The 55975-nt window shown below is 72.3% G+C and carries 52 protein-coding genes and 1 riboswitch (2 of these 53 running past the window's edge); of the genes, 28 read left to right on the top strand and 24 right to left on the bottom strand.

Features of this window, described 5'->3' with window-relative positions; all coding sequences use genetic code 11:
* From ACFY30_RS20350 to ACFY30_RS20360, 3 genes are all read right to left on the bottom strand, one after another.
* Positions 1–304, bottom strand: partial view of an enoyl-CoA hydratase/isomerase family protein gene (locus ACFY30_RS20350; protein ID WP_390846563.1) — the start only. 500 nt of this gene lie to the left of the window's left edge; 304 of the gene's 804 nt are visible here — the first part of the coding sequence; it begins with the start codon at positions 302–304; its stop codon lies beyond the left edge, outside the window.
* A 128-nt stretch (positions 305–432) separates the two neighbouring features.
* Positions 433–654 (bottom strand): helix-turn-helix domain-containing protein, encoded by a 222-nt coding sequence (locus ACFY30_RS20355; RefSeq protein ID WP_004002281.1) that lies wholly within the window; start codon positions 652–654, stop codon positions 433–435.
* Positions 655–1018: 364 nt separating this feature from the next.
* Complete coding sequence (locus ACFY30_RS20360; protein ID WP_390846564.1) at positions 1019–2617, bottom strand: ABC-F family ATP-binding cassette domain-containing protein; 1599 nt, start codon at positions 2615–2617, stop codon at positions 1019–1021.
* 220 nt (positions 2618–2837) lie between these two features.
* Between ACFY30_RS20360 and ACFY30_RS20365 the strand changes: the two genes are divergently transcribed.
* Positions 2838–3260 carry a VOC family protein gene (locus ACFY30_RS20365; protein ID WP_390846565.1) on the top strand — a complete coding sequence of 141 codons (423 nt, stop codon included), beginning with the start codon at positions 2838–2840 and terminating at the stop codon, positions 3258–3260.
* 18 nt (positions 3261–3278) lie between these two features.
* On the opposite strand, the gene ACFY30_RS20370 is transcribed toward ACFY30_RS20365, so the two are convergent.
* From ACFY30_RS20370 to ACFY30_RS20380, 3 genes are all read right to left on the bottom strand, one after another.
* A complete protein-coding gene (locus ACFY30_RS20370) occupies positions 3279–4715 on the bottom strand; it encodes a hypothetical protein (protein ID WP_390846566.1) in 1437 nt (478 codons plus the stop codon).
* Positions 4716–4885: 170 nt separating this feature from the next.
* Positions 4886–6022: an alpha/beta hydrolase gene (locus ACFY30_RS20375; RefSeq protein ID WP_390846567.1), complete on the bottom strand. Its 1137-nt coding sequence runs from the start codon at positions 6020–6022 to the stop codon at positions 4886–4888.
* Positions 6023–6136: 114 nt separating this feature from the next.
* The gene (locus tag ACFY30_RS20380) at positions 6137–6868 is read right to left on the bottom strand and encodes a class II aldolase/adducin family protein (protein ID WP_390846568.1); all 732 of its coding nucleotides are present in this window, start codon (positions 6866–6868) and stop codon (positions 6137–6139) included.
* Positions 6869–7124: 256 nt separating this feature from the next.
* On the opposite strand from ACFY30_RS20380, the gene ACFY30_RS20385 reads away from it, so the two are divergent.
* The 9 genes from ACFY30_RS20385 to cobI all read left to right on the top strand — a co-directional run bounded on the left by ACFY30_RS20385 (position 7125) and on the right by cobI (position 19855).
* The gene (locus ACFY30_RS20385) at positions 7125–8360 is read left to right on the top strand and encodes an anion permease (RefSeq protein WP_390846569.1); all 1236 of its coding nucleotides are present in this window, start codon (positions 7125–7127) and stop codon (positions 8358–8360) included.
* A 34-nt stretch (positions 8361–8394) separates the two neighbouring features.
* Positions 8395–8616 (top strand): hypothetical protein, encoded by a 222-nt coding sequence (locus ACFY30_RS20390; RefSeq protein WP_390656107.1) that lies wholly within the window; start codon positions 8395–8397, stop codon positions 8614–8616.
* A gap of 129 nt (positions 8617–8745) precedes the next feature.
* Positions 8746–8889, top strand: a riboswitch (cobalamin riboswitch).
* Positions 8890–8986: 97 nt separating this feature from the next.
* Positions 8987–9931 (top strand): cobalamin biosynthesis protein, encoded by a 945-nt coding sequence (locus ACFY30_RS20395; RefSeq protein ID WP_390846570.1) that lies wholly within the window; start codon positions 8987–8989, stop codon positions 9929–9931.
* Positions 9928–11436, top strand: a complete 1509-nt coding sequence (locus ACFY30_RS20400) for a cobyric acid synthase (protein WP_390846571.1) — start codon at positions 9928–9930, stop codon at positions 11434–11436. Before ACFY30_RS20395 ends, ACFY30_RS20400 begins: the two co-directional genes overlap by 4 nt.
* Positions 11433–15089: a cobaltochelatase subunit CobN gene (cobN, locus tag ACFY30_RS20405; protein ID WP_390846572.1), complete on the top strand. Its 3657-nt coding sequence runs from the start codon at positions 11433–11435 to the stop codon at positions 15087–15089. The genes ACFY30_RS20400 and cobN overlap by 4 nt, the downstream gene beginning before the upstream one ends.
* On the top strand, positions 15086–17131 hold the full coding sequence (locus tag ACFY30_RS20410; RefSeq protein ID WP_390846574.1) for a putative cobaltochelatase: 2046 nt from the start codon (positions 15086–15088) through the stop codon (positions 17129–17131). Before cobN ends, ACFY30_RS20410 begins: the two co-directional genes overlap by 4 nt.
* The gene (cobO, locus tag ACFY30_RS20415; RefSeq protein ID WP_390846575.1) at positions 17131–17730 is read left to right on the top strand and encodes a cob(I)yrinic acid a,c-diamide adenosyltransferase; all 600 of its coding nucleotides are present in this window, start codon (positions 17131–17133) and stop codon (positions 17728–17730) included. Before ACFY30_RS20410 ends, cobO begins: the two co-directional genes overlap by 1 nt.
* The gene (locus tag ACFY30_RS20420; RefSeq protein WP_390846576.1) at positions 17730–19106 is read left to right on the top strand and encodes a cobyrinate a,c-diamide synthase; all 1377 of its coding nucleotides are present in this window, start codon (positions 17730–17732) and stop codon (positions 19104–19106) included. Before cobO ends, ACFY30_RS20420 begins: the two co-directional genes overlap by 1 nt.
* Entirely contained in the window at positions 19091–19855 is a 765-nt protein-coding gene (cobI, locus tag ACFY30_RS20425) for a precorrin-2 C(20)-methyltransferase (RefSeq protein WP_390846577.1), read from the top strand. The genes ACFY30_RS20420 and cobI overlap by 16 nt, the downstream gene beginning before the upstream one ends.
* Positions 19856–19866: 11 nt before the next feature.
* Here the strand turns inward: cobI and ACFY30_RS20430 are convergent, their stop codons facing one another.
* Entirely contained in the window at positions 19867–20595 is a 729-nt protein-coding gene (locus ACFY30_RS20430; protein WP_390846578.1) for a ZIP family metal transporter, read from the bottom strand.
* A gap of 111 nt (positions 20596–20706) precedes the next feature.
* Between ACFY30_RS20430 and cobM the strand changes: the two genes are divergently transcribed.
* Genes cobM through cobC form a run of 5 tightly spaced genes read left to right on the top strand, consistent with a single transcriptional unit; the run spans position 20707 to position 26481 of the window.
* Positions 20707–21525, top strand: a complete 819-nt coding sequence (cobM, locus tag ACFY30_RS20435; protein WP_390846579.1) for a precorrin-4 C(11)-methyltransferase — start codon at positions 20707–20709, stop codon at positions 21523–21525.
* Positions 21522–22778, top strand: coding sequence for a precorrin-6y C5,15-methyltransferase (decarboxylating) subunit CbiE (gene cbiE / locus ACFY30_RS20440; RefSeq protein WP_390846580.1), 1257 nt, complete (start codon positions 21522–21524; stop codon positions 22776–22778). Before cobM ends, cbiE begins: the two co-directional genes overlap by 4 nt.
* On the top strand, positions 22775–24457 hold the full coding sequence (cobJ, locus tag ACFY30_RS20445; protein WP_390846581.1) for a precorrin-3B C(17)-methyltransferase: 1683 nt from the start codon (positions 22775–22777) through the stop codon (positions 24455–24457). The genes cbiE and cobJ overlap by 4 nt, the downstream gene beginning before the upstream one ends.
* A gap of 46 nt (positions 24458–24503) precedes the next feature.
* Positions 24504–25430, top strand: a complete 927-nt coding sequence (locus tag ACFY30_RS20450) for a sirohydrochlorin chelatase (RefSeq protein WP_390846582.1) — start codon at positions 24504–24506, stop codon at positions 25428–25430.
* A complete protein-coding gene (gene cobC / locus ACFY30_RS20455; protein ID WP_390846843.1) occupies positions 25420–26481 on the top strand; it encodes an Rv2231c family pyridoxal phosphate-dependent protein CobC in 1062 nt (353 codons plus the stop codon). The genes ACFY30_RS20450 and cobC overlap by 11 nt, the downstream gene beginning before the upstream one ends.
* Before the next feature lie 211 nt (positions 26482–26692).
* On the opposite strand, the gene ACFY30_RS20460 is transcribed toward cobC, so the two are convergent.
* The 5 genes from ACFY30_RS20460 to ACFY30_RS20480 form a co-directional block, all read right to left on the bottom strand.
* Positions 26693–27598: an SCO1860 family LAETG-anchored protein gene (locus ACFY30_RS20460; protein WP_390846583.1), complete on the bottom strand. Its 906-nt coding sequence runs from the start codon at positions 27596–27598 to the stop codon at positions 26693–26695.
* A gap of 164 nt (positions 27599–27762) precedes the next feature.
* Positions 27763–28854 carry an amidohydrolase family protein gene (locus tag ACFY30_RS20465; protein ID WP_390846584.1) on the bottom strand — a complete coding sequence of 364 codons (1092 nt, stop codon included), beginning with the start codon at positions 28852–28854 and terminating at the stop codon, positions 27763–27765.
* Positions 28855–28875: 21 nt separating this feature from the next.
* Positions 28876–29667 carry an amino acid ABC transporter ATP-binding protein gene (locus ACFY30_RS20470; RefSeq protein ID WP_390846585.1) on the bottom strand — a complete coding sequence of 264 codons (792 nt, stop codon included), beginning with the start codon at positions 29665–29667 and terminating at the stop codon, positions 28876–28878.
* Positions 29664–30497 carry an amino acid ABC transporter permease gene (locus tag ACFY30_RS20475; RefSeq protein WP_390846586.1) on the bottom strand — a complete coding sequence of 278 codons (834 nt, stop codon included), beginning with the start codon at positions 30495–30497 and terminating at the stop codon, positions 29664–29666. Before ACFY30_RS20475 ends, ACFY30_RS20470 begins: the two co-directional genes overlap by 4 nt.
* Entirely contained in the window at positions 30494–31345 is an 852-nt protein-coding gene (locus ACFY30_RS20480) for a transporter substrate-binding domain-containing protein (RefSeq protein WP_390846587.1), read from the bottom strand. The genes ACFY30_RS20475 and ACFY30_RS20480 overlap by 4 nt, the downstream gene beginning before the upstream one ends.
* Positions 31346–31542: 197 nt before the next feature.
* Here ACFY30_RS20480 and ACFY30_RS20485 point away from each other — a divergent pair, with 197 nt between their 5' ends.
* The 6 genes from ACFY30_RS20485 (at position 31543) to thpD (ending at position 36674) form a co-directional block, all read left to right on the top strand.
* Positions 31543–32643: a pyridoxal-phosphate-dependent aminotransferase family protein gene (locus ACFY30_RS20485; protein ID WP_390846588.1), complete on the top strand. Its 1101-nt coding sequence runs from the start codon at positions 31543–31545 to the stop codon at positions 32641–32643.
* Between the two features lie 109 nt (positions 32644–32752).
* Positions 32753–33280 (top strand): DinB family protein, encoded by a 528-nt coding sequence (locus ACFY30_RS20490; protein WP_390846589.1) that lies wholly within the window; start codon positions 32753–32755, stop codon positions 33278–33280.
* A 247-nt stretch (positions 33281–33527) separates the two neighbouring features.
* Complete coding sequence (ectA, locus tag ACFY30_RS20495) at positions 33528–34040, top strand: diaminobutyrate acetyltransferase (protein WP_390846591.1); 513 nt, start codon at positions 33528–33530, stop codon at positions 34038–34040.
* Between the two features lie 34 nt (positions 34041–34074).
* Entirely contained in the window at positions 34075–35346 is a 1272-nt protein-coding gene (gene ectB / locus ACFY30_RS20500; RefSeq protein ID WP_390846592.1) for a diaminobutyrate--2-oxoglutarate transaminase, read from the top strand.
* A 13-nt stretch (positions 35347–35359) separates the two neighbouring features.
* Entirely contained in the window at positions 35360–35779 is a 420-nt protein-coding gene (locus ACFY30_RS20505) for an ectoine synthase (protein ID WP_390656085.1), read from the top strand.
* Positions 35780–35786: 7 nt separating this feature from the next.
* Complete coding sequence (thpD, locus tag ACFY30_RS20510) at positions 35787–36674, top strand: ectoine hydroxylase (protein ID WP_390846593.1); 888 nt, start codon at positions 35787–35789, stop codon at positions 36672–36674.
* 25 nt (positions 36675–36699) lie between these two features.
* On the opposite strand, the gene ACFY30_RS20515 is transcribed toward thpD, so the two are convergent.
* The 6 genes from ACFY30_RS20515 to ACFY30_RS20540 form a co-directional block, all read right to left on the bottom strand.
* On the bottom strand, positions 36700–37752 hold the full coding sequence (locus ACFY30_RS20515) for an aminotransferase class V-fold PLP-dependent enzyme (RefSeq protein ID WP_390846594.1): 1053 nt from the start codon (positions 37750–37752) through the stop codon (positions 36700–36702).
* 95 nt (positions 37753–37847) lie between these two features.
* Positions 37848–38564, bottom strand: a complete 717-nt coding sequence (locus tag ACFY30_RS20520) for a DsbA family oxidoreductase (protein ID WP_390846595.1) — start codon at positions 38562–38564, stop codon at positions 37848–37850.
* A 75-nt stretch (positions 38565–38639) separates the two neighbouring features.
* Positions 38640–39143 carry a GNAT family N-acetyltransferase gene (locus tag ACFY30_RS20525; RefSeq protein ID WP_390846596.1) on the bottom strand — a complete coding sequence of 168 codons (504 nt, stop codon included), beginning with the start codon at positions 39141–39143 and terminating at the stop codon, positions 38640–38642.
* A gap of 69 nt (positions 39144–39212) precedes the next feature.
* Complete coding sequence (locus ACFY30_RS20530) at positions 39213–39581, bottom strand: hypothetical protein (RefSeq protein WP_390846597.1); 369 nt, start codon at positions 39579–39581, stop codon at positions 39213–39215.
* 152 nt (positions 39582–39733) lie between these two features.
* Positions 39734–40342, bottom strand: coding sequence for a DUF1349 domain-containing protein (locus ACFY30_RS20535; RefSeq protein WP_390846598.1), 609 nt, complete (start codon positions 40340–40342; stop codon positions 39734–39736).
* Positions 40343–40386: 44 nt separating this feature from the next.
* Entirely contained in the window at positions 40387–41916 is a 1530-nt protein-coding gene (locus ACFY30_RS20540; RefSeq protein WP_390846599.1) for an aldehyde dehydrogenase (NADP(+)), read from the bottom strand.
* Positions 41917–42065: 149 nt separating this feature from the next.
* Between ACFY30_RS20540 and ACFY30_RS20545 the strand changes: the two genes are divergently transcribed.
* The 3 genes from ACFY30_RS20545 to ACFY30_RS20555 all read left to right on the top strand — a co-directional run bounded on the left by ACFY30_RS20545 (position 42066) and on the right by ACFY30_RS20555 (position 44860).
* Positions 42066–42839, top strand: a complete 774-nt coding sequence (locus ACFY30_RS20545) for an IclR family transcriptional regulator (protein WP_390656078.1) — start codon at positions 42066–42068, stop codon at positions 42837–42839.
* Positions 42840–42864: 25 nt separating this feature from the next.
* Positions 42865–43332, top strand: a complete 468-nt coding sequence (locus tag ACFY30_RS20550) for a GNAT family N-acetyltransferase (RefSeq protein ID WP_390846600.1) — start codon at positions 42865–42867, stop codon at positions 43330–43332.
* Positions 43333–43411: 79 nt separating this feature from the next.
* Positions 43412–44860, top strand: coding sequence for a peptidoglycan D,D-transpeptidase FtsI family protein (locus tag ACFY30_RS20555; protein ID WP_390846601.1), 1449 nt, complete (start codon positions 43412–43414; stop codon positions 44858–44860).
* A 63-nt stretch (positions 44861–44923) separates the two neighbouring features.
* On the opposite strand, the gene ACFY30_RS20560 is transcribed toward ACFY30_RS20555, so the two are convergent.
* Complete coding sequence (locus tag ACFY30_RS20560; RefSeq protein ID WP_390846602.1) at positions 44924–46375, bottom strand: NCS2 family permease; 1452 nt, start codon at positions 46373–46375, stop codon at positions 44924–44926.
* A 296-nt stretch (positions 46376–46671) separates the two neighbouring features.
* On the opposite strand from ACFY30_RS20560, the gene ACFY30_RS20565 reads away from it, so the two are divergent.
* The 4 genes from ACFY30_RS20565 to ACFY30_RS20580 all read left to right on the top strand — a co-directional run bounded on the left by ACFY30_RS20565 (position 46672) and on the right by ACFY30_RS20580 (position 50761).
* Positions 46672–47235 carry a SigE family RNA polymerase sigma factor gene (locus ACFY30_RS20565; RefSeq protein ID WP_390846603.1) on the top strand — a complete coding sequence of 188 codons (564 nt, stop codon included), beginning with the start codon at positions 46672–46674 and terminating at the stop codon, positions 47233–47235.
* Positions 47232–48116 carry a hypothetical protein gene (locus ACFY30_RS20570; RefSeq protein WP_390846604.1) on the top strand — a complete coding sequence of 295 codons (885 nt, stop codon included), beginning with the start codon at positions 47232–47234 and terminating at the stop codon, positions 48114–48116. Before ACFY30_RS20565 ends, ACFY30_RS20570 begins: the two co-directional genes overlap by 4 nt.
* A gap of 96 nt (positions 48117–48212) precedes the next feature.
* Positions 48213–49043, top strand: a complete 831-nt coding sequence (locus ACFY30_RS20575) for a pectate lyase (RefSeq protein WP_390846605.1) — start codon at positions 48213–48215, stop codon at positions 49041–49043.
* A gap of 32 nt (positions 49044–49075) precedes the next feature.
* Entirely contained in the window at positions 49076–50761 is a 1686-nt protein-coding gene (locus tag ACFY30_RS20580; RefSeq protein WP_390846606.1) for a rhamnogalacturonan lyase B N-terminal domain-containing protein, read from the top strand.
* A gap of 62 nt (positions 50762–50823) precedes the next feature.
* Here ACFY30_RS20580 and ACFY30_RS20585 read toward each other — a convergent pair whose 3' ends face one another.
* From ACFY30_RS20585 to ACFY30_RS20605, 5 genes are all read right to left on the bottom strand, one after another.
* Positions 50824–51978: a right-handed parallel beta-helix repeat-containing protein gene (locus tag ACFY30_RS20585; RefSeq protein WP_390846607.1), complete on the bottom strand. Its 1155-nt coding sequence runs from the start codon at positions 51976–51978 to the stop codon at positions 50824–50826.
* 186 nt (positions 51979–52164) lie between these two features.
* Complete coding sequence (locus ACFY30_RS20590; protein WP_390846608.1) at positions 52165–52962, bottom strand: HAD family acid phosphatase; 798 nt, start codon at positions 52960–52962, stop codon at positions 52165–52167.
* A 108-nt stretch (positions 52963–53070) separates the two neighbouring features.
* On the bottom strand, positions 53071–54183 hold the full coding sequence (locus tag ACFY30_RS20595; protein ID WP_390846609.1) for a chondroitinase-B domain-containing protein: 1113 nt from the start codon (positions 54181–54183) through the stop codon (positions 53071–53073).
* Positions 54184–54221: 38 nt separating this feature from the next.
* Positions 54222–55382, bottom strand: coding sequence for a dienelactone hydrolase family protein (locus tag ACFY30_RS20600; protein WP_390846610.1), 1161 nt, complete (start codon positions 55380–55382; stop codon positions 54222–54224).
* Positions 55366–55975: the 3' portion of a pectinesterase family protein gene (locus ACFY30_RS20605; protein ID WP_390846844.1), read on the bottom strand. 422 nt of this gene lie beyond the right edge of the window; only the last 610 of its 1032 coding nucleotides appear in the window; its start codon lies beyond the right edge, outside the window — the gene reads right to left on this strand; its stop codon occupies positions 55366–55368. Before ACFY30_RS20605 ends, ACFY30_RS20600 begins: the two co-directional genes overlap by 17 nt.

Raw genomic sequence — 55975 nt, forward strand, 5'->3', positions numbered from 1 at the left:
CGAGTTCGGCGTCGCCGCTGCGCGCGAGGTCGATGAAGGACGGCTCGCCCTCGATCCCCTCGGGCGTGAACATCTGCCGGTCGAGGCCGGCGGAGAAGGACTTGCCCTCGCCGCGCAGCACGACCACGCGGACGGAGCCCGGCAGCAGCCGCCCGGCCTCGGCGAGCGTCCGCCACATGGCGGGGCTCTGCGCGTTGCGCTTGGCCGGGTTGGTCAGCGTCACCGTGGCGAGCGCGTCGTCGACGGTGAGCCGTACGCCGTCCTTGTCGAGCAGGGGAACGAGTTCCTGGTCCGGCGTGGCCATGGGGCGCCTCCGATGCGTGCGGTCGACAGAGCGATCAATGGAGCGATGCTAAGTGACTGCACAGTAACCACCCGGCCGATCGGCCGACCGACCGGGTGGTCACCATCGAAGCCGACGGGCCGCCCGGATCAGGACGAGGCGGCCTTCTTGCCCCGCGTCGCTCCGCCACGCCCACGCAGCGTGACGCCCGACTCGCTGAGCATCCGGTGGACGAAGCCATACGAGCGGCCGGTTTCCTCGGCCAGTGCCCGGATGCTCGCACCGGAGTCGTACTTCTTCTTCAGGTCTGCCGCGAGCTTGTCGCGCGCGGCGCCGGTCACCCGGCTGCCCTTCTTCAGAGTCTCGGCCACCCGTGCCTCCTCATGGGAAGTGCGCTCTGGTCTCCTCATGATCACCCCTCCGGGGCGTGATGGCCACCCATTCGGCAAGGTCCGTGCGAGAGGGTTTTGACGACAGGAGCGCGTCCCCACAAGTGGAACCTGTGATTCCACCCGGTGATGTTCGTGGGGCCGAACGGGTTGTTGAGCGAAGTGCCAGGTCAGGGACGCGCGACGGCCGACCCCTTGTCGACAAAGGGGTCGGCCGCGAAATGGATGTAGGACACACCTCGATACGAGGAGATCTCACACAGATGATGGATCACCGATAGGCCGAATGATCCATACGCCGGGGATCACGCATTCGATCAAGCCGGGGTGACCCGGGTGCCGGAGATCAGGCCAGGGCGACGAGATCCGCGTAGTCGGCGCCCCACAGGTCCTCCACGCCGTCGGGCAGCAGGATGATCCGCTCGGGCTGGAGCGCCGCCACGGCACCCTCGTCGTGGGTGACCAGGACGACCGCGCCCTTGTAGGTGCGCAGCGCGCCGAGGATCTCCTCACGGCTGGCCGGGTCGAGGTTGTTGGTGGGCTCGTCGAGGAGCAGGACGTTCGCGGACGACACCACCAGGGTGGCCAGGGCGAGGCGGGTCTTCTCGCCGCCGGACAGGACACCGGCGGGCTTGTCGACGTCGTCGCCGGAGAACAGGAACGAGCCGAGCACCTTGCGGACCTCGACCAGGTCCATGTCGGGGGCGGCGGAGCGCATGTTCTCCAGGACCGTGCGGTCCGGGTCGAGGGTCTCGTGCTCCTGGGCGTAGTAGCCGAGCTTGAGGCCGTGACCGGGCCGGACCTCGCCGGTGTCGGGCTGCTCCACACCGCCCAGCAGCCGCAGCAGGGTGGTCTTGCCGGCGCCGTTGAGGCCGAGGATGACGACCCGGGAGCCCTTGTCGATGGCGAGGTCGACGTCGGTGAAGATCTCCAGCGAGCCGTACGACTTGGACAGGCCCTCGGCCATCAGCGGGGTCTTGCCGCAGGGCGCGGGCTCCGGGAAGCGGAGCTTGGCGACCTTGTCGGAGACCCGGACCGCCTCGAGTCCGGCGAGCAGCCGGTCGGCGCGCCTGGCCATGTTCTGCGCGGCGACGGTCTTGGTGGCCTTGGCGCGCATCTTGTCGGCCTGCGAGTGCAGGGCGGCGGCCTTCTTCTCGGCGTTCTGCCGCTCGCGCTTGCGGCGCTTCTCGTCGGCCTCGCGCTGCTGCTGGTAGAGCTTCCAGCCCATGTTGTAGACATCGATCTGGGAACGGTTGGCGTCCAGGTAGAACACCTTGTTGACGACCGTCTCGACCAGGTCGACGTCGTGGCTGATGACGATGAAACCGCCGCGGTAGGTCTTGAGGTAGTCGCGCAGCCAGACGATCGAGTCGGCGTCGAGGTGGTTCGTCGGCTCGTCGAGCAGGAGCGTGTCCGCGTCGGAGAACAGGATGCGGGCGAGTTCCACGCGGCGGCGCTGACCGCCGGAGAGCGTGTGCAGGGGCTGGCCGAGCACCCGGTCGGGCAGGTTGAGCGCGGCGGCGATGGTGGCGGCCTCGGCCTCGGCGGCGTACCCGCCCTTGGTGAGGAACTCCGTCTCCTGGCGCTCGTACTGCCTGAGGGCCTTCTCCCGGGTGGCGCCCTGGCCGCCCGCGATCCGCTGTTCGTTGTCCCGCATCTTGCGGATCAGCACGTCGAGGCCGCGCGCCGAGAGGATGCGGTCGCGGGCGAGGACGTCGAGGTCGCCGGTGCGGGGGTCCTGCGGGAGGTAGCCGACCTCGCCGGAGCGGGTGACCTGTCCGGCGGCGGGGATGCCCTCGCCGGCCAGGACCTTGGTCAGGGTCGTCTTGCCCGCGCCGTTGCGGCCGACCAGGCCGATGCGGTCGCCCTTGGCGACACGGAAGGTGGCGCTCTCGATGAGGACGCGGGCGCCGGCGCGCAGCTCGATGCCGGAGGCGGAGATCACGGTCAGACTCCTGTGCGGGGTCGGAGGCGGGTTGGGCGGCTGAGGACGTTCCCGCCGTCTAATGCGCGAGGAGAATGGCCATGGGGCCAGTCTAACGGCCCAGTGCAAGCACTTTTTCTGGGTTCGGGTGTTCGATCTCTCCCGGGCGCGGTGTCAGCGGCCGCTGCCAGACTGGGCCGTGGGTGACATGTCCGGCGGTGGTCACAGGGGAGTGATCGGTATGGCAGGCACGAACGGCGCACGTCCGAGCATCTGTCCGACGCTGCTGTACGCCGACGCGAAGGCGGCGATACGCCAGCTCACGGAGGCCTTCGGGTTCACGGAGCTGTCGGTGTACGAGAGCGACGAGGAGAGGGCCGGCACCGTGATGCACGCCGAGCTGGTGTACGGCAACGGCGCGGTGATGCTCGGCTCGAAGGGCCGCGGCGGCGTCTTCGACGCGGCGATGGAGGGCGCGGGCCCGGCGGGGGTGTACGTCGTCGTGGACGACGTCGACGCACACCACCGGCGTGCCGTGGAGCACGGCGCCGAGATCCTGATGCCCCCGACGGACCAGGACTACGGCTCCCGCGACTACATGGCCCGGGACCTGGAGGGCAACGTCTGGAGCTTCGGCACGTACGCCCCGGACATACAGGCCTGACCCCGGCCCCCGCGGGGCTCAGCCTCCCGTGTGCACCTGGAAGGCGGCCCGGCGCACGGCCTTGGCCAGCGCCGGGTCGGGGTGCGCGGCGGCGAGCGCCACCAGCACCTGCACGGTGCGGGGGTGTCCGACGGCGCGCACCTCGGCCAGCAGCGCGGGCACGGTCGGCTGCAGCGCGGACTCCAGGTGGCGCACCAGCATCGGGGCCTCGCCGTGGTCGGCGACGGCCGCGGCCGTGTCGACCCAGAGCCAGGTGGCCTCCTCGCGGGTGAGCACCTCGTGCGCGTCCTCGGGGTCGACGCCGTCGTGCTCGGCGAGCCAGAGCAGGGCGTACGGCCTGAGGGCGGGCTCGTCGACGACGGCCCGTACGTCGGGTTCGGCGGGCGCGCCGACGACGCGCAGCGCCTCGAAGGCCAGGCCGCGCAGCAGGGCGTCCTCGCCGCGGGCGGCGGCCAGCAGCTCGGTGACGGCGCTGCCGACGGGGCGGGCGGCGAGCCAGGCGCGGTACTCGGCGCGGGCCGCGTTGGGGCGCAGCTGGGCGCAGCCGCGGAGCATGTCCTCGGCGGCCTGCTCGATGTTCCCTGCCGGGCTCTGCGCGGCGACGCAGATCTGCTCCAGCTTGACCCACACCGCCCAGCTGCCGAGGGGGGTGAGGGTGGCCTGGCCGTCGCCGCAGGTGAGGGCGCCCACGGAGGCGAGGGCGCGCAGGGCCCAGTCGAGGAGGGGGGCCAGTTCGGCGTCCTGGGCCGGCTCCGCCGGGTCGGCGTCGGCGGAGGGCTCGGGAGCGGTGGGGGCCGGAGGGCCGGCCGCGTCGGCGGCGTAGGGGACCTCGCAGCGCTCGGTGCGCAGTTCGGTGACGCGCTGGCGCAGCAGGTCGAGAAGCTGGTCCACGGGGACGGGCCCGGCGGACAGCTGCAGGAAGGAGAGCACCTGGGGCATGGCCGAGACGACCTCGGCGACGGTGGCGGGCTCCTCGTCGGCGGGTTCCGGGGTGGCGAGCGACCAGGCGTCGAAGAGGGCGACCCAGCCGCGCAGCACGGCGCTGTCGTCGCGGTCCCAGGCGCGCAGCCGCCAGCCGGGGCGTGCGCTGTCGCCGTGCACCTCGACCAGACCGGCCAGGCGGGCGGTGTCCCAGTCGTGGCGGACCTGATCCAGGGTCAGGCCCAGATCGCGGGCGGCGCGTTCGGCGGTCGCCTCGGAGAGGGTGGCCTTGCCGTCGGCGGTGGCGGCGTCGCGGCCGGGGCCGAGGGCGCTGTCGGCCCAGCGGGCGACACGGGCCGCGGCGGCCAGACCTGAGCGTGCCATTCTGGCCAGCTCCGCCGGGGCCGGGGTGCCTTCCGGGGGGCGGGGCGCGGGGCGGCGCGGGCGCCGCTGGTTCACAGCTGTGGGGGCGGCGGCCAGGGGTCGCGGGCGGACGAGTCGAAGCCTGGAGTCGCGCGGGATACGGGACGTCACGGGTGCAGTCTTCCGGTTGACGGTCCGAAAACCCAAACGGAATGTCACGGCGGGCTACGGGACTGGCCAACGCACGGGGTGCGGAGAGCGGTGAGGAGACGGGTTCAGGCCAGTGGTACGGGCTTAAACGGAACCTTCGGCACCGGTGGATCGAGGGGACGTGGAGCGGTTCAGCTCAGCGGGGTGAGGAAGCGCCGGAGGGCCTCTTCGTAGGCTGCGGGGCCGGCGTTCCACATGGCGCCGTGCGGGGCCTGCGCGACGGTGTGGAGGGCGACCAGATCGGGGCGGCGGGCGGCGAGGCGGCGGGAGACGTCCCAGGGGGCCACGGTGTCGTCGGGGCCGTGGAAGATCAGCGTGGGGACGGTCAGCCGGGCCGGGTCGGCGATCTCGTCGCCGTGGCCGTCCGCGGCGCCGTGCAGTCCGGTGCGGCCCTGGGCGGCGCGGACGGCGAGCGGCAGCAGCACGCCGGGGATGTGCCGGGCGGAGGCGAGGGCGCGCAGAGTGGACTGCCAGTTCAGCACCGGGGAGTCCAGGACGAGTCCGGCGACGAGGTCGCGCGGTCCGCTGCGGGCCGCGGCGCGCAGCGCCATGGTGGCGCCGGTGGACCAGCCGTACAGGACGAGGCGTTCGGCGCCGTGGCGGACGGCGTGGCGCATCGCCGCGTCCAGGTCGCGCCACTCGGTCTGGCCCAGGTGGTTCAGGCCGTCCGGGGGGCGGGGTGCGCCGAGGTCGCCGCGGTAGGCGAGGGCGAGCACGGGGAAGCGGCGGTGGTGCAGGAAGGCGAGCAGGTTCAGGGTGTGTTCGCGGGTGGTGCCCAGGCCGTGCACGGCGATGACCCAGGTGCGGCGGGCACCGGGGACGAACCAGGCGGGCAGGGTGCCGAGTTCGCCGGGGATCTCGACGTCGGTGTGGTCGAGGCCGAGGGTGTCGCGGGGGTTGCCGACGTACAGGTTGGGGGTGAGCCAGACCGCGTCGCCGGGCTCGAGGGCGCCGTGCGTGACGCGTTCGAGGCGGCGTACGACGGTGTCCGCGGAGTGCGGGGCGTCGGGCAGGACGGGGCCGACGACCGCGTGGGTGCCGTTGCCCGCGAGGCCGTAGGTGCCGGGGCGCAGGGCGGCGAGGTGACGGGTGAGGGTCACCTGGCCGGCGGCCGTGCCGTGCACGGTGAGCCGGGGTTCGGTGGGCAGGGGCCGGCCGGGCGGCGCCTTCAGCGCGGCGTCGCTGGCGAACCGGCCGGCGGCGACGCTGGCGGCGCCGGCGGCCAGGGCTGCGGTGACGGCGGCGGCCGTCGCGGTGACAGTGCGCACCCGTCCAGTGTCCTGGCCATCCTTCCTCGCGGCCAGTGGTGACGGGGTGGAGGTCGGGGGGCGCGGGGGCCGGCACCGCCTCGGTGCCGCGCCGGGCCCGGGGTGCGGGCGGGGTCAGGGGCGCTGACCGTAGGTGCGCAGACGCTCGCCCGCCTCCGCCAGCTGGGCGTCCGTCAGCAGGGTCGGAGCGCGGCCGGGCACGGAGGAGGCCGTCAGCCACAGGCGGCACATCCACTCCAGCTGGGCCGTGCGGTCCAACGCCTGGTCGAGGGTGGTGCCGTAGGTGAGGGTGCCGTGGTTCTGCAGGAGGCAGCCGGTGCGGCCGTCCAGGGCACGGAGGGTGTTCTCGGCCAGTTCCTCGGTGCCGTAGGTGGCGTAGGGGGCGACGCGGACGGGGCCGCCGAGGGCGCCGGTCATGTAGTGGACGGACGGCAGCTCGGTGACGAGGGTGGAGACGGCGGTGGCGTGGACGGCGTGGGTGTGGACGACGGCGCGGGCGTCGGTGCGGCGGTGGACGGCGAGGTGCATGGGGAGCTCGCTCGTCGGGGTGAGGGTGCCGAGCACCTGCCGGCCGGTGAGGTCGACGCCCGTGATGTCGCCGGGGGTGAGGCGGTCGTAGGGCACCCCCGAGGGGGTGACCAGCACGATGTCGCCGACGCGCGCGGAGACGTTGCCGGAGGTGCCGACGACCAGGCCGTCGGTGACGGTGCGGCGGGCCGTCGCCACGAGTGCCTCCCAGGCCCGCGCCTCCTCCGGGAGCGCGCGTCTTCCCGGCGCCCCGCCCGCGTTCTGTATGCGGTCCGGGGTGTCCCGGGCCTGCCGTCCGTCACGCCGCTGCTCGCCCATACCCCCGATCCTGCCAGGGGGACGCCGGGTCGGCCGGAGGGCCGCCGATCAGGTGACCAGGATCTCTTTCCGCGGCTCCGCGGACCGCCCGGCGGGGTTCGCCGGCGGCGCGGGGCAGGCCCCGCTTGGGGTGACGTGCCGGACAGAGTGGCGGCGCTCACATTTGGACACCCCGATGCCTGCCCCAGTTCACCTTCCGTTCACCCAGATTGCCTACCTTCAACAAGCCAATGACCTCGAACGATTGCCTGGGTAAATGGAAAACTTCTCGCTGATCCTCGCGATTGTGGTGGTAACCGCACTCGCGTTCGATTTCACGAACGGTTTTCACGACACCGCCAACGCGATGGCCACGACCATCTCCACCGGTGCACTCAAGCCCAAGGTCGCGGTGGCCATGTCCGCCGTGCTCAACCTTGTGGGCGCATTCCTCTCGGTGGAGGTCGCCAACACGATCTCCAAGGGTCTCGTCGACGAGACCGGCATCCGTCCCGAGGTCATCTTCGCCGCCCTGGTCGGCGCGATCCTCTGGAACCTGCTGACCTGGCTGGTGGGCCTCCCCTCCAGCTCCTCCCACGCCCTCATGGGCGGTCTGATCGGCGCCACCATCGCCTCCGCGGGCATGGGCGCGGTCCACGGTGACGTCCTGGTCACCAAGGTCCTGATCCCGGCGGTCGCCGCCCCGCTGGTCGCGGGCATCGCGGCGATGCTGGCGACGCGCCTGTCCTACACCCTCGGCAAGAAGGCCGACGGCAAGGCGGCGGACAAGGGCTACCGCGCGGGCCAGATCGCCTCGGCCGGCCTGGTCTCCCTCGCGCACGGCACGAACGACGCGCAGAAGACGATGGGCATCATCACCCTCGCCCTGGTCGCCGGCGGTGCCGTCGCCCCCGACTCCGACCCGCCCACCTGGGTCATCCTCTCCGCCGGCCTGGCCATCGCGCTCGGCACCTACCTCGGCGGCTGGCGCATCATCCGCACCATGGGCAAGGGCCTGACCGACCTTCAGCCGCAGCAGGGCTTCGCCGCCCAGACCAGCGCGGCGACGGTCATCCTGGCCTCCTCCCACCTCGGCTTCTCCCTCTCCACCACGCACTCCGTCTCCGGTTCGGTGATGGGCGCGGGGCTGGGCCGCAAGGGCGGCGTGGTCCGCTGGTCCACGGCGACCCGGATGTTCGTGGCCTGGGGCCTGACGCTCCCGGCGGCCGCCCTGGTGGGCGCGCTGGCCGAGTCGGTCACGAACCTGGGCGACTGGGGCACGGCGGTCGTCGCGGTCTTCCTCGTCACCTCCAGCGCGGCGATCTGGAAGATCTCCCGCCGCGAGGTCGTGGACGCGTCGAACGTCAACGAGACCGAGGAGCCGGCGGGCGTCGTCACCACGGCGATCGCCGCCGTCGCCCCGCCTCCGGCCGGCACGGTCACCGAGGGCCTGACGGCCACCATCCCCTCCCCGGCCGCCACGGCCACCGAGCCCACGGCCCCCGCGGTCTGAACCCGCCCACCCGGTACGAAGGAAGAGAAGCAGCATGAAGATCGACTGGGCGGCCCTCGGCTCCGTCTTCGGCGTCAGCCTCGTGATCACCGTGGCCCTGGTGGCCCTCTTCACCCTCGGCATCATGGGCCTGTCCCGTCAGGAACGCGCCGCGGAACAGGGCGGCTCCGCCACCCTCGCGGTCACCGGCGCCTACGCGTGCTTCGCGGCCTGCGCGGCGGCGGTGGCGTACGGGATCTCCCTGATCGTGGCCTGACCCACCAGCTCGGACACCTCGGGGTGCGGGACGGATCGCCGTCCCGCACCCCTTTTCCGTGACCTCCGGAACCACCCCTGTGTGGGGCTCAGCACACTCCAGCCTCGCAGGTCAACGGCAAGTTGACGGCCCTTCCGGGGCCATGGTGGACTGCCGGAGCCATGTACGGCGGCAGAAGAGGAAGCCGGTGCGAATCCGGCGCGGTCCCGCCACTGTCACCGGGGTGCACCACCCCGGGAGCCAGGAACTCTCGCCGCCGGTCTCGTCGAACCAGGGCGTGGACACCCTGAGTGAGGACATATCGCCATGCTCGCTCGGCCGTTGAGGTACAGCACCAGCTCGCTGCCCGACCCCGCGGCCGGCTGAGCCGATGCGTGCCGATCGCGTTCACGCGTACGGCGCCGCCCTCGGCCTCCTCGGTGACCTGCTCCTCGGTGATCCGCGCCGGGGACATCCGGTCGCCGCGTTCGGGCGGGCCGCCGGAGCCGTGGAGCGGGTGCTGTGGCGGGACCACCGCGGGTGGGGCGCCCTGCACACCGTCGTCTGCGCCGGTGGGGCCGTGGTCCTCGGGGCCGTCGCCGACCGGGCCGTACGGCGTTCCCCGGCCGCTTGCGTCGCTCTCGCCTCCGCCGCCACCTGGGCCGTGGTGGGCGGGACCTCGCTCGCCCGCGAGGCCCGCGCCGTCGGGCGCGCCCTGGAGGCGGGGGACGTCGAGGGCGCGCGGGCCCGGCTGCCCCATCTGTGCGGGCGGGATCCGCAGGCCCTCGACGCCGACGGGATCGCACGGGCCGTCGTCGAGTCCGTCGCCGAGAACACCTCCGACGCCGTGGTGGGCGCCCTGGTGTGGGGCGCCGTGGGCGGGGTGCCGGGGCTGCTCGGGTTCCGGGCCGTCAACACCCTCGACGCGATGGTCGGGCACAGGTCGGCCCGGTACCGGCGGTTCGGGTGGGCCTCCGCGCGGCTCGACGACCTCGCCGGGTGGCCGGGGGCGCGGCTGACCGCCGTCCTCGCCGCCGTCGCCGGCGACCGGCCGCGCGCCGCCGTACGGGCCTGGCGGGACGACGCCCGCCTGCATCCCAGTCCCAACGCCGGTCCCGTGGAGGCCTCCTTCGCCGGTGCGCTCGGGGTGCGGCTGGGCGGGACCCTGTCCTACGGCGGGCGGGTGGAGCACCGGCCCGTGCTCAACGGGACGGCGGGACGTGCCGTCGTCGTCCACGACATCGAACGCGCCGTACGGCTCTCCCGCCGTGTCGGCCTGCTCGCGCTCGGCGTCACCGTCGCCGCGCGCCACATCGCGAAGGGGCGGAGCTCATGAGCGGGGGTCTCCTGGTCGCCGGTACCACCTCCGACGCCGGCAAGAGCGTCGTCACGGCGGGCATCTGCCGGTGGCTGGTGCGGCAGGGGGTGAAGGTCGCCCCCTTCAAGGCGCAGAACATGTCCCTGAATTCGTTCGTGACGAAGGAAGGGGCCGAGATCGGTCGGGCGCAGGCCATGCAGGCGCAGGCCTGCCGCGTCGAGCCGACCGCGCTCATGAATCCCGTGCTGCTCAAGCCCGGTGGCGAGCAGAGCAGTCAGGTGGTGCTGCTCGGGAAGCCGGTGGGCGAGCTGAGCGCACGGGGGTATCACGGCGGGCGGCAGCAACGGCTTCTCGGGACGGTTCTCGACTGTCTGGCCGAGTTGCGGGGCACGTATGACGCGGTGATCTGTGAGGGGGCCGGTTCTCCCGCCGAGATCAATCTGCGGCGGACCGACATCGTGAACATGGGGATCGCCCGGAACGCCGGGCTCCCCGTGCTCGTCGTCGGCGACATCGACCGCGGTGGGGTCTTCGCGTCGTTCTTCGGGACCGTCGCGCTCCTCTCCCCCGAGGACCAGGCGCTCGTCGCCGGATTCCTCGTCAACAAGTTCCGGGGGGACGTCGGTCTGCTGGAGCCGGGGCTCGACATGCTGCACGGGCTCACCGGGCGGCGGACCTACGGCGTGCTGCCGTTCCGGCACGGGCTCGGGATCGACGAGGAGGACGGGCTGCGGGTCTCCCTGCGCGGGACCGTGCGGGAGTCGAACGTCGCCCCGCCCGTCGGGGAGGACGTGCTGCGGGTCGCCGTCTGCGCGATCCCCCTCATGTCGAACTTCACCGACGTCGACGCGCTCGCCGCCGAACCCGGTGTCGTCGTGCGGTTCGTGGACCGGCCGGAGGAGTTGGCCGACGCGGACCTCGTCGTGATCCCGGGGACCCGGGGGACGGTCCGGGCGCTGGAGTGGCTGCGGGAGCGCGGACTCGCGGACGCCCTGGTCCGCAGGGCCGCGCAAGGGCGCCCGGTCCTCGGCATCTGCGGCGGCTTCCAGGTCCTCGGCGAGCACATCGAGGACGAGGTCGAGAGCCGGCGCGGGCACGTCGACGGGCTCGGGATCCTGCCCGTGCGCGTGCGGTTCGCCCGCGAGAAGACCCTCACCCGGCCGGAGGGCGAAGCCCTCGGCGAGCGGGTGGAGGGGTACGAGATCCATCACGGGGTCGCCCAGGTGAACGGCGGGGAAGCCTTCCTGGACGGCTGCCGGGTCGGCCAGACCTGGGGCACGCACTGGCACGGCTCGCTGGAGTCGGACGGTTTCCGGCGGGCCTTCCTGCGCGAGGTGGCCGCCGCCGCGGGCCGCCGCTTCGTGCCCGCGCCAGACACCTCGTTCGCCGGGCTGCGCGAGGAGCAGCTCGACCGGCTCGGCGACCTGATCGAACAGCACGCGGACACGGACGCGCTGTGGCGGCTCATCGAGTCCGGCGCGCCGCAAGGACTGCCCTTCATTCCACCGGGAGCACCCGCATGAGCACTGTGTTGTTGTTGTCGACCGCCGACACCGATCTGCTGGCGGCCCGCGCCGCCTCCGGTGCCTCCTACCGGATCGGCAACCCGACCCGGGTGGACGTGGCGCGGGAGCTGCCCGGCCTCGTCGCCGGCGCGGACATCGCCGTCGTACGCCTCCTCGGCGGCAAGCGTGCCTGGGAGGACGGGCTCGCCGCGCTGAAGGCGTCCGGCATCCCGACCGTGCTGCTGGGCGGCGAGACCGTGCCGGACGCGGAGTTGATGGCCGAGTCGTCCGTCCCGGCCGGCGTCGTGGCCGAGGCGTTGCGCTACCTCGTCGAGGGCGGGCCCGCCAACCTCACGGAGCTGGCCCGGTTCCTGTCCGACACCGTGCTGCTGACCGGTGAGGGCTTCGTCGAACCGCAGAAGATGCCGGAGTACGGGGTTCACGGCGAGCGTGTCGTCGTGGACGGCCGTCCCACCGTCGGCGTGCTCTTCTACCGGGCCCATGAACTCAGCGGCAACACCGCCTTCGTGGACACCCTGTGCGACGCGATCGAGGCCCGGGGCGCCAACGCCCTCCCCGTGTACTGCGGTTCGCTGCGAGGTGCCGACGCCGGTCTCTTCACGATCCTCGGCAGGGCGGACGCCCTCGTCGCCACCGTCCTCGCCGCCGGCGGCACCCACGCCTCGCAGGCCTCCGCGGGCGGCGACGAGGAGTCCTGGGACGTCGGGGCGCTCGCCGAGCTGGACGTCCCGGTGCTGCAGGGGCTCTGCCTCACCTCCTCGCACGCGGCCTGGCACGAGTCCGACGCGGCCCTCTCCCCCATGGACGCGGCGATGCAGGTCGCGATCCCCGAGTTCGACGGACGTCTCATCACCGTCCCGTTCTCCTTCAAGGAGCAGGGCCCCGACGACGTGCCGGTGTACGTCGCCGACCCCGGCCGGGCGGCACGGGTCGCCGGGATCGCCGAACGGCACGCGCGGCTCAGGCACACGGCGAACGCCGACAAGAAGATCGCGCTCGTCTTCACCGCCTACCCGACCAAGCACTCGCGGGTCGGCAACGCGGTCGGGCTGGACACGCCCGCCTCGGCGGTCCGGGTGCTGGACGCTCTCAGGGAAGCCGGCTACTCGCTCACCGAGTACCCCGACAACGGCGACGAGCTGATCCACCGGCTCATCGAGGCCGGCGGTCACGACGTGGAGTGGCTGACGGAGGAGCAGCTGGCCGCCGCGCCCGCGCGGGTGCCGCTCGCCGACTACCGGGCGTGGTTCGACACGCTCGACCCGGAGCTGCGGGACGGGATGCTCCAGGCGTGGGGCGAGCCGCCGGGCGGCCTCTACGTCGACGGCGACGAGATCGTGCTGGCCTCCCTGCGGTTCGGGAACGTCGTCGTGATGATCCAGCCGCCGCGCGGCTTCGGGGAGAACCCGATCGCGATCTACCACGACCCCGACATGCCGCCGTCCCACCACTACATGGCCGCCTACCGCTGGCTCGAGAACAGCTTCGGCGCCGACGCGATCGTGCACATGGGCAAGCACGGCACGATGGAGTGGCTGCCGGGCAAGGGGCTCGGGCTGAGCGGGGGGTGCGCGCCGGACGCCGTCCTCGGCGACCTGCCGCTGATCTACCCGTTCATCGTCAACGACCCCGGTGAGGGCACCCAGGCCAAGCGGCGCGGGCACGCCACGGTCGTCGACCACCTGGTGCCGCCGATGGCGCGCGCCGACACCTACGGCGACCTGGCCAAGCTGGAGCAGCTGCTCGACGAGTACGCGCTCGTCTCCGACCTGGACCCGACGAAGGCCCCGGCCGTCCGCGCGCAGATCTGGACGCTGGTGAAGGCGGCCGAGCTCCACCACGACCTGCACGTGGACGAGCAGCCCGGCGACGACGACTTCGACGAGTTCGTCATGCACATCGACGGCTATCTGTGCGAGATCAAGGACGTGCAGATCCGGGACGGGCTGCACATCCTGGGCGGCGGTCCGGTCGGCGAGCCGCGCGTCAACCTGGTGCTGGCCGTGCTGCGCGCCTCGCAGGTGTGGGGCGGCAAGGCGAACGCCCTGCCGGGTCTGCGGGCCTCGCTCGCCGCGCACTTCGGGCTGGTGGAGAAGGAGCTGCTGGCCGAGCCGGGCGCGCCGGTGAAGCTGCCGGTGGAGCTGACGGACCTGGTCGAGGGGCCGTCCCGGACGGCGGCCGACGCGATCGACCTGCTGGAGCAGCTGTGCCGGCGGGTCGCGGAGGGCATGGAGTCGCGGGCGTGGGACGTGACGGCGGTCCCCGCCCTCGTCCGTGCGGTGCTGGGCACCGAACTCCCGGACGCGGTCGCGGTGCTGGAGTTCGCCTGCACCGAGGTCGTGCCCCGGCTGGAGCGGACCACCGACGAGATCGGGCACATCCTGCGCGCCCTCGACGGCGGTTACGTCCCGGCGGGTCCGTCCGGTTCGCCGACGCGCGGTCTGGTCAACGTGCTGCCGACGGGCCGGAACTTCTACTCGGTCGACCCCAAGGCCATCCCGTCGAGGCTGAGCTGGGAGGTCGGCCAGTCGCTCGCGGACTCGCTGGTGCAGCGCTACCTCCAGGACACCGGCGCGTACCCGACGTCCGTCGGCCTGACGGTCTGGGGCACGTCCGCCATGCGCACCCAGGGCGACGACATCGCCGAGATCCTGGCGCTGCTGGGCTGCCGTCCGGTGTGGGACGACGCGTCGAGGCGCGTGACCGGCTTCGACATCGTGCCGCTGGAGGAGCTGGGCCGGCCGCGCATCGACGTCACGGTCCGTATCTCCGGGTTCTTCCGGGACGCCTTCCCGCACGTCGTCGGGCTGATCGACGACGCAGTGCGGGCGGTGGCCGAGCTGGACGAGCCCGGTGACCGGAACTTCGTGCGGGCGCACGCCGACGCGGACACCGCCGAGCACGGCGACCGGCGCCGGGCCACGGCCCGCATCTTCGGCTCCAAGCCGGGCGCGTACGGTGCGGGTCTGCTGCCCCTGATCGACGCCCGCAACTGGCGCTCCGACGCGGACCTCGCCGAGGTGTACGCGGTGTGGGGCGGCTACGCCTACGGGCGCGGGCTCGACGGACGGGCGGCGCGGGGCGACATGGAGACCGCGTTCAAGCGCATCGCCGTGGCCGCCAAGAACGTCGACACCCGTGAGCACGACCTCGTCGACGCCGACGACTACTTCCAGTACCACGGCGGCATGGTCGCGATGGTGCGGCACCTGACGGGCGCCAGCCCCGAGGCGTACGTGGGCGACTCCGCCGTGCCGGACCAGGTGAAGACCCGCACGCTCGGCGAGGAGACGCACCGGGTGTTCCGCGCCCGGGTGGTCAACCCGCGCTGGATGGCGGCCATGCGGCGGCACGGCTACAAGGGCGCCTTCGAGATGGCGGCGACCGTCGACTACCTCTTCGGGTACGACGCCACGGCGGGCGTGGTCGACGACTGGATGTACGAGAAGCTCAGCGCCGAGTACGTCTTCGACGCGGAGAACCGGGACTTCATGAAGAAGTCCAACCCGTGGGCGCTGCGCGGGATCACCGAACGGCTCCTGGAGGCCGCCGACCGCGGGCTGTGGGCGGAGCCGGACGCCGACACGATCGAGCGGCTGCGGACCACGTACCTGGAGCTCGAGGGCGATCTGGAGGGCGACGAGAAGTGAGTACCCCGTTCCCGTTCACGGCCGTCGTCGGCCAGGACGACCTGCGGCTCGCGCTGCTGCTGAACGCCGTGTCACCGGCGGTCGGCGGGGTGCTGGTGCGGGGCGAGAAGGGCACCGCCAAGTCGACGGCCGTGCGCGCCCTTTCGGCGCTGATGCCCACGCTGGACGTGGTGTCCGGCTGCCGGTTCTCCTGCGACCCGGACTCCCCCGACCCGGCCTGCCCGGACGGGCCGCACGAGCCGGGGGCGTTCGAGACGCGGCCCGCGCGGATGGTCGAGCTGCCGGTGGGCGCCTCGGAGGACCGGCTGGTGGGCGCGCTCGACATCGAGCGGGCGCTGTCCGAGGGCGTGAAGGCCTTCGAGCCGGGCCTCCTCGCCGACGCGCACCGGGGAATCCTGTACGTCGACGAGGTCAACCTCCTCCACGACCACCTGGTCGACCTGCTCCTCGACGCGGCGGCGATGGGCGCCTCGTACGTCGAGCGCGAGGGCGTCTCCGTGCGGCACGCCGCGCGTTTCCTGCTCGTCGGGACCATGAATCCCGAGGAGGGCGAGCTGCGGCCGCAGTTGCTCGACCGGTTCGGGCTGACCGTGGAGGTGGCCGCCTCCCGGGAGCCCGACCAGCGGGTGGAGGTCGTACGGCGCCGGCTCGCCTACGACGACGACCCCGCCGGCTTCGCCGCGCGCTGGGCGGACGAGGAGGCCGCCGTCCGGGCGCGGATCGTGGCGGCGCGTGAGCTGCTGCCGTCGGTGCGGCTGGGCGACGGGGCGCTGCGGCAGATCGCGGCGACCTGTGCGGCCTTCGAGGTGGACGGCATGCGCGCCGACATCGTGATGGCGCGTACGGCGACCGCGCTGGCCGCCTGGGCCGGGCGCACGGACGTGCTCGCCGAGGACGTCCGGCAGGCGGCGCTGCTCGCGCTGCCGCACCGCCGGCGCCGCAATCCCTTCGACGCGCCGGGCCTCGACGAGGACAAGCTGGACGAGACGCTGGAGGAGTTCTCGGGCGAGGACGACCCCGGTCCCGACGACGACGGGCCCGGTGGCGGCGGTGGCGGTGGCGGACAGCCGTCGCCGGACGCGGGTCCGCGGGACGGCGGTAACACGGGTGCGCGGACCGAGGCCGGTGAGGGCGGACAGCCGCAGGCCTCCGGCTCGGGCGAGCAGTCGGCCGTACGGGCCGCCGAGCCGTTCCGTACGAAGGTGCTGAGCGTGCCCGGGATCGGTGAGGGTGCGGCCGGGCGGCGTTCGCGGGCGCGGACCGAGCACGGGCGGACCACGGGGGCCCGGCGGCCCCGCGGGGCCCTCACGAAGCTGCACCTGGCGGCGACCGTGCAGGCCGCCGCGCCGCATCAGCGGGCCCGGGGGCGGTCGGGGCCGGGGCTGGTGGTACGGCGGGACGATCTGCGGCAGGCGACCCGGGAGGGGCGTGAGGGGAACCTCGTGCTGTTCGTGGTCGACGCCTCCGGTTCGATGGCGGCCCGGCAGCGGATGAGCGCCGTGAAGGGGGCCGTGCTGTCGCTGCTCCTGGACGCGTACCAGCGGCGGGACAAGGTGGGGCTGGTGACGTTCCGGGGGGCGGCCGCCGAGGTGGCGTTGCCGCCGACGTCCTCGGTGGATGCCGCGGCGGCCCGGCTGGAGTCGCTCCCGACCGGCGGGCGGACCCCGCTCGCGGCCGGGCTGCTCAGGGCGCACGACGTGCTGCGGGTGGAGCGGCTGCGGGATCCGGCGCGGCGGCCGCTCGTCGTGGTGGTGACGGACGGGCGGGCCACAGACGGAGGGGCGGCGCGAAGCGCCTCCGGCCGGGGTGCTGGTCGGGCGACGGGTGGGACCGAGCCGGTGGCGCTCGCGGGGCGGGCCGCGCGGCTGTTCGCCGTCGAGGGCGTCGCGTCGGTCGTCGTGGACTGCGAGTCGGGGCCGGTGCGGCTGGGACTCGCCGGGCAGCTCGCGGGTGAGCTCGGCGGAACGGCGGTGACGCTCGACGAGCTGCGGGCGGACTCGATCGCCGGGCTGGTGAAGGACGTACAGAGGAGGGCCGCGTAATGCCGCAGGGACAGCCAAGTGTCGTGCCGGACGACGGACTGACGACCCGTCAGCGCCGCAACCGGCCGCTCGTGGTCGTGCACACGGGCGTCGGAAAGGGCAAGTCGACCGCCGCCTTCGGGCTCGCGCTGCGGGCCTGGAACCAGGGGTGGCCCATCGGGGTGTTCCAGTTCGTCAAGTCGGCGAAGTGGAAGGTCGGCGAGGAGAACGCGCTGCGGGTGCTCGGCGCCTCCGGCGAGGGCGGGAGCGTCGACTGGCACAAGATGGGCGAGGGCTGGTCCTGGGTGCAGCGGGATGCGCAGATGGACAACGAGGAGAAGGCCCGGGAGGGCTGGGAGCAGGTCAAGCGCGACCTGGCGGCCGAGACGTACCGGCTGTACGTGCTCGACGAGTTCGCGTACCCGATGCACTGGGGGTGGGTGGACACGGACGAGGTGATCGACGTGCTGCGCGACCGTCCCGGGACGCAGCACGTGGTCATCACCGGGCGGAACGCGCCCGGGAAGCTCGTCGACTTCGCCGACCTCGTGACCGACATGTCCAAGGTCAAGCATCCGATGGACGCCGGGCAGAAGGGGCAGAGGGGCATCGAGTGGTGATGTCCCACGTCCCCCGGCTGGTCATCGCCGCGCCGTCCTCCGGCAGCGGCAAGACCACCGTCGCCACCGGGCTGATGGCCGCGTTCGCCGCGCGGGGGCTCGCCGTGTCCCCGCACAAGGTCGGGCCGGACTACATCGACCCCGGGTATCACGCGCTCGCGACCGGGCGACCGGGGCGCAACCTCGACGCCTACCTGTGCGGGCCGGAGCTCGTCGCCCCGCTGTTCCTGCACGGGGCGCGGGGGTGCGACCTCGCGGTCGTCGAGGGTGTGATGGGGATGTACGACGGGGCCGCCGGGGAGGGTGAGCTGGCGTCCACCGCTCATGTCGCGAAACTGCTGCGGGCGCCGGTGGTGCTCGTCGTGGACGCCTCGTCCCAGTCGCGGTCGGTGGCGGCGCTGGTGCACGGGTTCGCGTCCTGGGATCCCGAGGTGCGGGTCGGGGGCGTGATCCTGAACAAGGTCGCCTCGGACCGGCACGAGGAGTTGCTGCGGGACGCACTGGACCACTCCGGGGTGCCGGTGCTCGGTGCCTTGCGGCGGGCCGAGCAGGTGAACACGCCTTCTCGGCATCTCGGGCTGGTTCCCGTCGCCGAACGGCGGGGGGCCGCGGTCGAGGCTGTCGCGGCGATGGCTGCGCAGGTCGCCGACGGGTGTGATCTCGCGGCGTTGGAGGCGCTCGCCCGTGCTGCGGGTGCCGTCCCGGGGGGCGCTGCCCCCTGGACCCCCGTCCTGCCCGCCCAGGGCCGCCCGTCCCGGTCGGACCAGAAGCGGGCGCCGCTCGTCGCCGTCGCCGGCGGGGAGGCGTTCACCTTCTCCTACGCCGAGCACACCGAACTCCTGACCGCCGCCGGCGCCGAAGTGGTCACCTTCGACCCGCTCCGGGACGAGTCCCTCCCCGAGGGCACCGCCGGGCTCGTCGTGGGGGGCGGCTTCCCCGAGGTGTACGCCGGCGAGCTGTCCGCCAACGAGCCTCTGCGCAAGGCCGTCGCCGCGCTCGCGGAGTCCGGTGCGCCGGTCGCCGCCGAGTGCGCCGGGCTGCTGTACCTGTGCCGGGAGCTGGACGGCCGGCCGATGTGCGGGGTGCTCGACGCCACCGCCCGGATGTCCGAACGGCTCACCCTCGGCTACCGGGACGCCGTCGCCGTGAGCGACAGTGTGCTGGCCCCGGCCGGAACACGGATGCGGGGGCACGAGTTCCACCGCACGGTCGTCGAGCCCGGCGCGGGGGCGGCCCCCGCGTGGGGCGTACGCGCCCCCGGCCGGCGGGTCGAAGGCTTCGTGCACCAAGGTGTGCACGCGAGTTATCTGCACACGCACTGGGCGGCCGAGCCCGGTGTGGCCCGTCGGTTCGTGGAGAGGTGCCGGACGTCATGAGCGACAGCAGGCTGGTCGGAGTCGGGGTGGGTCCCGGGGATCCGGAGCTGGTGACCGTCAAGGGGGTCAACGCGCTGCGGGCCGCCGATGTCGTCGTCGTCCCCGTCATGGCCGCGTCCGACGGAAAGGACGGCGGTGAGCCCGGGCGGGCCGAGGCGACGGTGCTGCACTACGTGCCGCGGGAGAAGGTCGTCCGGGTCGTGTTCGCGCTCAACGAGCGGACGGACCGGGCGCGGCGGGAGGCCGCCTGGGACACCGCCGGGGAGCGGGTCGCCGGGCTGCTGAAGCGGCACGGGACCGTCGCCTTCGCCACCATCGGCGACCCGAACGTGTACTCCACCTTCACGTATCTCGCGCAGACCGTCGTGGAGCTGGTGCCGGGGACGGTCGTCGACACCGTTCCCGGGATCACCGCCATGCAGGATCTGGCGGCGCGTTCCGGGGCCGTGCTGACCGAGGGCACCGAGCCGCTGACGCTGGTGCCCCACACCGCCGGTTCCGCCGTGCTCAAGGAGGCGCTGGCCGGGCCGGGGACGGTCGTGGCGTACAAGTTCGGGCGGCAGGCCGCCGAGGTCGCCGAGGCGCTGCGGGAGACCGGGCGGCTCGGGGACGCCGTGTGGGGGTCGGCGCTCGGGCTGGCGGAGGAGTTCATCCGGCCGGCCGCCGAGCTGGACGGGGAGCCGCTGCCGTACCTCTCGACGCTCATCGCTCCCCCGCGGCGCGACGGCGGGCGGGGCGGCAAGCTGTGAGACCCCCGTCGTCAGGCCGCGATGCCCACCACCAGCCAGATGAAGGCCGCGCCCGCGATCGTGCACAGCACGGTCGAGCGCGCGGGGTGTTCGTGGTGGGCCTCGGGGAGGATCTCGGCGGCCGCCAGATAGAGCAGGGCGCCGCCGAAGAGGCCGAGATAGGCGCCGAGCAGTGGCTCCGGGATGGTGACGACGGTCGCCGCCGCCGCGCCGGCCACGGGTGCCGCCGCGTCCGCGAACAGCATGAACTGGGCTCTGCGGCGGGCGTTCCCGTACAGGCTCGTGATGGTGTACGTGTTGAAGCCGTCCGCGAAGTCGTGGGCGATCACCGCCAGGGCCACCGCGACGCCCATGCCGTGGCCCACCTGGAAGGCCGCGCCGATCGCCACGCCGTCCATGGCGCTGTGGCCGACCATCGCCGCGGCGGCCGTCAGGCCCACCTCGGGGGCCCGGCCGTCCCGCTCCTCGGCACCGTGCGCGGCCTGCCGCACCGCGAGCAGGCGTTCCACCAGATGGGCCAGCAGGAAGCCCGCGACGAACAGCAGGAGCGCCGCCGGGACGCCGAAGACCTCCGTGCCGGCCGCCTCCAGCGCCTCGGGCAGCAGGTCCAGGCCGACGACCCCCAGCATCAGGCCACCGGCCAGGCCGAGGACCAGATGGCGGCGGTCGGTCACCCGTTGTGCCGTCCACCCGCCGGCCAGCGTCATGAGGAACGCGCCGAGCGCGACGAAGACAGCCATGGGCCCTTCGTATCCGATCAGCCCCCGGCCGCGCACATCCGGCCACTGCCCTGACCCCGTTACGACCCGTTGCGACCCGCTATGGACCCCGCTATGAGAGGACCCGAACCCATGGCCGATGCCCCCACCGGCAAGGTGACCTTCGTCGGTGCCGGCCCCGGCGCCGCCGACCTGCTGACGTTCCGTGCCGCGCGCGCCATCGCCGAGGCCGACATCGTGATCTGGGCCGCGAGCCTGGTGCAGGCGGAGGTCCTCGAACACGCCCGGGAGGGCGCGGAGATCCTCGACTCGGCGACGATGTCCCTGGAGGACGTGGTGGCCGTGTACGAGCGCGCCCGCCGGGAGGGGCTGAAGGTCGCCCGTATCCACTCCGGCGATCCCGCGCTGTGGGGCGGCACCCAGGAGCAGCTGGACCGGTGCGACGAGATCGGCATCGGGACCGAGGTCGTCCCGGGGGTGTCGTCCTTCTCCGCCGTCGCCGCGCTCGCCCGGCGCGAGCTGACCATCCCCGAGGTCGCGCAGTCCGTGGTGCTCACCCGGCTCGGCGGCGGCAAGACGCCGATGCCGCCCGGTGAGGAGGTGCGGGAGTTCGCCCGGCACGGCACGACCATGGCGGTCTTCCTGTCCGCCGCCCGCAGCGGGCAGCTGGTGCGGGAACTGCTGGAGGGCGGCTACCCGACGACCACCCCCGTCGTCGTCGCCCATCAGGCCACCTGGCCGGAGGAGCTGATCGTGAAGTGCACGATCGGCACCCTGGAGGAGACGGTCAAGGAGCACAAGCTCTGGAAGCACACCCTCTTCCTGGTGGGCGCGGCCCTCGACGCCCACGGCACCCGCTCGCACCTGTACCACCCCGGTCACTTCCACGGCTACCGCAAGGCCGACCCGGAGGCCCGCCGGGCGCTGCGCGAGCGGGGTGCCCGTACGTGAGCCGGCCGATCACCGTCCTCGGTACGGGGACGGGGGCGCCACCCGGCCCCGGTGAGCTGACCGGCGCCGAGCTCGTCGTCGGCGGTCGGCGCCATCTGGACGCCGTACCGCTGCCCGCGACCGCCGAGCGGCTCGTCCTCGGGCCGCTCGCACCGGCCCTCGACGTCGTCGGGGAGTACGTCGCCAAGGACCGGCGCGTGGTCGTGCTGGCCTCGGGCGACCCGGGGTTCTTCGGGATCGTGCGGGCACTGGCCGAGCGGTTCGGACCGGAGCGGCTGGAGGTGCGTCCCGGTGTCCCCTCCGTCGCCGCCGCCTTCGCCCGGCTCGGGCTGACCTGGGACGACGCCGTCGTGGTCAGCGCGCACGGGCGGGACCCCCGGACGGCCGTCAACGTCTGCCGGGCGCATCCGAAGGTCGCCGTGCTCACCGGGCCGGGCGCCGGACCGGCCGAGCTGGGCGCCGCCCTGGCCCGTACCGTGCCCGGCCGCGTCCTCGTCGTCGCCTCCGCGCTGGGCGATCCGGTGGCCGAGCGGGTGGAGCGGGTCTCCCCCGCCGAGGCCGCGGGCCGCGACTGGGGTACGGCGGTGAGTGTCGTCCTGTGTCTGGACGAGGCGCGGGCGCTCGGTCCCGTACGGACCCTCGCGGGCGGCGGGCGTCCCGCGGGATGGGCGCTGGACGAGGGCGAGTTCGCCCACCGCGACTCGATGATCACCAAGTTCGAGGTGCGGGCGCTGGCCCTGGCCCGGCTCGGTCCGCGCCCGGGCGATCTGGTGTGGGACGTGGGCTCGGGGTCGGGGTCCGTGGCCGTGGAGTGCGCGCGGCTCGGCGCCGCCGTCAGCGCGGTCGAGAAGGCCCCGGACGGGGTCGAGCGGATCCGCGCCAACGCCGGCGCGCACGGCGTGGACGTGCATGTCGTGCACGGCACGGCCCCCGGGGCGCTGGACCGGCTCGACGATCCCGACGCCGTGTTCGTCGGCGGGGGCGGGCGGGAGCTGCCCGGCATCGTGGACGTGTGCGCGCGGAGGGCCCGGCGGACCGTGGTGGTGGCGATGGCCGCCCTCGACCGGGTCCCGGCGGTGCGGGCCGCGCTCGCGGACGCCGGGTTCGGCGTCGACGGCGTGCTGCTGCAGTCCTCACGGCTCGCACCGCTGCCGGGGGAGGTCACCCGGCTCGCGGCGACCAACCCCGTCTTCCTGCTGTGGGGGACCAGAGCCCCCGTCCATCGAGTACCTGAAGAAGGAGTTGCCCAGTGATCGGCCTCATTTCCGCCACCGTGGCGGGGGCGGCGGCGCGGGACCGGCTGGCCGTGGCGTGGCCGGACCGTACGCGCGTGTACGACGGGCCCGTGGGGGAGGCCGTACGGCGGGCGTTCGCGGAGTGCGAGCAGCTCGTGTGCTTCCTGGCGACGGGCGCCGTCGTGCGGCTCGTCGCGCCCCTGCTCGGCGACAAGGCGTCGGACCCGGGCGTGGTGTGCGTCGACGAGGGCGGTCGGTTCGCCGTGTCGCTGGTCGGCGGGCACGCCGGCGGCGCCAACGCGCTCGCCGCCGAGGTGGCCGGGCTGCTGGGGGCCGCGCCCGTGGTGACCACGGCGACGGACGCCGTCGGCATCGCCGGTCTGGACACCCTCGGCCTGCCCGTGGAGGGCGACGTCGCCGGGGTGAGCCGGGCCCTGCTGGACGGGGAGCCGGTCGTACTGGACGCGGAGGTGGCGTGGCCGCTGCCGCCGGTGCCGTTCGCCGGTCGGGGCGCGTACACCGTGCGGCTCACGGACCGCGCCGTGGAGCCCGCCCCGCGGGAGGTGCTGCTGCGGCCGCCGTCGCTCGTCGTCGGCGTCGGCGCGTCCAGGGGCGCCCCGGCCGAGGAGGTGCTGGAGGTCGTCGAGGGCGCCCTGCGGGACGCGGGGCTGTCTCCCCGCAGCGTCGCGGAGTTCGCCACCGTCGACGCCAAGGCGGAGGAACCCGGCATCCTGGAGGCCGCGAAGCGGCTCGGGGTGCCGGTGGTGACGTACTCCGCCGCGGCGTTGGCCGCCGTGGAGGTGCCGAACCCCTCGGACGCGCCGCTCGCCGCCGTCGGCACGCCCTCCGTCGCCGAGGCCGCCGCGCTGGTCGGCGGGGGTGAACTCCTCGTGCCGAAGCGGAAGTCGGCCGGGGTCCCCGCGACGGCGACCTGTGCCGTCGTACGGCGTCCGGTGCGCGGGCGGCTCGCGGTGGTCGGGCTGGGGCCCGGGGCCCGGGACCTGCTCACGCCGCGCGCGGAGGACGAACTGCGGCGGGCCTCGGTGCTCGTGGGACTCGACCAGTACGTCGACCAGATCCGCGACCTGCTGCGGCCCGGCACCCGGATCCTGGAGTCGGGGCTCGGCGCCGAGGAGGAGCGGGCGCGGACGGCTGTCGCGGAGGCCCGCAAGGGGCACGCGGTCGCGCTGATCGGCAGCGGGGACGCCGGTGTGTACGCCATGGCCTCCCCCGCGCTCGCCGAGGCGTCCGACGACATCGACGTGGTGGGGGTGCCGGGCGTGACCGCCGCGCTCGCGGCCGCCGCCCTCCTCGGTGCGCCGCTCGGCCACGACCACGTGTCGATCAGCCTGTCCGACCTGCACACGCCGTGGGAGGTCATCGAGCGGCGGGTGCGGGCGGCGGCCGAGGCGGACCTCGTGGTCACCTTCTACAACCCCCGCTCCCGGGGCCGCGACTGGCAGCTGCCCAAGGCGCTCGCGATCCTCGCGGAGCACCGGGAGCCCTCGACGCCCGTGGGTGTCGTGCGCAACGCCTCGCGCCCCGACGGCACCGCGCGGATCTCGACCCTGGCCGGACTCGATCCGGCGACGGTCGACATGATGACGGTCGTGACCGTGGGCAACACGGCGACCCGGAACATCGCGGGGCGCATGGTGACCCCGCGCGGCTACCGCTGGCAGGAGGAGCCCGCGTGAACCGCCCCCTGCCGGACCACCCTGTTCTTTTCGCTGAGGAGAAACCGTGACCACCCCGCCGCCCGCCCTGCTCATCGCCGGCCACGGCACCCGGGACGACGCCGGAGCCGAGGCGTTCCGCGCCTTCGTACGGGAGCTGGGCCGCCGCCACCCCGAACTGCCCGTCGCGGGAGGTTTCATCGAGTTGTCCCCGCCCCCGCTGGGCGAGGCCGTGACCGAGCTGGTGGAGCGGGGGGTGCGCAGGTTCGCCGCCGTTCCGCTGATGCTGGTGTCCGCCGGGCACGCCAAGGGAGACATCCCGGCGGCGCTGGCCCGTGAGAAGGAACGGCACGCGGGGATCTCGTACACCTACGGCCGTCCGCTGGGCCCGCACCCGGTGCTGCTGTCCGTCCTGGAGCGGCGCCTCGACGAGGCGCTGGGCTCCTCCGGGCGCTCGCCCGGGGACCGCTCCGACGTCACCGTGCTGCTGGTCGGGCGCGGCTCCACGGACCCGGACGCCAACGCCGAGGTGTACAAGGCGGCGCGGCTGCTGTGGGAGGGCCGCGGGTACGCGAGCGTGGAGACGGCGTTCGTGTCGCTGGCGGCGCCGGACGTGCCGAGCGGCCTGGACCGCTGTGTGCGGCTGGGGGCGCGCCGGATCGTCGTTCTGCCCTACTTCCTGTTCACCGGCATCCTCCCGGAGCGGGTGCGGCAGCAGACCGAGGGGTGGGCGGCCGCGCACCCGGAGGCGGAGGTGCGGTCGGCGGACGTCATCGGGCCCGAGCCGGAGCTGCTCGACCTGGTGATGGAGCGGTACCGGGAGGCGGTCGAGGGCGATCTGCGGATGAACTGCGACTCGTGCGTGTACCGGATCGCGCTGCCCGGGTTCGAGGACAAGGTGGGGCAGCCGCAGCAGCCGCACTTCCACCCGGACGAGGACGGTCACCACCACCACGGGCACCACCATCACGGCGGACATGCCCATGCGCACTGACGGGCACGACCTGCGCCACCACGGGGACGCGGAGGTGCGGGACGACGGCTCGGCGCTCGTCGATCTCGCGGTGAACGTCCGCGCGGACACGCCGCCGCGCTGGCTGCGCGAGCACATCACCGCGTCCCTGACCGGCCTCGCGGCCTACCCGGACGGGCGGGCCGCGCGGGCGGCGGTGGCGGCGCGGCACGGGCTGCCGCTGGAACGGGTGCTGCTGACGGCGGGCGCCGCGGAGGCGTTCGTGCTGCTCGCGCGGGCGCTGAAGGTCCAGCGGCCCGTGGTGGTGCATCCCCAGTTCACGGAACCGGAGGCGGCGCTGCGGGACGCCGGGCACAGTGTGGACCGGGTGGTGCTGCGGGCCGGGGACGGCTTCCGGCTGGATCCGGCGGCGGTTCCCGAGGACGCCGACCTGGTGGTGATCGGCAACCCGACCAATCCCACCTCGGTGCTGCATCCGGCGGAGACGATCGCGCGGCTGGCCCGGGCCGGGCGGACGCTGGTGGTCGACGAGGCGTTCATGGACGCGGTGCCCGGCGAACGCGAGAGCCTCGCCGGGCGCGCGGACGTACCCGGTCTCGTCGTGCTGCGCAGTCTCACGAAGACCTGGGGTCTGGCCGGGCTGCGGATCGGGTACGTCCTCGCCGCCCCGGAGACGATCGCCGAGCTGGAGCGGGCTCAGCCGCTGTGGCCGGTGTCGACGCCGGCGCTGGCCGCGGCCGAGGTGTGCGTGTCGCCCCGGGCGCTGGCGGAGGCGGCCCACGCCGCGCATCGCGCCGCCGCGGACCGGGCCCATCTCGTCGCCGGCCTGGAGGAGTTCGCCGCCGACGGGGTCTGGGTCGCGGGGCCCGCCGAGGGCCCGTTCGTCCTCGTCCGGCTGCCGCGGGCGGCCGCCGTGCGCCGGCATCTGCGGGACCTGGGGTTCGCGGTCCGGCGCGGGGACACCTTCCCCGGGCTCGACCAGGACTGGCTGCGGCTGGCGGTGCGGGACCGGGCGACGGTCAACTCGTTCCTCCAGGCGCTGGACCGGGCGATGACACTGTCCGACCACTGAGCGGCGCCCCCGCCCAGGGCGCCACCCGGCACGCGTCGGCCCCCTCCCAGCAGACGCACGCAGACCTAGTCACGACGCCGGACCGCCACGATCACCACCCCGCCGGCCGCCAGGCGACGACACCGGCCGACCGCCGAACGACGCCACCCGCCCCGGGGCGCCACCCGGAACGCGACGGCCCACTCCCCCGGCCGCGCAGCCGCACACGGACCTAGCTGCGGCGCCGGGCCGCCGCGATCACCGCGCCGCCGGCCGCCAGCAGCGCCACCGCTCCGCCCGCGAGGTACCGCGTGACCGGGCTGCCGCCGGTCCGGGCGAGGTCGGCCCCGGCGGGGGCGGCCTGCGGCCTGACGTCGGCCTCGGGTGTCGCCGAGGACCCGGCCGGCTCCTCGGAGGCGGGCGGGGTCTCGCAGCGCGCTTCGGCCAGGGTGAGGGTGCCGGTGACCTCGGCGACGTTCAGCTTCAGCGGGTTCACGCGCACGGTGAGCCGGAGAGCGGTCGCGGCGGCCGTGCGGGAGGTGACCTCACGCCGGGACAGGTCGAGCCGGACCTCGCCGACGCCGGGCACCTCGACCTCGGCCGGGCCGTCGGCGCTCACCGAGACCTTCCGGCCCAACACCGTCACGGTGCCGGGCAGGGCGGAGGTGGCGACCGGGGTCTTCCCGGCCTCGCAGGTCGCCCGGGAGGTGAGCGCGTCGATCTCGATCAGGGAGAGCAGGGGCAGACCGGGGACGTGCAGCCGGGCGCGGGCGAGGCGGGTGGACGCCTCGGCCTTCGCGTCGTCGACGGTGGCCTTCGCCTCCGCGACGTCGGCGCGCAGGACGCTGAAGGGCTGTCCGCCGTCGACGCCGTCCAACCGGGCCGTCAGCGCGGTCTTCCCGGCGCTCCGCGGTGCCCGCACCTCGTTGAGAGCGACGGCGAGCGGCACCTCGACCGTTCTGCTGACGAGGGCGACGTCGAGGCCGGTGCGCAGGACGGCCGCGCTCGCGCCGCCCCCGCCGTCGGCCGCGTGCGCCGGACCCGCTCCCGCGAGGGTGGCGGGGCCGGCGGCCAGCGCGGTCGCCGCCGCGACGACGGCGAGACGGCGTGCGGGCAGGCGGAAGTGCACGGTACTCATGGGTGGGACCCCCAGAAGAGATGCTTCGGGACCCCGCAAGAATCGCGTACGAGGGGTGAACGGTCAGCGAGCCGACCGGAGTTCACCCCATCGTGAGATTTCCGCGCAGGGATTCGAATCACCCGGTACGCATGTTCCCCGCGGCCGCCGGGGCGACGGCTCCCTCAGCCCCGGACCTTCCCGTTCACGACCACCCGGCGAGGTGCCGCGAGCACGCGGACGTCGGCGCGCGGGTCCGCCTCGTAGACGACGAGGTCGGCGGGGGCGCCCTCGTCGAGCCCCGGGCGCCCGAGCCAGGCGCGCGCGCCCCACGTGGTCGCCGACAGCGCCTCCCGGGGCGGGATCCCCGCCGTCACCAGCTCCGCCACCTCCGCGGCCACGAGGCCGTGCGGAAGGGTGCCGCCGGCGTCCGTGCCGACGAAGACGGGGATGCCGGCGTCGTACGCGGACCGGACGGTGTCGTAGCGGCGCTCGTGGAGCCGGCGCATATGGGCCGACCAGCGCGGGAACTTGGCCTCGCCGTTCGCCGCGAGCCGCGGGAAGGTCGCGATGTTGACGAGGGTCGGCACGATCGCGACGCCGCGCTCGGCGAACAGCGGGATCAGGTCCTCGGTCAGACCCGTCGCGTGCTCGACGCAGTCGATGCCCGACTCGACGAGGTCCCGCAGGGAGTTCTCGGCGAAGCAGTGCGCGGTGACCCGGGCACCGAGGCGGTGCGCCTCGGCGATGGCCGCCTGGGCCGCCTCCCGGGGCCAGCTGGGGGCCAGGTCGCCCACCTCGCGGTCGATCCAGTCGCCGACCAGCTTGACCCAGCCGTCACCCCGCCGCGCTTCCCGGGCGACGTACGCCACCAGGTCGGCGGGCTCGATCTCGTGGGCGTAGCCGCGGATGTAGCGGCGGGTGCGGGCGATGTGCCGGCCGGCCCGGATGATCTTCGGGAGGTCCTCGCGCGCGTCCACCCAGCGGGTGTCGGAGGGCGAGCCGGCGTCGCGGATCAGCAGGGTGCCGGCCTCCCGGTCGGTCAGTGCCTGCTTCTCGGCGACCTCCACGTCCACCGGGCCGTCCGGCCCCAGGCCCACATGGCAGTGGGCGTCGACGAGGCCGGGCAGCGCCCAGCCCGTCACGCTCCGCACGTCGCGGGCGCCGACGGGACGGTCGTAGGAGATCCGGCCGTCGACGACCCACAGCTCGTCGCGGATGTCGTCGGGTCCGGCGAGGACCCGGCCCTTCACGTGCAGCACCGGCTGATCGCTCATGTACCGCACCCTAGTGACCGGCTAGTCGCTCCCGCCCACCTGGTCGGAGGTCTCCTCCTCCACGTCCGCCATCGCGGGGTCGAGGAGGCGGGAGAGGAAGTGACGGGTGCGTTCGTGCCGGGGGGCGCCGATGACCTGGGCGGGGGTGCCGTCCTCGACGATCACTCCGCCGTCCATGAAGACGACCCGGTCGGCCACCTCGCGGGCGAAGGTCATCTCGTGCGTGACGACCATCATGGTCATGCCCTCGTGCGCGAGCACGCGCATGACGGCCAGGACGTCCCCCACCAGCTCGGGGTCGAGCGCCGAGGTCGGTTCGTCGAACAGCATCACCTCGGGCCCCATGGCGAGCGCCCGGGCGATCGCGACGCGCTGCTGCTGGCCGCCGGAGAGCGAGGAGGGGTAGGCGTCCGCCTTCTCGGACAGGCCCACGCGCTCCAGGTTCTCGGCGGCCACCTTCGCGGCGGTCGCCTTGTCGCGCCTGAGCACCCGGCGCTGCGGGAGCGTGAGGTTCTCGGTGACCGAGAGGTGCGGGAAGAGGTTGAACTGCTGGAAGACCATGCCGATACGGCGGCGTACGGCGTCGATGTCGACGTCCGGGTCGGTGACCTCGGTGCCGCCGACGAAGACCTGGCCGCTGGTCGGCTCCTCCAGGAGGTTGACGCACCGCAGCAGGGTCGACTTGCCCGAGCCGGACGGGCCGATCACACAGACGACCTCGCCCTGGCCGATCTCCAGGTCGATGCCCCGCAGGACCTCGTTGGCGCCGAACGACTTGTGCAGGTCCCTGACCTGGATCTCCGGTCGGTTCATCGCACGGCCTCCTGGGCCTTGGCCTCCATGCGGCGCACGACGAAGCCGAGCGGGACGGTCACCAGCAGGTAGCACAGGCCGGCGACCAGGATGGGCGTGGAGTTGGCGGTCTGGCTGGCCAGGTCGCGCCCGTACTTGGACAGTTCCCGCTCCTCCAGGGTGACCCCGAGGAACAGCACCAGCGAGGAGTCCTTGAACAGCAGGACCAGCTCGTTGGTGAGCGGCGGCAGGATGATCCGGAACGCCTGCGGGATGATGATCGAGACCATGGCCCGGGCGGGCGAGAAGCCCAGCGACCGGGCCGCCTCCAGCTGCCCCTTCGGCACGGCCTGGATGCCCGCGCGGATCGTCTCCGCCATGTACGCGGCCGCCACCAGACCGAGCGCGAGGGCGACCTTGCCGTAGGTGCCGCCGACGATCTCCGTGCCCGGGAAGGCCAGCGGCACGGCCACGCCGATGAAGATGAAGATCAGCAGGGCGGGCAGGCCGCGGAAGATCTCGATGTAGACGCCGGCGAACCAGCGGTAGGGCCCCACCGACGACAGCCGCATCAGCGCGATCACCATGCCGAGCACGAGTCCGACGGCGAAGCCGGACAGCGTGTACAGCACGGTGTTCTTCAGCGCCAGCGTGATGACGTCGGGGAACATCTGCCGCGCGATGTCGCCCTGGGCGAACTGGTTCTTCAGCCGGTCCCAGTCGGCCGAGACCGCGAAGGCGATCACGGCCGCGACGAAGACGACGTACTGGGCGCCGCGCGAGAGCCGCCGCTTCTGGCGCCTGGTCAGGCCCTTTTTCCGGGGCTGGAGTTCTGCGCCGGTTCCGGTCATGACGCGGAGGGCGACGCGGCCGACTCGTCGTAGGGGCCGATCCACTTCTCGTACAGCTTCTTGTACGTGCCGTCGGCCTTCGCGTCGGCGAGGGCCTTGTTCACGGCGGCGAGAAGCTCGGCGTTGCCCTTCCTCACCGTGAACCCGTACTGCTCACCGGTGTTGAGGTTGTCGACGACCTTGAAGGCGTCGGCGTTGGCCTTGTCCTTCAGCCACCCCTGGACGACCGGGTAGTCGATGATCACGGCCTTGACCTGGCCGGTGCGCAGGCCGTTGAGGACGGCGTCGGAGGACTCGAAGGAGACCGGGTCGAAGCCCTGGCTCTTGGCGTAGTCCTCGCCGGTGGTCTGGGCCTGGGCGCCCAGCTTGACCTTCTCCGACTTCACCTCGGCCAGGGAGCCGACGCCGGCGTTCTTGTCGACCAGGACGGCCTGGGTGGCGTCGAAGTACGGGTCGGAGAAGTCGACGTTCTTCTTGCGCTCCTCGGTGATGGTCATGCCGGCCGCGGCCAGGTCGCACTCGCCGGAGTTGAGGAAGGCGCCGGTCTTGAAGTTCTCGAAGGGCGTGTCCAGGATCTGCTGCTTCACGCCGAGGTCCTCGGCGACGAGGTCGATCAGCGAGACGTCGAAGCCCTGCACCTTGCCGTCGATCTCCGACTGGAAGGGCGGGTAGGGCAGGTGGGTGCAGGTGGTGAGCCGGCCGGCCTTGACGAGCTCGACCCCTCCCGCCGCGGTCTTGGAGCCGCTGCCTCCGTCGTCACTGGAGGTACAGGCGGCCACGAGCATCAGCCCGGCCGTCGCGGTGGTGGCGGCCAGGACGCGGGTCCGTCGCCCGGGGAGCGTGTTCACGGCGGGCCTTCCTGTAAGGGAACTGTGGGTTCCGATTATAAGGAGAAGTTTGGGTGTCTCAAACCAAACCGATGGCTGCGAGGCGGTCTGACCTAAGAAGTCATCGCCGGGAGTGGGGGCGGGAGTCGGAAGGGTCGTGCGGGATCTGCCGGTTACTCTCGTGACCTCTACCCCCTGAGTGAAGAGAGAGCACCGTCGTGACGCACCCGTTCCTGGACCTGGCCCCGCTGAGTGCCGCTCGCTTCGCGTCGATCGAGGACCGGGTCGCGTGGCTGCTGGGCACCGAGCAGGACGTCGTGATCATGCAGGGCGAGGCGCTGCTGCCGCTGGAAGGGGCGATCCGGGGGACCGCCGGCCCCGGCACGACCGCGCTGAACGTCATCACCGGCCCCTACGGGCAGACCTTCGGCGACTGGCTGCGGGACTGCGGTGCCACGGTGATCGATCTGGCGGTGCCCTTCCACACGGCGGTCTCGGCCGCGCGGATCCGGGACGCCTTCGCCGAGCACCCGGAGATCGACTTCGTCTCGCTGGTGCACGCGGAGGCGGCGACCGGCAACACCAACCCGGTGGCCGAGATCGGCGAGGTGGTGCGGGAGCGGGGCGCGCTGTTCTACCTGGACGCCGTGGCCTCCGTCGGGGCCGAGCCGGTGCTGCCGGACGCGTGGGGTGTGGACCTGTGCGTGATCGGCGCCCAGAAGGCGATGGGCGGGCCCGCGGGGGTGTCGGCGGTGTCGGTGAGCGAGCGGGCCTGGGCGCGGATGGCGGCCAACCCGAGGGCGCCGCGTCGCTCGTACCTCTCCCTGCTGGACTGGAAGGAGCGGTGGGTCGACGGGGGCCGCACGGCGCTGCCGCACGCACCGGCGCAGCTGGAGATGCTGGCGCTGGAGGCGTGTGTGCGGCGGATCGAGGCGGAGGGGCTGGACTCCGTGATGGGCCGGCACGCGGCCGCCGCGGCGGCGACGCGCGCGGGGGCGGCGGCGCTGGGCGGCGGTCTGGAGCCCTACGTGTACGAGGCGGCGGAGGCGGCGCCGGTCGCCACCACGCTGAGGGCGCCCTCGGAGGTGCCGGCGTCGGAGCTGGTGGCCCGGGCGCTGGCGATGGATCCCGCGCTGCCGCTGGCGGCGGGTGGGGGCGCGCTGGCCAAGGAGATGATCCGGGTCAACCACTACGGCGTGGCCGCGGCACCCGGTGCGGTGCGGGGCAGCCTGGTGGCGCTGGGCGCCGCGCTGGCGGAGAAGGGACTCGACGTGGACGTGGCGGGGGCGCTGCGCGCGGCGGAGGAGGCGTGGGCATAGCCCTTGCCCACCCCGTGAGCCCCACCCCCGGGAGCCCCACCCCCGGGAGCCCCACCCCCGGGAGCCCCGCCGTCGGGGGCTGCGCCGGCTGGCGTGACATGCTCGCCGGATGAGCAGCGACACGTCCCAGAGGCTTCCCGACGGCCGCCCGGTCCCCCTGCTGACCGGTGAGGAACGTCCCATGCTGGAGAGCTGGTTGGACTTCCACCGGGCCACGCTGGAACTCAAGTGCGCGGGGCTGGACGACGAGCAGGTGCGGACGGCGTCGGCGGCGCCGTCCGCACTGACGCTGCTCGGGCTGGTCCAGCATCTCGCCGAGGTGGAGCGGAACTGGTTCCAGCGGGTGTTCGCCGGTCTCGACGTACCGCCGGTCTTCGAGGAGGAGACCGGGTACGCCCTGCACCCGGAGCGGGGGCTCGACGAGGCCCTGGAAATCTGGCGGCGCGAGGTCGCGCGGGGGCGTGAGCTGATCGCCGGGCGGTCGCCGGAGGAGCCCGGGCGGATCACCGACGGGCCGATGGCCGGGACCGTGGTCAGTCTGCGCTGGGTGCTCATTCACCTCGTCGAGGAGTACGCCCGGCACAACGGTCACGCGGACATTCTCCGGGAGCGCATCGACGGGGTCATCGGAGCCTGAATTCACCGTTACTCATTCAATTCCGCTCCGGGATGGCTTTCCCAAGTTCTCCTGCCCGGATCGCCTGCGGCTAAACGCAGAAGATTTCCGACCGATTACCCGCGCGTGACGCATTGCACAAGCGAGGCGTTATGCGGCTTTTGCCCCACCGCAAAAGCCGCATAACGACACCCAGCCCCAGGGGCACCACGGAATCCCCACGCCCTCTCCATGCGTTTTTGAATTTCGCTGGGTAGGTTCCTTCCGCATGACTGCCGCACAAGCAGACCTCCGCATCGACCGCCCCTCCGTGGCAGACGGGGCCGCACTCTGGCGTATTGCCAAGGAATCCGGAAACCTGGATCTGAACTCGTCCTACAGCTATCTGCTGTGGTGCCGCGACTTCGCCGGCACCTCGGCCGTGGCGCGCGCCGAGGACGGCACTCCGGTCGGCTTCGTCACCGGATACGTACGGCCGGCGGAGCCCCACACCCTGCTCGTCTGGCAGGTGGCCGTCGACGCCGCGTACCGGGGCCGCGGTCTCGCCGCCTCGCTGCTCGACGGGCTGACGGCACGGCTCGCCGCCGAGCGTCCGCTCACCGCCGTCGAGACCACCATCACGCCGGGGAACACCGCCTCGGAGCGGCTGTTCACCTCGTACGCCGCCCGGCACGGGGCGGACGTCACCCGTGAGGTGCTGTTCGGGGCCGGACTGTTCCCGGACGGGCCGCACGACCCCGAGGTGCTGTACCGCATCGGCCCCCTCTCCCACGCCCGCTGACCCCTCCCTCCCCCACACCGAGGAGCGATTCGTCGTGACCATCACCCAGCCCGATCTCAGCGTCTTCGAGACCCTCGAGTCCGAGGTGCGCAGCTACTGCCGCGGCTGGCCCGCCGTCTTCGACCGTGCGCAGGGCAGCCTCATGTACGACGAGGACGGCCACCGGTACCTCGACTTCTTCGCCGGCGCCGGGTCCCTCAACTACGGCCACAACAACCCCGTGCTGAAACGGGCGCTGATCGACTATCTGCTGCGCGACGGGGTCACCCACGCGCTCGACATGTCGACCGTCGCCAAGCGGTCGTTCCTGGAGACGTTCCAGGACCTGGTGCTGCGGCCGCGCGACCTGCCGTACAAGGTCATGTTCCCGGGGCCGACCGGCACCAACGCGGTGGAGTCCGCGCTGAAGCTGGCCCGCAAGGTGAAGGGGCGCGAGGCGATCGTGTCGTTCACCAACGCCTTCCACGGGATGTCGCTGGGCTCGCTCGCCGTCACCGGCAACGCCTTCAAGCGGGCCGGGGCCGGGATACCGCTGGTGCACGGCACGCCCATGCCCTTCGACAACTACTTCGACGGGACCGTCCCCGACTTCCTGTGGTTCGAGCGGCTGCTCGAGGACCAGGGGTCCGGGCTCAACAAGCCCGCCGCGGTGATCGTCGAGACCGTGCAGGGCGAGGGCGGGATCAACGTGGCGCGGCCCGAATGGCTGCGCGCCCTCAAGGAGTTGTGCGAGCGGCAGGACATGCTGCTGATCGTCGACGACATCCAGATGGGATGCGGGCGCACCGGGGCCTTCTTCTCCTTCGAGGAGGCCGGGGTCACGCCCGACATCGTCACCGTGTCCAAGTCCATCAGCGGGTACGGCCTGCCGATGTCGCTGTGCCTGTTCCGGCCCGAGCTGGACATCTGGGAGCCGGGCGAGCACAACGGCACCTTCCGCGGCAACAACCCGGCCTTCGTGACGGCGACGGCCGCCCTGGAGACGTACTGGGCCGACGGGTCCGCGATGGAGAAGCAGACCCGGGCGCGCGGCGAGCAGGTGGAGCAGGCGCTGATCTCCATCACCGAGGAGAACCTCGCCGATGTGAAGGAGTACCGGGGCCGCGGTCTGGTGTGGGGCCTGGAGTTCCACGAGAAGGAGCGGGCGTCGCGGGTCGCGCGGCGCGCCTTCGAGCTGGGGCTGCTGATCGAGACCTCCGGTCCGGAGAGCGAGGTCGTCAAGCTGCTCCCCGCCCTGACCATCACCCCGGAGGAACTGGACGAGGGGCTGAGCATGCTCGCCCGCGCCGTCCGCGAGACCGTCTAGCAGAGAGGGACCCATGATCGTCCGTTCCTTCAAGGACATCGAGAACACCGACCGGCATGTGCGGGCCGCGTCCGGCACCTGGGAGAGCAAGCGGATCGTGCTCGCCCGGGAACGCGTCGGATTCTCCCTGCACGAAACGATTCTGTACGCCGGCACCGAGACGTCGATGTGGTACGCCAACCACATCGAGGCCGTGGTCTGTGTGGAAGGCGCCGCCGAGCTCACCGACCACGAGACCGGGAGGACCCACTCGATCACTCCCGGGACCATGTACCTCCTGGACGGCCATGAGCGGCACACGCTGCGTGTCCTGGAGGACTTCCGCTGCCTCTGCGTGTTCAACCCGCCCGTGACGGGCCGGGAGGACCACGACGAGAACGGCGTCTATCCCCTGCTCACCGAGCCCGAGCTCACCGAACCCGAGGAGGTGTGACCGTCACATGACCACCGTCACCGATCTCTATCCCACCCGCGGCACCACCGAGGTGTCCGTCCCCCGCCAGGACCCCGTCGTCTGGGGCTCCCCCAGCACCCCGGGCCCGATCCCGGCGGCCGATCTCCAGGCGTACGAGCGCGACGGTTTCCTCTCCGTCGAGCAGCTCATCAGCGACGACGAGGTCGCCGTCTGCCGGCGGGAGCTGGAGCGGCTGGTCGCCGACCCGGAGATCCGGGCGGACGAGCGGTCGATCGTCGAGCCCCGCTCCAAGGAGATCCGCTCCGTCTTCGAGGTGCACAGGCTGAGTCCGGTGTTCGCGGCCCTGGTGCGCGACGAGCGCGTGGTCGGACGGGCCCGGCAGATCCTCGGCTCGGACGTGTACGTCCACCAGTCGCGGATCAACGTCAAGCCGGGCTTCGGGGCCGGCGGCTTCTACTGGCACTCCGACTTCGAGACCTGGCACGCCGAGGACGGTCTGCCGAACATGCGGACGGTGTCGGTGTCGATCGCGCTGACGGAGAACCTCGACACCAACGGCGGCCTGATGATCATGCCGGGCTCGCACCGGACCTTCCTCGGCTGCGCGGGCGCCACGCCCGAGGACAACTACAAGAAGTCCCTGCAGATGCAGGACGCGGGCACGCCCTCGGACGAGGCGCTGACCGCGCTGGCCGGCGAGCACGGCATCCGGCTGTTCACCGGCCGGGCCGGCTCGGCGACCTGGTTCGACTGCAACTGCATGCACGGCTCCGGCGACAACATCACGCCGTACCCGCGCAGCAATGTCTTCATCGTGTTCAACAGCGTGGAGAACACGGCCGTCGAGCCCTTCGCGGCCCCCGTGCGGCGGCCGGAGTTCATCGGGGCGAGGGATTTCACCCCGGTCCGGTGAGCCACGGCCGCCCGCCCGCGGGCCGTCAGCCCGAGAGCACGTCCAGCAGGCGGTCGACGTCGGCCGGGGTGTTGTAGAGGTGGAAGGAAGCGCGCAGGTTGCCCGCGCGGTCGGAGACCTCGATGCCCGCCTCGCTCAAGTCGGGCTGGCGGTGGCCGAGTCCGGGCACCGAGACGATCGCGGAGCCGGGCGAGGGCAGCGGCTCGTGGCCGAGGGCCGCGAGTCCGGTGCGGAAGCGGTCGGCGAGGGCCAGGTCGTGGGCGCGGACGGCGTCCACGCCGAGTTCCTCGACGAGTTCGAGGGAGCGGCGCAGGCCGGCGTAGGTGAACAGGGCGTGGGTGAGGTCGAACCGCCGTGCGGAGTGGGCGAGTTCGGTCACGGGGCCGTAGCAGCTGTCCCAGGGCCGCTCGCCCGCGACCCAGCCCGCCAGCACCGGCGTCAGTCCGCCGAAGTCCTCCGGGACGACGAGGAAGGCCGCCCCGTGCGGGCCGAGCAGCCACTTGAAGCAGACCGCGGCGCTGTAGTCGTACGCGTCGGCGTCCATCGGAAGCCAGCCGGCGGCCTGGGAGAAGTCGACGTAGGTGCGGGCTCCGTGCTCCCGGGCCGCCTCGCGCAGGGCGGGCAGGTCGGCGATCCGGCCGTCGGCGGACTGCGCCGCGCTGACCGCGACGAGCGCGGTGCCCGGGCGGACGGACTCGGCGATCCGCTCCAGGGGCACGGCGCGCACCTTGAGGTCGCCGCGGACGTGGAAGGGGTTGAGGACGGACGCGAAGTCGTCCTCGGCGGTGAGGACCTCCGCGCCGGCGGGCAGGGAGGCGGCGATCACCGCGGTGTGGGCGGCGACCGAGACGCCGGCCGCCACCCGCTCGGCCGGCACCCCGGCGAGCCGCGCGTAGGAGGCACGGGCCTCCTCGACGTCGGCGTACAGCGGGCCCAGCGGCCTGCCGTCGGCCCGCAGCCGGACGGCCTCGTGCAGGGCCGCCACGGCACGGGCCGGCAGCAGTCCGTTGCTCGCGGTGTTCAGGTAGGTGTTCTTCGGGGTGAACTCGGCGCGGACGAGGCTCTCGAAGGTCTCCATGCGTCCACTGTGGGGCCCGCGGAACTCCCCGTCCATTGCTGATTTCTTCGTCGTTGTGCCAAGCAACGCTTATGGATCCGCCCCGACCTGCGCGTTCAGTGCTGCGGCACCGCGCACCCGTCCGGCCCGCACGCCTGCGCGCCGCCCTCGTCGACCAGCGTCAGCGGGGAGCGGTCGCCCCAGGCCTGGGTGAGGGCCTGGGCGAAGACCTCGGCGGGCTGGGCGCCGGAGACGCCGTAGGCGCGGTCGAGCACGAAGAAGGGCACTCCGTTGGCGCCGAGCTGCGCGGCCTCGCGCTCGTCGGCGCGGACGTCGTCGGCGTACGCGGCCGGGTCGGCGAGCACCGCGCGGGCGGCCTCGGCGTCCAGGCCGGCCTCGACGGCCAGTTCCACGAGCCGCTCGTCGCCCTCGGTGAAGAGGGACCGCTCCTCGGCGAAGTTCGCCCGGTAGAGAAGCTGGATGAGCGCGTCCTGCCTGCCGTGCTCCTTGGCGAAGTGCAGCAGCCGGTGCATGTCGAAGGTGTTGCCGTGGTCGCGGTCCCGGGTGCGGTAGTCGAGGCCCTCGGCGGCGGCCTGCGCGCCCAGGTTCTCCTCACCGGCCTGCGCCTGCGCCTCGCTCATGCCGTACTTCCGCGTGAGCATCGTGATCACCGGCTGGACGTCGTCCTTGGCGCGTCCGGGGTCGAGCTCGAAGGAGCGGTGCACGACCTCGACCCGGTCGCGGTGCGGGAAGGCCTCGAGCGCCTTCTCGAAGCGGGCCTTGCCCACGTAGCACCAGGGACAGGCGATGTCCGACCAGATCTCGACGCGCATGTTCTCGGCTCTCTCCAGCTCGTACGGGGACGAAGGCTCCCTCCGCCGAGTGCATGAACGTTCAAGCAGCGGGGTTCATTCCCCGCTCACGGAGAAGCGCAGGAACAGGTGGTGATCTCCCTCGGCGGGCGGGTTCTCCGGGTCCGGGAACCAGCCCTGGCGTGCGTAGAAGGCCTGGGCGCGGCGGTTGCCGGCGTGCACGTCGAGCACGGCGGTACGACGGCCGTCCGCCCGCCACTGCTCCACGCACGCCGTGTGCAGGGCCGTGCCGATGCCGGAGCGCCAGTGATCGGGGTCGACGTGGAACTGGAACAGCTTGACCGTTTCCGCACCGGTGTCCTCCGGCACCCGGAAGGAGGCGAGGCCCACGATCCGGCCCTGCTCGACGACGCAGAGCACGGTGCCCTCGGGCCGCTCGATGGCCGTGCGCCAGTTGGCGAGCCAGTCGGTACCGTCCTGCGGGGTCCCCTCGGGGTAGTAGGTCGCCCGGGCGCGCGCGTGCAGGGCCACGACGGCCTCGGCCTCGGCGGGCACGACGGTACGGATCACCCTGCCTGCGGGGGTGCGGTGTGCGATCATGCAACGAAGGACGGGGAGGCAGCCGTTCCGGTTCCCCGGCCCCCGGCCCCCGGCCCCCGGCCCGCCGGCCTAACAGACGAAGGTCCGGTGGTCGGTGCTCGTGCTCAGCCTGCATCTGCCGTCCAGGAGGTCGCCGGTCCGGTCACGGAAGGCGAGGTTCCAGGTCGTGCCGTCATAGCGCAGGTCCGCGTATCCGAAGATCCCGAGGCCCCCGGAACGCAGCTTGGTGACCGACTCATGGACCTGCTGCGACGGCGTGCCGACGGACTGCTGCTCCGCGTTGGTGTCGACCGGGCCGTCGTCCAGGGGCCCGCCCGAGTTCCCCACGGTCAGCTGGGGCGGACGGGCGCTGTTGAAGTCGAGCTCCTGGGCGAGGTGGAAGTGCCCGAGAGGACCAGCCCCACCGTGCGGTGCAGCTCCTTCATGTGCCCCGGACACCGGCGTACGTCATCGCCGGACGGGCACCCATGGAATCGTCGGCACCACTGCGGGACCGCGCACCACGGCACCGGCGAACGGCCTGTACGGTGTGCCGGGCCGGCACGGCGGCCCGGCGGGGATCCGGGTGCGGACGGGAGGACGAGTCCTTCTCAGCTGCCGTCTCTGAGGTCGTCCGGCCAGCTGTCCCGGAACTCGATGTGGTCGTACGTCACCACACAGCCCTCCCCCATCGGCGACTGGGTCATGAAGCCGACCAGGGCGGCACCGGTCTCCTTCTCCTCGCCCAGGGTGAACAGCCGGACGAAGGTCCAGCGACGGCCGTCGCGGGAGGCGTGGAAGGCGAAGGCGCGGCCGGTGCGGCTCACCCGCAGCCAGACCGAACTGCCGTCCACGGTGAAGGAGTTGGCGTCGTCGGAGTGCCCCCGGGTGACGACCGTGCAGACGGTGGCCACGTCCGGGGAGTACTCCAGACAGAGCTTGGCCCAGGCCCGTTCACCGACGTGGACGTACAACACCCCCGCGTCGAAGGCCGAGTTGAAGCCGACCGTGACCCGGGCGATCAGCTGGAAGTCGCCCTCGGGCGCCCCGAGCAGCCGGGGCGCGTCGGCCGCGGGCTCCAGGCCCTCCCCGGTGGGCGGCACGAACCGGTCCTGCCGGGGCCCCGCCCACCCGGTGAGCACCCCGTCCTCGTGGGACCAGTGCCCGTCGGGCCCGTAGGTACGGAGGGAGAAGGGGAGTTCGGGAAGCTCGACGTCCATGCGCAGAGTTTCCCAGTCCCCCCTTCTCCTCGCGCCACCCGGGGTCAGCGCTCGAGGCGGTTGTCCATGCGCCGGGGGAGGCCGAGCGGGTTGTCGTCGCGCAGCTCCGGCGGGAGCAGCGCCTCGGGGGCGTTCTGGTAGACCACCGGCCGCAGCCAGCGCTCGATGGCCGTCCCGCCCACGGAGGTGGACGTGGAGGTGGTCGCCGGGTACGGGCCGCCGTGGTGCTGGGCCGGGGCGACCGCGACACCGGTCGGCCAGCCGTTCACCAGGACCCGGCCCGCCAGCGGCGTCAGCTCGGCGAGGATCTCCCCGCCCCGCCCCTGCCCGGCGGCCTCGTCGTCGGAGAGCTGCACGGTCGCCGTGAGGTTGCCCGGCAGCCGCGACAGAACGGCCTTGACCTCGCCCTCGTCCTCGTAGCGGGCCACGACGGTGACCGGGCCGAAGCACTCCTCCAGCAGCAGGTCGTGCTCGCCCTCGGCGGCCAGCCGGGCCGCCGGCACCGTCAGGAAGCCCGCGCTGACGGTGTGCTCTCCGCCCGCGCCGGGCGTCACCGGCGACTCGACGTCGGGAAGCTCCGCGCGCTCGGCGACCCCGGAGATGAAGTTGTCCCGCATCCGGTGGTCGAGCAGGACGCCGGCCTCGGTGTCGCTGACCGCGTCCGTGAGCGACTTGACCAGCCCGTCACCGGCCGCGCCGGAGGGCACGAGGACCAGCCCGGGCTTGACGCAGAACTGGCCGACGCCCAGGGTCATCGATCCGGCGAGCCCGGCGCCGATGGCCTCCGCGCGCTCGGCGGCAGCCGCCTCGGTGACCACGACGGGGTTCAGCGACCCCAGCTCGCCGTGGAAGGGGATCGGCACCGGCCGGGCCGCCGCCGCGTCGAACAGCGCGCGTCCGCCCCGGATGGACCCGGTGAAGCCGGCCGCGGCCACCAGCGGATGCCTGATCAGCTCGACGCCCGCGTCGAAGCCGTGCACGAGACCGACGACGTCCGCGGGGATGCCGTGCGCGGCCGCTGCCGTCCGCAGCACCTTGGCGACCAGTTCGGACAGCCCCGGGTGGTCGGGGTGCGCCTTGACGACGACGGGGTTGCCGGCCGCCAGCGCGCTCGCGGTGTCGCCGCCGGCGACGGAGAAGGCGAAGGGGAAGTTGGAAGCCGAGTAGACGGCGACCACACCGAGCGGCACCTTGTAGCGGCGCAGGTCCGGGACGGGCGGGGTGGCGCTGTCGTCGGGGTGGTTGATGACGACGTCGAGGAAGGCGCCCTCGTCGACGATGCCGGCGAACGCGCGCAGCTGGTAGCAGGTGCGGGCGAGCTCGCCGTTCAGCCGTACCGGGCCGAGCGCGGTCTCGGCGTCGGCGACCTCGACCAGCTGGTCCTTGGCCGTCTCCAGCCTGTCCGCGGCCGTGCGCAGGAAGGCCGCGCGGACGGTGCGGTCGGCGAGGGAGTCCCGGACGGCGTGCGCGGCGCGGACCACGGTGTCCACCTCCTGGGCCGTGGCCTCCACCGCAACCTGTTCACGCTGCTTCCCGGTACGGGGGTCGACACTCCAGACTGGTGCTGCTGCCACCGCGGGTCCCTCCACGCTTGCTTACTGGCCACGTCAGGTACTGGCTCATCCACCAGGGATGTTCGATATACTGAACAGCGTCTCTCATGGTGAATATGCTGTTGGAGACTATAACTTCAGCTTCTCGTCGAACGAAGGGGTCAAGGGCGATGTCGGCTGGCGAGACGGGGGGCGGGTCCCAGGTCAAGTCCGCGGTGCGGACGGTTGAGCTGCTCGAATACTTCGCCGGTCGCCCCGGCATGCACTCCCTCGCGGCGGTCCAGGAGGCCGTCGGCTACCCCAAGTCCAGCCTCTACATGCTGCTGCGCACGCTCGTGGAGCTGGGCTGGGTCGAGACGGACGCCACCGGCACGCGGTACGGCATCGGGGTGCGGGCGCTGCTCGTCGGCACCTCCTACATCGACGGCGACGAGGTCGTCGCGTCGGCCCGGCCGACCCTGGACCGGCTCTCGGACGACACGACGGAGACCATCCACCTGGCCCGGCTCGACGGCACCAACGTCGTCTACCTCGCCACCCGCCAGTCCCAGCACTATCTGCGCCCCTTCACCCGCGTCGGCCGCCGGCTGCCCGCCCACTCCACGTCCCTGGGCAAGGCGCTGCTGAGCACGTACACCGACGAGCAGGTCCGCAAGATGCTCCCGGAGACGCTCCCGGCGCTCACCGAGCACACGATCACGGACCGCGAGAAGCTCATCGAGGAGCTGCACCAGGTCCGCGAGCAGGGCTTCGCCGTGGACCGCGAGGAGAACACCCTGGGCCTGCGCTGCTTCGGCGTGGCGATCCCGTACCGCACCCCGGCCCGGGACGCGATCAGCTGCTCGGTGCCGGTGGCCCGGCTGACCCCGGCGCACGAGCAGTTGGTGAAGGACGCCCTGTTCGACGCGCGGGACCGGCTGACGCTGGCGACCCGCCGGCTCTGAGCCGGACGGACGTAGGCTCTGGGGCATGGAGATCGCCCTGCGCCCGGTCCACGACAGTGATCTGCCGGTGTTCTACCGGCAGATGAACGACCCCGAGGCCCTTCGGATGGCCGCGTTCACCCCGGAGGACCCCGCCGACCAAGCCGCCTTCGAGGCCCACTGGAAACGGGTCAGGTCCTCCGCCCTGGTCCGCACGGTGCTGGCCGACGGGGACGTCGTGGGGCACGCGGCGGTCTACGGCGAGCCCGGCGAACGCGAGGTCACGTACTGGGTGGACCGCGCCTACTGGGGGCGGGGCGTGGCGACGGCCGCGCTGCGCGCCCTGCTCGCCGAGGTGCCGGAGCGGCCGCTGTACGCGCGGGCGGCGGCGGACAACGCCGGCTCCCTGCGGGTGCTCGGCAAGTGCGGGTTCCACCTGACCGCGCGGGCCACGGGGTACGCCGCGGCGCGCGGCGAGGAGATCGACGAGGTCGTGCTGCGGCTGGAGAACTGACTCCGCCCCGATGAACATACGATGAGAAAGCCGGGCGGATGGAACGATCCCGTTCGCCCCGCTCGTCTTCCTGGTCGCAATGAACAAGACGATCAGGCGCGCCTCGGTCTTCGCGCTGCTGCTGGTGTTCGCCCTGCTGATCCGGGCGACCTGGGTGCAGTTCTACGAGGGCCGGGCACTCGCGGACGACACGGACAACCGGCGCAACGCGATCGAGACGTACGCGGAGCCGCTCGGGAACATCATCGTGGCCGGGAAGGCCGTCACCGGCTCCGCCGCCACCTCGGGCGGCGACCTCAGATACAAGCGCACGTACACCGACGGCGAGCTCTACGCGGCGGTGACGGGGTACGCCTCGCAGGCCTACGCCCCCACCCAGCTGGAGGGCATCTACGCCGACCTGCTCAACGGGACGGACAGCCGGCTGAAGACCGTGATGGACACGGTCACCGACCGGCGCGCCGACCCCGGCGACGTGATCACGACGATCGATCCGGACGTGCAGAAGGCGGCGTACGACGCGCTCGGCGACAAGAAGGGCGCGGCGGTCGCGATCGATCCGGCGACCGGCGAGATCCTCGCGGTCGTGTCGACGCCGTCGTACGACCCGTCCTCGCTCACCGACGCCAACACCGCCGGCACGGCCTGGAAGAAGCTGAACGCGGACTCCGGCAAGCCGCTCGTCAACCGGGCGCTGCGGCAGCCGCTGGCACCGGGTTCGACGTTCAAGCTGGTGGTGGCGGCGGCCGCGCTGGAGGACGGGCTGTACTCCTCGGTGGACGAGAGGACGGACAGCGAGGACCCGTACACGTTGCCGGGCACCCGGACGGTGCTGAAGAACGAGAACACCTCCGCGCCCTGTGAGAACGCCTCGATCCGGGTGGCGCTGCAGTACTCCTGCAACAACGTGTTCGCGCACATGGCCGTGCAGCTGGGGCAGGACAAACTGAAGGCGATGGCGGAGAAGTTCGGCTTCAACGACGACGGCCAGGACGTGCCGGTGCGGGCGTACCCGAGCGTGTACCCCTCCGGCATGGACGAGTCGTCCACGGCGCTGACCGGCATCGGCCAGTTCGACGTGACCGCGACGCCGCTGCAGATGGCCATGGTGTCGGCCGCGATCTCCAACGGCGGGGAGCTGGTCGCGCCGCACATGGTCGCGCAGATCACCGACAGCGGTGGTGACGTGCTCGAGGACTACGACGACGAGGCGTCCACCACACGGATCGTCAGCTCCTCCACCGCCGAGCAGCTGCAGTCGGCGATGCAGACGGTGGTGGAGAAGGGGACGGGCACCAACGCGCTCATCGACGGTGTCACCGTGGGCGGCAAGACGGGCACGGCCCAGAACGGCGAGAACAACAGCAAGGCGCCGTACGCCTGGTTCACGTCGTACGGGAAGGCCGACGGCAAGGAGGTGGCCGTGGCGGTGGTGGTGGAACAGTCGGACGCGGCCCGGTCCGAGGTCAGCGGTAACGGGCTGGCCGCCCCGGTCGCGAGGGCCATGATGAAAGCGGCCCTGGGTTAGCCCGTCCAGGGCGGGCCGCGCGGCCGGCCACGGCGACACCCGCACCGGCCGCGCGGCGACCTCTCACTTCACGCCCAGGATCTGCTCGACCGGGTCGATCGCGAAGTACACCACGAACAGCGCCGAAGCCCCCCACAGCAGCCAGTGGACCTCCTTCGCCCTGCCGAGAACCGTCTTGATCAGGACGTAGGCCAGGAACCCCGCGCCGATGCCGTTGGTGATCGAGTAGGTGAACGGCATCACGGCGATGGTGAGGAACGCCGGGACGGCGATCTCGTACCTGTCCCAGTCGATGCTCTTGACCTGGGTCATCATCAGGAAGCCGACGGCGATCAGGGCCGGGGCCGCCGCCTGGAGCGGGACGATGGTCAGGAGCGGGGTCAGGAACAGGGCGAGGCCGAACAGACCGCCGGTGACCAGGTTGGAGAAGCCGGTGCGCGACCCCTCGCCGACGCCGGCCGCGGACTCGATGTAGGAGGTCGCGGAGGACGAGGAGGCCGCGCCGCCGGCGACCGCGGCCGCGCCGTCGATCAGCAGCACCCGGCCCAGGTGGGGCACCTGGCCCTTCTCGTCCAGCAGTCCGGCCTCCGCGCTGATGCCGACGACCGTGCCCATGGTGTCGAAGAAGTCGGACAGGAGGAGGGTGAAGACCAGCAGGACCACGGTGATGACGCCGGTCTCGCCGAACGCGCCGAACAGGCTGAAGTGTCCGATCAGGCCGAAGTCGGGGGTGTCGACGAGCCGGTCGGGCCAGGACGGCGTGGTCAGGCCCCAGGACTTGATGTCGGCGAGGGAGTTGACGACGATCGCGAGCACGGTCATGGTCACGATGCTGATCAGGATCGCGCCCTTTACCTTGCGCGCGAGCAGCGCGACGGTCAGCAGCACGCCGAGGCAGAAGACGAGGACCGGCCAGCCGGAGAGGGTGCCGGTGCCGCCGAGCTGGACCGGCACCGTGGTGTTCGCGGCGTCGGGGATCCGGCTGACGAAGCCGGCGTCGACGAAGCCGATGAAGGCGATGAACAGGCCGATGCCGACGCTGATCGCCTGCTTCAGCGGCTGCGGGATGGCGTGCATGACGGCCTCGCGCAGGCCCGTCACCACCAACACGCAGATGAGTAGGCCCTCCAGGACGATGAGCCCCATCGCGTCGTCCCAGCTCATCAGCGGGGCGATCTGGAAGGCGACCACCGCGTTCAGGCCGAGGCCGGCGGCGAGGGCGAGCGGCAGGTTGCCGCCGACGCCCATGACGATCGTCATCAGCGCGGCCACCAGGGCGGTGGCGGTGGTGAGTTGGACGGTGTCCAGGGAGTGGCCGAACTTGTCCTTCGCGCTGCCGAGGATGATGGGATTCAGGACAAGGATGTAGGCCATCGTGAAGAACGTGGCGAAGCCGCCGCGTATCTCCCGGCCGAAGGTGGAGCCCCGTTCGGAGATCCTGAAGAACCGGTCGATGCCGTTCACCGCAGGTGGCGGTGCGCTCGAGGTGGCGGCCACCTTCTTCGTCTCGGACATGACGTACTGCTCCTCGCTGCCTGGAAGAACGGTCTGCGGATGCTGGCTGGATTGTTCCCCCGTCGAACCCTCCTCAGGTTTTCGCCGTGTTACGGAATCGGGCTGCGTCCCAGCTCGGGGTGCCCCATGATGTTCGAACCCCAGTACCAGAGCATGCGGATGATCACTGCTACGCTTCCGGATCTCGTCCCGACTCCTCCTCGGGACATCCCCATGTCATTCACATGACAGGCACAGTCATGCACCGCCGGCGCCTTCGTACAGGTGCCGAAAGACGCACCGAGAAGAGGTCACCCGTGGGCACAGTCGTCGACGACGCCGCCTCCGTGGAATTCCATGCCTTCTTCGATCGCCACTACGCCGAACTGGCCCGTCTCGCCCACCTCCTGACCGGTGAGGCGGACGCCGCCGACGACCTGGCGGCGGACGCGCTCCTCGCGCTGTGGAACCGCTGGGACCGGGTGCGCGCGGCCGACCATCCGGTGGCGTACGCCCGTGGCGTCGTCGCCAACCTGGCCCGCACCCGGATCCGCAGCGCCGTCCGCGAGCGCCGCAGAATCGCCCTGTTCTGGTCGCAGCGCGAGGAGAAGTCGGAGAACCCCGATGTGGCGGGCGTGGTGGACGTCCAGTCCGCGCTGCGTAGACTCCCCTTCCGCAAACGGGCCTGCGTGGTGCTCCGGCACGCCTTCGACCTCTCGGAGAAGGACACCGCGCTCGCCCTCGGGGTCTCGGTCGGTACGGTGAAGAGCCAGACCTCGAAGGGAATGGCCGAGTTGCAGAAGCTGCTCGGCGCCAAGGGAGCTCCTCTCAAGGTGCATGCGATGGCCCGCACCGGCGAGGCCTCGGGAAGGGACCGATGACCATGCAGCGGGACGTGCACGACGGACTGCGCGCCCGGCTGCACGAGGCGGCCGAGGCGTACGAGCCGAACCGGGAGCGCATCCTCGCCCGGGTCGAGCGCGGCATGGCGGGCGAGGTGACGGGCCAGGACCGGCGCGCGCACCGCGCGACCCGCCCGCCGGTCTGGGGCTGGACGCGGATCGTGGGCGCCACGGCAGCGGTCGCGGGCATGCTCGCGGTCGGTGGCTACGCGGTGGCGTCCGCGGTGAAGGACGACACGTCGTCGCCGCAGACGGTCGCCGTCTCCTCGCCGCCGGTGGAGTCCCCGGACGCGACGAGCCGGCCGCCGGCCTCCCCGAAGGCCACCCCGAGCTCCGGGTCCGGCGGTGACACCGGGAAGACGGCGAAGCCGAGCGGTTCCCCGACGCCCTCCGCCCCGGCGAGGTCCTCCGCGCCGGCCGTCGCCCTGCTGCCGGGCACCGACGACGATGACGACGGGCCGCTCTGGTCGGACGGCTCGGTGGATCCGCACAGCAACGACTTCTGGGCGCAGAGCAACGTCACGCTGAAGGCTAAGCAGGAAGTGACCGCGCTCACCGTGCAGCTGAGGATCGCTCAGACCGGCGGGGTCTCCTCGGCCGGGGCCTGGCGCTCGCTGCCCGAGGACGACTTCACGCTCACGGTCACCGAGCAGGACGGTTTCCTGGTCTACACCTGGGTGCTCAAGGAGGGCCGTACGGTCCCCGCGGGCGAGTGGGTGTTCGCCGGGCAGTACGACCACGACCGCGGCGGCCGGGACGCCGCCGGCGACAGCTACGTCATCACCGGCGAGTCGGACGCCGAGGCCCGCTTGCTGGGCGGCGACTTCGCCTCCCACGACGCAAACGACGGCGACTCGTAGAAGACCTCACAAAAAACTTCCGGCACAGCGGCAACCCCTTCCTCACCGGTGGCGACCACACAGCGCAAGAGTCACCACCATCTGAGGAATCGGTACATGACTGCTTCAGCACAGCCGCGCGTCCGGCACCGCCGCAAGGTCACCAAGCGGCGGGCGCTCATCGCGGGCTCCACCGCTCTGGGCCTCACCGGCGCGGCGGTCGTCACCACGACGCTGCTGTCCTCGGCGGGTGCCGCGACCGCCTGGCCCACGGCCACCGGCAGCAAGGCCGTCTCCTCGACGATCAAGGTCTCGGGTACCTACGACGGCGGGCTGCGGAAGTTCTTCGGCAAGGGCGCGCTGGGCACCTCCGACCAGGACGAGTCGCAGGGCGCGCTCTTCGAACTGGCGGACGGCGCGGTCCTGAAGAACGTGATCATCGGGACCCCGGCGGCGGACGGCGTCCACTGCAAGGGCTCCTGCACGCTGCAGAACGTGTGGTGGCTGGACGTCGGTGAGGACGCGGCCAGCTTCAAGGGGACGTCGTCGTCGGCCGTGTACAAGGTCGTCGGCGGTGGCGCGAAGAACGCCGACGACAAGGTGCTGCAGTTCAACGGCGCCGGCAAGCTGACCGTGACCGGCTTCCGGGTGGAGAACTCCGGCAAGCTGGTGCGCTCCTGCGGCAACTGCAAGACGCAGTACAAGCGCACGATCGTGCTGAGCGACATCGACGTGGTGGCCCCCCTCAAGGCGATCGTCGGCGTCAACGCCAACTACGGCGACACCGCCACCCTGTCGAAGATCCGCATCCAGAACGACCCGAAGAAGAAGGTCAAGACCTGCGTGCGCTTCAAGGGCAACAACACCGGCAAGGAGCCGACCGAAATCGGTACGGGTGCGGACGGAACCACCTGCGTCTTCTCGTCATCTGCCATCACGTACAAGTGAGTGAACCTTCAAAGAACCACGGAGCAGCCCCCATGAGCACGCACAGGAGACGACACCTCACGCGCCGACGCGTGCTCGGAGCCTCCGCGATCGGCGTCGCCGCCACCGGCGCCGCCGTCGCGGGCGGGGCCGGCCTGCTCTCGTCGGCGTCCGCCGCGTCCTTCGGTTACCGGGACGACGGCAAGGACTACGTCGTCGACACCGGGGCCTCGCTCGTCTTCAAGGTCTCCAAGACGACCGGCGACCTCACCTCCCTCGTCTACAAAGGCAAGGAGTACGAGGGGTACGGCGGCAAGCACTCGCACGTCGAGTCCGGCCTCGGCGCCTCCACGGTCACCGTCAGGCAGTCGGGCTCCACGATCCTGGTCAAGGTCGTCCACGGCGCGATCACCCAGTGGTACGCCGCCCGCAGCGGCCAGAACAACGTCTACCTGTGGACGGACAAGGCCGACGCCTCCTTCACCGCGACCCGGTACATCGTCCGTCTGAAGCCCGGCCTGTTCCCCAACACCGGCCCGGACTCCTGGATCGAGGCCTCGGACACGATCATCGAGGCGGGGGACGTCTGGAAGCGGGCCGACGGCACCACTCACTCCAAGCACTACTCGGGCAAGCGCACCATCGACTACGACCACGTGGGCTTCACGACGGGCTCGGTCGGCCTGTACCTGGTCCGCTCCGGCCACGAGAAGGCCTCGGGCGGCCCCTTCTACCGCTCCCTGCTGCGCCACTCCAACGACAAGGGCGCGGGCCTCTACGAGATCCTGCACTACAACGAGGCCCAGACGGAGCCGGAACGGTTCGGTCTGCAGGGTCCGTACGTCCTGGCCTTCACCGACGGCGGCTCGCCCTCCCCGTCCCTCTTCCACGACCGGCTGGACACCTCCTGGGTGGACGGCCTCGGCATCACCGGCTGGGTCGGCACGGCGGGGCGCGGCAAGGTGGCGGGCGTGGGCCTGAAGGGCATGGACGCGAAGTACGCCTACACGGTCGGCTTCGCCAACAAGGACGCCCAGTACTGGGCGAGGGCGGCGGCCGGTACCGGCGCGTTCTCCTGCAAGGGGATGCTGCCCGGGACGTACACGCTGACCGTCTTCAAGGGCGAACTGGCCGTGCTGACCCGGGAGGTGAAGGTGACGGCAGGCGCCACGACCAGCCTGCACACCCTCTCGATCACCGGCGACCCGTCCGCGGCGAAGACGCTCTGGCGCCTCGGCGACTGGGACGGCACGCCCGGCGAGTTCAAGAACGCCGCGCTCATGACGTACGCGCATCCGTCCGACGCCCGCGCGGCCAAGTGGACCGGCAACGTCACGATCGGCGGCGAAGACCCCGCCACGTCCTTCCCGGCGTACGTCTGGAAGGACGTCAACGACGGTGTCCTGATCTACTTCAGGCTGACGAAGGAGCAGGCGGCGGCCGCGCACACGCTCCGGATCGGTGTCACGGACGCCTTCGCGAACGGCCGCCCGCGGGTAACGGTGAACGACTGGGTGTCGGCGGTCCCGGCGGCCCCCGCGCAGCCCGCCACCCGCTCCCTCACCACGGGCTCGTACCGGGGCAACAACCACACGTTCACCTACAGCGTCCCGGCGAGCGCCTGGAAGACGGACGTCTCGCAGTACAACGTCCTGAAGCTGAACATCGTGAGCGGTTCGAGCGGTACGGCGTTCCTGAGCCCGGGCACGTCCTTCGACTGCGTCGACCTGCTGGCCTGAGCCCCTCTCCGGCCGGCAGCGGAAGGCCCCCGCCCTTGGTCAGGCGGGGGCTTTTTCGCCGCTCAGTTCATGGTGGAACCGATCGTCGTCGACCCGGTGGTCAGAAACGTGGTCGCCGGCAGCGAACCGTCCGACGTCCGCGCCCCGTACGCGGTCGTGGCGTCCTTGGAGACGAACGACGGCGTGGACACCCCGCTGTCCCAGTTGTTGGCGGCCGACACGGTCGACGAACCCCGCTTGGACAGCCCGCCCTTGTTGCTCACCGCGAGGTTGCGGGCGAGCCGCGCCTTGCCGGTGGCGAAGTAGAAGCCGGCCTCGGTGTTGGAGTACGCGGTGTTGCGGTTGAGGACGATCGCGCCGGTGTTGGAGTTCTCGGTGAAGCCGTTCAGCGTGTTGTCCCAGGCCGCGTTGTTGTTGACGACGTGCGCGACGGCGACGCCCCCGCCGCCCAGCTTGAAGCCGTTGCCGTTGCCCTCGAACGCGGAGTCGTTCCAGCGGTTCTTGCCGTTGCCGAAGGCCCAGGAGTGCTCGACGGTGACCGGCGTGGAGAACTGCCACAGGTCGAGGCCGTCGTCGGAGTTGTTGTAGAGACGGGCGCCGGTGATCTTGTTGCCCTTACCGGAGCCGAACTTGATGGCGATGCCGTCCGCGTTCTGGCCGTGCCCGGCCGCGTCGTAGTTGCCGTGACTGTCCAGGTTCTGCACGAGGTTGCCGACGGTGTCGTCGCCGCGCAGGGTGAACCCGGAGTCCCCGTTGCCGGCCGTGACCAGGTTCTTGAAGACGCCGCCGGTGGACGAGGTGACGACGAATCCCTGGGCCGGGGAGTTCTGGAAAGTGAGGTTCTGGACGGTCCAGTAGCTGCCGTAGATCCCGGCCAGCCAGGAGCCGGCGGCCAGCTTGGAGCCGTCGATCCTCACCTTCTCGCTGCCGTGGGCCTGGAGCGTGATGCGCGACGAAACGGTGCCGCTGGCCGTGGACTTGAGGGTGGCCGTCGGATAGTACGTGCCGCCGCGCACCTGGATGACGGTGCCGGCGACCGCGTTCTTCACGGCCGACTCCAACTGCGCGGTGGTGGAGACGGTGACCGTCGACGACGCGGCCTGGGCGCCGCCGCCCGACAGGCCGAGGTGGACCCCGCCCGCTCCCGCGGCGAGCGCCACAGCGGCGGCGATCGAGAGGGTCCGCGTCCTGCGGTGGCGTCCGGTGCTCAAACGCACGGGCGTTCCTTTCACGTGGGGCTGAGGAGAGGAAACGGGCCGGAGGGGCCGCCCCGCCCGTTTCCGCACACCAGTCGCCACCGTGACCGGAAAGGGTTGCCGCACCCCGCGAAAGAGATCGAGATCTTTCGCCGGGTGCGGCACGCTCGCCACCGGCCACCACCCGGCGGCCGACGCGACGGATCGTCAGCTGACGTAGTACGTCGGGTTCGGGAGCTTGTAGGTGCGGTCGGCGTAGCCGCCCTCGAGGTCCGAGTACTGGTCGCCGAAGTTGGCGATGATCTCGTACCCGAGGTCCTTCTCGATGTGCTTGCGGGTGCCCGACTTGTACTGGACGGTGGTGCAGGTCCAGCTGCCCGGGGTGGCGCAGGCGCTCAGGTAGGCCGGCGGGTTGGCCGCGTCCTTGAGGAAGACGTGGTCGGTGTCGAGGTTCACGTCGGCCCCGACCTTCTTGAGGTTGTCGACGGCCGAGACGCGCTGCGACTCCTTCAGGCCCGAGTTGTAGAAGACCTCGACGCCCTTGGACTCGGCGTACCGCACCAGCTCGGGGCTGCCGAAGACGGCCGGACGGTCCGCCTTGGCCACGTACTCGGCCCATGTGGTCGAGTTGTAGGTGTAGTTGGTCTTCTTCTCGTAGTCGAGGCTGAGCAGCAGCGTGTCGTCGATGTCGAAGACGACCGCGGGCTTCTCCCCCTTGTGGCGGGCCTTGCGGGCCGCCTGGTCGATGTACTTCTTCGCGGCCTTGTCGAGAACCGCGAGGTCCTTGGCGTACGGGCTGGTCGGCGACGCCTGGTAGACGCCGCCGGCGTCCAGCGTGGTGCCGTAGTAGGTGTCGATGTCCTTCACCAGGAGCCCGATGTTGTAGGGCTCGTGGGTGGAGTTGGCCGTGGACTGGCCGGCCGTGGCCGCGCCGGCGCCGTAGAGCGCGGCCCCGGCGACGGCACAGGCGGCGGTGAGGGCCGCGATGCGCAGTGGCTTATGCATGACAGGTTTCTACGCGCGTCACGCGGTCGAGCGCGAGACCCGTTGCCCGATCGATACCCCGTGTCGGGCAAAAAACGGGTCAAGCGCCCGGGACGGCCGGCCCGCGCATCAGTCCATCGTCGCTCCGATCGTCGTCGAACCCGTCGTCAGGAACGTGGTCGCGGGCAGGGTTCCGCTGGAGCTGCGGGCGTTGTAGGTGGTGGAGGCGTCCGTCGATCTGAAGGCCGGCGTGGAGACGCCGCTGTCCCAGTTGTTGCCGGCGGAGACCACGGAGGAGCCCTTGCTGACCAGGCCGCTGCCGTTGCTCACGGCCAGGTTCTTGCCGAGGCGGGCGGAGCCGGTGGCGAAGTAGTAGCCCCACTTGCTGTTGGCGTAGGCGGTGGTGCGGTTGATGACGATCGCGCCGGTGTTGGAGTTCTCGGTGAAGCCGTTGCCGGCGTTGCCCCAGGCGGCGGAGTTGTTGACGACGTGGGCGACGACCTCGCCGTCGCCGCCGAGCTTGTAGCCGTTGCCGTCGCCCGCGAAGGCGGAGTCCGACCAGCGGTTGACGCCGTTGCCGAAGGACCAGGTGTGCTCGATGGTGACGGGCGAGGAGAAGGACCAGAAGTCGATGCCGTCGTCCGAGTTGTTGTAGAGGCGGGCGCCGGTGATGAGGTTGCCGGTGCCCGAGCCGTACTTGACCGCGATGCCGTCCGCGTTCTCGCCGTGGTTGGCGGCGTCGTAGTGGCCGTAGGAGTCGATGTTTTTGACGGTGTTGTTGACCGTTCCGTCGCCGGTGAGGGTGAAGCCGGAGTCTCCGCCGTTGATGGTCTTGATGTTGTTCCAGACCGTGCCGGTGCAGGACTGGCAGACGACCGCGCTGTCCGGGGAGTTCTGGAAGGTGATGTTGGAGACGTTCCAGTAGTCGGCGGTCAGCTTGAAGATCCAGTCGCCGTCGGGGAGCGACGAGCCGTCGATCTTCACCGTCTCCGAGCCGTACGCCGTGAGCGTGACCGGGGACGAGGAGGTGCCGTTGGCCGTGGACTGGAGGGTGGCCGTCGGGTAGTAGGTGCCGCCGCGGACCTGGATGACCGTGCCGGCGGTGGCGTTCTTGAGGGCGTTGGAGAGGTCGGTGGAGTTGCTGACGACCACGGTCGCGGCCTGCGCCTGGGTGGGCAGGCCGGCGAGTCCGGCGCCCAGGGACAGGGCGGCGAGGGCGGTGAGAGCGGTACGACGAGACATGGAGTGCGGTCCTTTCTCGTGCGGGTGGGGGGGACGGTTCACAGGACGGTGTCGAGCCAGTGGAAGACCTCGTCCTGCATGCGGTCGACGAAGACATGGCCCAGGTCGGGCCAGGTCCTCAAGGACAACCGCTCCTCGGCGTGACGGGAGCGCCAGACGGCGCGCAGTTTCTCGTGGGCGGTGCGGACGCCGTCGGCGGGGAAGAGCGGGTCGAGCCCGCCGGCGAAGAACAGCATCGGCCGGGGTGCGGCGATGCTCGCCACGTCGGGGAAGTCGAGGTACCGGGGAAGCCCCGGGTGGAGCATGTGGTACGAGGACTGCCCGCGCAGGGTGTTGTTGCCGGGCACCATCATTTCCTTCAGGCCGGTCATCCAGCAGACGGCGGCCGCGGCGGCGAGGTCGTCGCTGAGCGCGGCCGCCTGCCAGGCGCGGAACGCGCCCATGGAGAACCCGACGGCCGCGACCCGGCGGGCGTCCACGTGGTCGAGGCCGGCCAGGAACCCGGCGGCCCTGGCGTCCTCGCGGGCCATGAGTCCGGCGAGCGAGGAGCCGAGGTGGTAGAGGTTCGAGGCGAGGGCCTGCTGCTGGTCGTGGGCGAGCGGGCCGCGGTCGCCCCAGCCGAGGGCGTCCGCGCACAGCACGACGTACCCCCGCCGGGCCAGTTCGTCGCCGACGAACCGCCCGCTGAAGTACCGGTCCGCCCACGCCTGGGCGGAGGCGAGCCGGACGTCGTCGTCCCAGGGCCGGACCAGCTTCTCCTTGCCGATGTCGAACTTCGCCCCGTGGTCGTGCAGAAGGAGCACCGCCGGGAAGGGGCCGGGTCCGTCGGGGGTGAGGAGGGCGGCGCGGACACGTTCGTACCGGGTGAGGGAGAGGGTGACCGGCCGGGCGGTGTAGCCGTCCCGCCGGACGGGCGGGCCGTACTCGGGGGCGTACGGGGTGCCGTCCTCCCGCTCGGCGATCAGCAGTTCCTCGACCTTGGCGCGGGCGGCCCGGCGCCAGGCGCGGAAGTCGCGGACCGGGGAGTTCCCCCAGGCGAGGGGGAAGGTCAGCGCGGCCTTGAGGGCGGGGTGGAAGTCGGGCAGCGGGCCGTCCACAACGGCCGCCTCCGCGTCGGCGGCGGCCGTGCCGGCCAGCAGCGCGGCCCCCGTCCCGACCATGAACGCCCGCCGCCCCACCGGGTCACGGACGCCGCTCATACGGCCTCCAGTCCCCGAGGTACGTCCGCCGGGTGTGGGTGGCCGCCTCCTCGGCCGTGAGCTGCGGGCGGTTCTCCGGCACCGAGATCAGCGCGCCGGGGCCGGAGTTGGCGTACTCGCGAAAACGCATGGTCTGCCAGGGGTAGGCGTCCCGCATGTTGGTGTAGGGGGCGACGGCGTCGATGCCGGGGCCGATCCAGGTGTCCCGGACGACGAGGGAGGGCCAGGCGGTCGTCTCGTACGTCGGCACCCAGGGCCGGGCGATCTTGTACGCCGCGTCCTCGGCGCCGGAGGTGATCCGGCCGCGCAGGGCGAGGAAGCCGTAGGGGTTGGCCCGGGCGGTGGCGGGTGCGAAGACCATGCCCTTGGGGGTGAAGCCGACGTCCCGCTGGAGGGTGTGGAAGTGACAGGCGTCGAACACCGCCCGGGCCCGGCCGAAGACGAAGTCGACGTCTCCTTCGACGTAGCAGTGGCGGTAGTACTGCCGGTCGAAGGCCTCCAGCCCGGTGGTGTCCGCGAAGAGGGTGTCCTGGTGGGCGAGGAAGCGGACGTTCTCGAAGTGGCTGCGGTCGCCGGTGACACAGGCGGCGACG

The sequence above is a fragment of the Streptomyces sp. NPDC000345 genome (assembly GCF_042898825.1).
Classification (GTDB): domain Bacteria; phylum Actinomycetota; class Actinomycetes; order Streptomycetales; family Streptomycetaceae; genus Streptomyces.

Bases quoted from the DNA above. Each gene is read 5' to 3' on its own strand.
- ACFY30_RS20365 (WP_390846565.1), top strand. From the start codon at position 2,838: ATGGCAGGCACGAACGGCGCACGTCCGAGCATCTGTCCGACGCTGCTG.
- ACFY30_RS20380 (WP_390846568.1), bottom strand. From the start codon at position 6,868: ATGGGCGAGCAGCGGCGTGACGGACGGCAGGCCCGGGACACCCCGGAC.
- ACFY30_RS20385 (WP_390846569.1), top strand. From the start codon at position 7,125: ATGGAAAACTTCTCGCTGATCCTCGCGATTGTGGTGGTAACCGCACTC.
- ACFY30_RS20390 (WP_390656107.1), top strand. From the start codon at position 8,395: ATGAAGATCGACTGGGCGGCCCTCGGCTCCGTCTTCGGCGTCAGCCTC.
- ACFY30_RS20395 (WP_390846570.1), top strand. From the start codon at position 8,987: ATGCGTGCCGATCGCGTTCACGCGTACGGCGCCGCCCTCGGCCTCCTC.
- ACFY30_RS20400 (WP_390846571.1), top strand. From the start codon at position 9,928: ATGAGCGGGGGTCTCCTGGTCGCCGGTACCACCTCCGACGCCGGCAAG.
- cobN (WP_390846572.1), top strand. From the start codon at position 11,433: ATGAGCACTGTGTTGTTGTTGTCGACCGCCGACACCGATCTGCTGGCG.
- cobO (WP_390846575.1), top strand. From the start codon at position 17,131: ATGCCGCAGGGACAGCCAAGTGTCGTGCCGGACGACGGACTGACGACC.
- ACFY30_RS20420 (WP_390846576.1), top strand. From the start codon at position 17,730: ATGTCCCACGTCCCCCGGCTGGTCATCGCCGCGCCGTCCTCCGGCAGC.
- ACFY30_RS20430 (WP_390846578.1), bottom strand. From the start codon at position 20,595: ATGGCTGTCTTCGTCGCGCTCGGCGCGTTCCTCATGACGCTGGCCGGC.
- cobM (WP_390846579.1), top strand. From the start codon at position 20,707: ATGGCCGATGCCCCCACCGGCAAGGTGACCTTCGTCGGTGCCGGCCCC.
- cobC (WP_390846843.1), top strand. From the start codon at position 25,420: ATGCGCACTGACGGGCACGACCTGCGCCACCACGGGGACGCGGAGGTG.
- ACFY30_RS20460 (WP_390846583.1), bottom strand. From the start codon at position 27,598: ATGAGTACCGTGCACTTCCGCCTGCCCGCACGCCGTCTCGCCGTCGTC.
- ACFY30_RS20465 (WP_390846584.1), bottom strand. From the start codon at position 28,854: ATGAGCGATCAGCCGGTGCTGCACGTGAAGGGCCGGGTCCTCGCCGGA.
- ACFY30_RS20470 (WP_390846585.1), bottom strand. From the start codon at position 29,667: ATGAACCGACCGGAGATCCAGGTCAGGGACCTGCACAAGTCGTTCGGC.
- ACFY30_RS20475 (WP_390846586.1), bottom strand. From the start codon at position 30,497: ATGACCGGAACCGGCGCAGAACTCCAGCCCCGGAAAAAGGGCCTGACC.
- ACFY30_RS20490 (WP_390846589.1), top strand. From the start codon at position 32,753: ATGAGCAGCGACACGTCCCAGAGGCTTCCCGACGGCCGCCCGGTCCCC.
- ectA (WP_390846591.1), top strand. From the start codon at position 33,528: ATGACTGCCGCACAAGCAGACCTCCGCATCGACCGCCCCTCCGTGGCA.
- ACFY30_RS20505 (WP_390656085.1), top strand. From the start codon at position 35,360: ATGATCGTCCGTTCCTTCAAGGACATCGAGAACACCGACCGGCATGTG.
- thpD (WP_390846593.1), top strand. From the start codon at position 35,787: ATGACCACCGTCACCGATCTCTATCCCACCCGCGGCACCACCGAGGTG.
- ACFY30_RS20515 (WP_390846594.1), bottom strand. From the start codon at position 37,752: ATGGAGACCTTCGAGAGCCTCGTCCGCGCCGAGTTCACCCCGAAGAAC.
- ACFY30_RS20520 (WP_390846595.1), bottom strand. From the start codon at position 38,564: ATGCGCGTCGAGATCTGGTCGGACATCGCCTGTCCCTGGTGCTACGTG.
- ACFY30_RS20525 (WP_390846596.1), bottom strand. From the start codon at position 39,143: ATGATCGCACACCGCACCCCCGCAGGCAGGGTGATCCGTACCGTCGTG.
- ACFY30_RS20535 (WP_390846598.1), bottom strand. From the start codon at position 40,342: ATGGACGTCGAGCTTCCCGAACTCCCCTTCTCCCTCCGTACCTACGGG.
- ACFY30_RS20545 (WP_390656078.1), top strand. From the start codon at position 42,066: ATGTCGGCTGGCGAGACGGGGGGCGGGTCCCAGGTCAAGTCCGCGGTG.
- ACFY30_RS20550 (WP_390846600.1), top strand. From the start codon at position 42,865: ATGGAGATCGCCCTGCGCCCGGTCCACGACAGTGATCTGCCGGTGTTC.
- ACFY30_RS20555 (WP_390846601.1), top strand. From the start codon at position 43,412: ATGAACAAGACGATCAGGCGCGCCTCGGTCTTCGCGCTGCTGCTGGTG.
- ACFY30_RS20560 (WP_390846602.1), bottom strand. From the start codon at position 46,375: ATGTCCGAGACGAAGAAGGTGGCCGCCACCTCGAGCGCACCGCCACCT.
- ACFY30_RS20570 (WP_390846604.1), top strand. From the start codon at position 47,232: ATGACCATGCAGCGGGACGTGCACGACGGACTGCGCGCCCGGCTGCAC.
- ACFY30_RS20575 (WP_390846605.1), top strand. From the start codon at position 48,213: ATGACTGCTTCAGCACAGCCGCGCGTCCGGCACCGCCGCAAGGTCACC.
- ACFY30_RS20580 (WP_390846606.1), top strand. From the start codon at position 49,076: ATGAGCACGCACAGGAGACGACACCTCACGCGCCGACGCGTGCTCGGA.
- ACFY30_RS20590 (WP_390846608.1), bottom strand. From the start codon at position 52,962: ATGCATAAGCCACTGCGCATCGCGGCCCTCACCGCCGCCTGTGCCGTC.
- ACFY30_RS20595 (WP_390846609.1), bottom strand. From the start codon at position 54,183: ATGTCTCGTCGTACCGCTCTCACCGCCCTCGCCGCCCTGTCCCTGGGC.
- ACFY30_RS20600 (WP_390846610.1), bottom strand. From the start codon at position 55,382: ATGAGCGGCGTCCGTGACCCGGTGGGGCGGCGGGCGTTCATGGTCGGG.